This window comes from Symbiopectobacterium purcellii, from assembly GCF_019797845.1.
Classification (GTDB): domain Bacteria; phylum Pseudomonadota; class Gammaproteobacteria; order Enterobacterales; family Enterobacteriaceae; genus Symbiopectobacterium; species Symbiopectobacterium purcellii.
The window spans coordinates 2,645,192-2,702,862 of the sequence record NZ_CP081864.1 but is presented as its reverse complement, the minus strand read 5'-3'; the positions used below and the strand labels follow the sequence as shown (position 1 = coordinate 2,702,862).

Genomic DNA, 57,671 nt, shown 5'->3' with positions numbered 1-57,671 from the left:
TTCCTGGCGCGCCGCCGCCGTTCATCCCGCAGAGGCTTTACGCTATGAATGATTCCCTGTTGTTGCAATGTAATGACCTGTGCAAAACCTATCAGGAAGGGAAACTGTCCACCGACGTGCTGCGTCATGTGACATTCAGCATGCAAGCCGGCGAAATGATGGCGATTGTCGGCAGTTCCGGTTCGGGCAAAAGTACCCTGTTGCACCTGCTGGGCGGACTGGATGCTCCCACCGCGGGCGATGTTATCTTCAAAGGTCAGGCGCTCAGTGGGTTTTCTGCCGCCGCTAAATCGGCGTTGCGCAACCGTGAGCTGGGCTTTATCTACCAGTTTCACCATTTACTGCCGGATTTCACCGCGTTGGAAAACGTGGCGATGCCATTGTTGATTGGCAAAACGCCGCCCGTGCAGGCGCAGGATCAGGCGCGTGCCATGCTGGCCGCCGTGGGACTGGATGCACGACGCGAGCACCGCTCCAGCGAATTGTCCGGCGGGGAGCGTCAGCGCGTGGCCATCGCCCGCGCGCTGGTGAACAACCCGTCGCTGGTGCTGGCGGATGAGCCTACGGGTAACCTCGATCAGCGCACGGCGGATACCATTTTTGAACTGCTGGGCGAATTAAACGTGCGTCAGGGCACTGCGTTTCTGGTGGTGACTCACGATTTGTCACTGGCTGCGCGTTTGCGTCGTCAGTTGGAAATGCGTGACGGGCAACTTCAGCAAGAATTAACCCTGATGGGAGCCGCGCAATGAGTTTTCCCCCGCTCTCCCTGCTGATTGGGCTGCGTTTTAGCCGGGGTCGTCGGCGTGGTGGCATGGTTTCCCTGATCTCGGTGATCTCAACCATCGGTATTGCACTCGGGGTGGCGGTGCTGATCGTCGGCCTCAGCGCCATGAACGGCTTCGAACGTGAATTGAAAAATCGTATTCTGGCGGTGGTGCCCCATGGTGAAATTGAGCCGGTCAATCCGCCGTTCACCGGCTGGCAGAACATGTTGCCTAACATTGAGCAGGTGCCTGGCATTGTTGCCGCGGCGCCCTATGTGCATTTCACTGGGCTGCTGGAGAGCGGTGCCAGACTGCGCGCGATACAGATGAAAGGCGTGGATCCGCAACAGGAACAACGTCTCAGCACCTTGCCAACGTTCGTGGCGGGAAACGCGTGGGCCAATTTCAAAGCGGGTGAGCAACAGGTTATTCTCGGCAAAGGCGTCGCACAGGCGCTTGAAGTGAAAACCGGGGATTGGGTGACGGTGATGATCCCCAACAGCGATCCGCAAATGAAGCTGTTGCAGCCGAAACGCATTCGCCTGCACGTGAGTGGCATTCTGCAACTTAGCGGACAGCTCGATCATAGTTTGGCGTTTATCCCGCTGGCTGATGCGCAGCAGTATCTGGAAATGGGTGATGATGTCAGCGGCATTGCTATCAAAGTCGATGACGTATTTGCCGCCAGCAAACTGGTACGAGACGCAGGAAAAGTAACGGATACCTATATCTATATTCGTGACTGGATTGGCACCTACGGCTACATGTATCGCGACATCCAGATGATTCGGACTATCATGTATTTAGCAATGGTACTGGTGATTGGTGTTGCCTGTTTTAACATCGTTTCCACGTTAGTGATGGCGGTGAAAGACAAAAGCAGCGATATCGCCGTATTGCGCACGTTGGGGGCGAGCGATGGTCTTATCCGCGCCATTTTCATTTGGTACGGGCTGCTGGCCGGCCTGCTCGGTTGCGTGATTGGCGCCGTGATTGGCGTGGTGGCGACGCTGCAACTGAGTGCGATTATTCGTGGGCTCGAATCGCTGACCGGACACCATTTTCTGTCGGGCGATATCTATTTTATCGATTTCCTGCCGTCAGAATTGCACATGACGGATGTGGTTCTGGTGCTGCTCACCGCCGTGGCGCTGAGCTTGCTGGCCAGTTGGTATCCGGCGCGGCGCGCCAGTCGTATTGAGCCCGCTCGTGTGTTAAGCGGACAATAGCGCTACGGCCCTTGCAATCCATAACCTATTCAGCCACAGAGGAGTAAGCCATGTATTATGGTTTTGATCTGGGCGGCAGTAAGATTGAAGTCGGCGTCTTTGATGCGGATATGCGGTCCGTATGGCAAAAACGGGTGCCCACGCCGCGTAATGACTACGATGCGTTGCTTTCGGCCTTCGTTGCACTCACGCAGGAAGCCGATGCGTTGACGGGCAAACTGGGAACCGTCGGCGTCGGCATTCCCGGTATGCGCGGCGGGGATGATGGCGCGCTGTTTACCGCTAATTTGCCTGCAACCATGGGAAAACCTTTACAGGTGGATTTACAACGCCTGTTACAGCGCGATGTACGCATGACCAACGACGCCAACTGCTTTGCCCTTTCAGAAGCCTGGGAAGGCGAGTTCCGTCAGTACCCCGTGGTGTTGGGGCTGATCCTTGGCACCGGCGTCGGTGGCGGTCTGGTTATCAACGGCGAAGTGATTGATGGGCGCAACGGTATTACCGGAGAGTTCGGCCATTTCCGGTTACCGGTGGATGCGTTGGATATCATGGGTGAAGGTATCCCCCGGGTGAAATGCGGCTGTGGGCAGTCGGGTTGTATCGAAAACTATATTTCTGGCCGGGGTTTTGAGTGGCTGTATGCACATACCTATGGTGAAAATCTAAATGCTGTCACCATTATTCGCCACTATAGGGCGGGTGAGGCAAACGCGCTGGCGCACGTCGATCGCTATATGAGCGTACTCGCCGCTTGCGTGGGGAATCTGTTGACGATGTTTGATCCCCACTTGTTGGTGCTGGGCGGTGGTTTGTCTAATTTTGATGAGATCTACCAGTTTCTCCCGGCGCGGTTGCCTGAGTATTTGCTGCCGGTAGCGCGCTTACCGCGCATTGAGAAGGCGCGCTATGGCGATGCCGGTGGCGTTAGGGGCGCGGCTCTGCTGCACTTTTCTGCGCAGTAGCTTTTTAGCGACACACGTTTATTGCCAATCAAGCAGGCAGTGTTAGACACTTTCCACCCAGCGTTCACAGGAGCAGACATGCATACGCGTCAAAGGATGATACGGTTTCATCAAGGAAAGCGACTGCGTCAGCAGCGTCTGCGTTCACGTATTTTCCATAAGGATTATCTGGCCGTGAATGAATCAAAAAGTCCGCGTGTGGTGGTGCTGACTGGCGCCGGGATTTCAGCGGAATCTGGTATTCGCACCTTTCGTGCGGCGGATGGCCTGTGGGAAGATAACCGGGTGGACGATGTCGCCACGCCGGAAGGGTTTCAACGCGATCCACAACTGGTACAGGCATTTTACAACGCGCGGCGAAAGCAGTTGCAGCAGCCAGAGATAGTGCCCAATGCGGCACACCTGGCGTTAGCCAATCTTGAGGCGGCGCTCGGGGATAACTTCCTGCTGGTGACGCAAAATATCGATAATTTGCACGAGCGTGCGGGCAGCCAGCGGGTGGTTCATATGCACGGCGAATTGCTTAAGGTGCGCTGTTGCCAGAGCGGACAGGTTATCGAGTGGACCGGTGATATCGCAACCGATGAACGCTGCCACTGTTGCCAGTTCCCCGCACCGTTGCGCCCGCACGTGGTGTGGTTCGGGGAAATGCCCCTCGGTATGGAACGTATTTATCAGGCGCTGGCGCAAGCCGATTATTTCATCGCTATCGGTACTTCCGGCCATGTCTATCCGGCCGCAGGATTCGTTCATGAAGCGCACACCCATGGCGCTTACACCATAGAACTGAATCTCGAGCCGAGTCAGGTAGAAAGCCAGTTTGATGAAAAAATCTACGGTGCGGCGACGGCAGTGGTGCCGGAGTTCGTCGGGGCCTGGCTAACGGGGCGGCGTAAAGTGGCATTTTAATCGCCTGAATACCTTAGCGAGATAAACGGCGTGCAGTGACGCTACATGAAAGACGGTCGAGTTAAGCCGAGTTGGGTTTGCGGGGTGTGACCGCAGTGTACAGGATAGCGTTATGCAGCCATTGAACAAGGGATACTCGCTGTTGCGTTTGCGCCAGCGTTATCATGACCGTCAACGCATCGTGGTGTTGGCGCTACTGGCGGCGGTGACCGTGATCATCGGGTTATGCGCTGGCGATCGTTGGGTGATGCCCTGGGCATGGTGGGATGACGCCGAACGCGTTTTTATCTGGCAGTTGCGCATGCCGAGGACACTGGCGGTGATGCTGGTGGGCGCGAGCCTGGCGATGTCAGGGGCCGTAATGCAGGCCATTTTTGATAATCCGCTGGCAGAGCCGGGTTTGCTGGGCGTTGCTAATGGCGCAGGCGTGGCGTTGGTGCTTGGTGTGCTGCTGGGGCAGGGGTTGCAGCCCGTATGGGTGCTGAGCGTCGGTGCTATTGTGGGGGCGCTCGCCACCACATTCTTGCTCTTACACTTTGCCCGACGTCATATTTCCAATGCACGTTTGCTGCTGATTGGCGTAGCGCTGGGGATTGTATGCAGCGCGGTGATGACCTGGGCCGTCTATTTCAGCACCAGTTTGGATCTACGCCAATTGATGTATTGGATGTTGGGTGGGTTCAGCGGCGTGGACTGGCGCTACGGGTGGCTGATGATCGCCTTGCTGCCTTGTCTGGCATGGTTAAGTCGCCAGGGGCAGACGCTCAACCGTCTTTCGCTGGGTGAGATCCAGGCGCGGCAGTTGGGGATCTCCGTATACCGTTGGCGTAACCTTTTGGTATTGGTGGTGGGCATTCTGGTGGGGATCAGCGTTGCGCTGGCCGGTGTTATCGGGTTTGTCGGGCTGATTGTCCCCCACGCGCTGCGCCTGATGGGGTTGACCGATCAACGCTATTTATTGACGGGCTGTGGGCTGGCGGGAGCCATGACGCTCTCACTCTCTGACACAATGGCTCGCGTGATGATCCCCTCGGCCGAGTTGCCCATCGGTGTGATCACCGCGACGCTCGGTGCACCGCTGTTTATCTGGCTGCTGCTGCGCCAGCGTAATCCGGTTAATGTAACCTAATGATATACAACAGGAAGGTGATTATGAGTAACGACATCTATGCAATCCCGTTGACCACGATCAACGGTGAAGCAACCACCTTTGGCACTTATCAGGGACAGGTCGCACTGATTGTTAACGTGGCCTCGAAGTGCGGTTTAACCAAACAGTACGATGCGTTGGAAAAACTGTATGAAACCTATCGCGAACGTGGCCTGGTGGTACTCGGTTTTCCCTCTAATGAGTTCGCCGGACAAGAGCCGGGCAGCGACGCCGAGATCCAGGAATTTTGCCGTGCCACTTTTGGCGTGCAGTTCCCTATGTTCAGCAAGATTGAGGTGAACGGTGAGCAGCGCCATCCTCTGTACCGTCACCTGATTGCTGCGCAGCCTAAAGCCAAGGGAAATCTGCTTAGCGGCTTCTACGAACTTTTACTCAATAAAGGCCGTGCGCCCAAGCATCCTGAAGATATTCTGTGGAACTTCGAAAAATTCCTGATCGGGCGCAATGGTCAGGTGATCCAACGCTTCTCGCCCGATATCGCCCCGGATGACAAAATGATTGTTAACGCCATTGATGCTGCGGTGGCCGAGTAATTGTTGACGCAAGAGCTGAAGCATCACGTTCCCTGCGCGCTGCGTCTGACTCACGTTGCCTGCGGACGGCGATTACAACCTGTCAGCGTCAGCGCCTATGCCGGTCGGCTGATTCATGTGGTCGGGCCCAATGGTTCTGGCAAAAGCACGTTGCTGGCCCGGGTTTCCGGGCTGCTAGAGGGCGGAGGGCGCGTGGAACTGGACGGCATGCCGATTGTCGATTTGTCTGCGCGAGACTTGGCGTTGCGTCGCGCTTATCTGTCGCAACAGCAAAACCCCAGTGCACTGATGCCCGTGTTCCAGTATCTGGCACTGCACCAGCCGAAGCAGGTGAGTGTTATGGCGGTCGATGAAGTGGTCGCCCAATTGGCCACGCGCCTGATGTTAACGGATAAATTGACGCGTCCGTTGACGGAGCTCTCCGGCGGCGAGTGGCAGCGTGTACGCCTTGCCGCCGTGTTTTTGCAGGTGTGGCCTTCGTTGAATCCTTATGCTCGCCTGCTGGTACTGGATGAGCCCGCCACCGGTCTGGACGTAGCGCAACGCGTAGCGCTTGATGCCATGCTGAAAGTGCTGTGTCAGGCAGGGCTGATTGTGCTAGCCAGCGCCCACGACTTAAATCACAGCTTACAGCAGGCTGATGATATCTGGTTGATTTCGAAAGGTAAGCTGATTGATGCGGGCGATGCGGTAGACGTCATGCAGCCTGAACGACTGGCACCGGTTTTCGGCATCGATTTCCAACGCCATCGCGTTGGCGATAGCGATTGGTTGGTGCCGGTGTCCGAGTAACCGCTCATTTGCCGTGTCAGACTTGCCAAAACAGTGACATCAACGCTAAATTGGGCAGTAATATCATTCTGATAGCGTGACATTCACCGCAGGACGCGGTGAATAAGAAAACGAACCGATACTCGCAGGATACCGCAGATGCGCTTGATTCAGGGGTTGCTGATCGCAAGTTTATTTTTGGTTGGGTGCAGCAGCCACCGCGCTCCACCGCCTAATCCGCGTCTGGGCGACTCCATCATGGTAATAAGCCAACTTAACGAACAGCTCACGCAGTGGCGTGGCACGCCGTATCGCTATGGTGGGCTGGATCACCGCGGCATTGATTGTTCTGGCTTTGTCTATTTAACCTTTCGCGATCGTTTTGGTATGCAACTGCCGCGCACCACTGAAGCGCAAACGGAATTAGGTTCCCGTATTGATCGGGACGATCTGATGCCCGGCTATTTGGTGTTTTTCAAAACCGGCAGCGGCAGCAGCGGATTGCATGTGGGTATTTATGATAAAGACGATCAGTTTATTCACGCCTCCACCAGCCAGGGCGTAATGCGATCGTCATTGGATAACGTCTACTGGAAGCGGGCCTACTGGCAGGCGCGCCGAATCTGATTCCACTCTCAAGTAACGGCTGTCGAGGTCGACAGGCCGTTTGCGCATGGAGCCTCAATGTCTTCACTTCGTTTGTTGCTGTCTGACTCTTACGATCCCTGGTTTAATCTGGCCGTCGAAGAGTGCATCTTTCGCCAAATGTCGCCCACGCAGCATGTGCTGTTTCTCTGGCGCAATGCGGAAACCGTGGTGATTGGCCGGGCGCAAAACCCGTGGAAAGAGTGCAATACTCGCAAGATGGAGGAGGATGGCATCACACTGGCGCGTCGTAGCAGCGGTGGCGGCGCTGTTTTCCACGATTTGGGCAACACCTGCTTTACCTTTATGGCAGGAAAGCCGGGGTACGATAAAAGCGTTTCAACGGCCATCATTCTTAATGCACTGACTGCGCTGGGCGTTGCGGCTTCGGCTTCAGGGCGTAACGATCTGGTGGTGGCGACGCCTGATGGTGAACGTAAGGTTTCGGGGTCCGCTTACCGGGAAACCAAGGATCGCGGTTTTCACCACGGTACGCTGTTGCTCAATGCCGATCTCTCACGTCTGGCAAATTACCTTAACCCGGATGTGAAGAAATTACAGGCCAAAGGTATCACCTCAGTCCGCTCTCGCGTTGCCAATTTGGTGGAACTGTTGCCGACTGTCGATCACGCGCAAGTGTGTGAGGCGGTGCGTGACGCATTTTTTGCCTATTACGCGGACAGTTGCACGGCTGAGCACATTTCACCCGCGCAAATGCCCGATCTTCCCGGCTTTCGCGAACAGTTTGCCAAGCAAAGCAGTTGGGAATGGAATTTTGGTCAGGCGCCAGATTTTACCCATATGCTGGATACGCGTTTTCCGTGGGGCGGTATTGAGTTGCATATGGACGTCGATCGCGGTGTCATTACGCGCAGTCAGTTATTTACCGACAGCCTGAATCCCGCGCCGCTAGAAGCGTTGGCACAGGCCTTACAGGGCTGTGCGTATCGCGTGCCCGACATTATCGCGGCGGGCGAAGCGCTGTTTGAACGCTTTCCCGAACAGCAGCCTGAACTGCAACAGGTGAACGCCTGGCTGGCGGAGAATATCCGGTAAAGCAGGATAATCGTTAACAGCGTGACCTCACTGTAAGGGGAACATCAGGATAATGAAAAAGGGATTGTTGCGCGCTCATCGTTGGCGCTAGAGTGATAGTGAACGCTTATCTCCGCAGACATCGATCATGAAAATCACGTTAGACATTGACTACGAAAGTGAATACCTGTTCTGGCCTATCTATAGCCGGGATGAGCGGTTATTGGCGTTGGAAATGACCGGTTGTTTCAATAGTGCGGATGGTAAACTCACCGTGCCGGGCGATATCCTGATGAGTATGTTGACCACGGCGCAAAAACTGACGTTGCTCGATGAACAAATCGATATCATTCAACGTAAAGCGGAATGGCTCAAGCTGCACCGATTTTTGTTGGTGTGGCGCATTGAGAAGCATTGCGCCGAACTGCTGATGGCATCGATTCCACGCCGTAACGCCATTCGTGCGTTACCCTTTGTCCATCTGGAAATAAATGAAGCGTTTCCTCACCTCGAGGAAGGCAAGGGAAACCGTGGTATCACCGAACTTAGTAACATGTTCCCCCTGTGGCTGGATAACTTCGGCTCAGGCAAGGTAAACCTCAAGGCGTTCCATGATGGTTTGCTGAGCTATGTTAAAATCGATCCGAAACTGGTGTGGGATATTCTATCTCGCCCGGCCCCCGATATGATCATGGATCCACTGCTTAACGTGATGAAAAGCCACCAGCAGGGCCCCGGGGTGATCGCTAAAGGGATTGATACGCCCGAGCATTTGAAAAAAGTGCATCACCTCAAGGTGGATGCGATACAAGGCAAGCTGTGGCCTGCCATCCCGCTGCATGCGTTGGAGCAGGAACTGACGCCGGCGGCGTAAACCAGTATCCCTATATTTTCTCCGTGTTTATTTCCTTGTTGACGTTCTACACTCAAGTTTGACAGACGCAGTAGAGTGACAGAACGACGATGACACAGGGATTACGATTTACCCATCACTACCATGACGCTTTGCCTGGTTGTTACACGGCGCTTTTGCCCACCGCCTTACAGGGGGCGCGCTTGCTGTATCACAGCGCGAAACTGGCGGAACAGTTAGGGGTGCCTGCCAGTTGGTTTCAGCCTGAACACATTGATATCTGGCAGGGAAAGACGCTGTTGCCCGGTATGCTGCCGTTGGCGCAGGTTTACAGCGGCCATCAGTTTGGCGTATGGGCTGGGCAACTGGGGGATGGGCGGGGAATTTTGCTGGGTGAGCAGCGACTGGCGAACGGTTCCAGCATGGAATGGCACCTGAAAGGGGCTGGGTTGACCCCCTATTCGCGCATGGGAGACGGCCGTGCGGTGCTGCGTTCGGTGATTCGCGAATTTCTCGCGTCAGAGGCCTTGTATCATCTGGGCATTCCCACCACGCGTGCCTTGGCGATCGTGACCAGCGATGAACCCGTTCAACGCGAACAGCAAGAGCAGGGGGCGATGCTGATGCGCGTTGCCGAAAGTCATCTGCGTTTCGGGCATTTTGAGCACTTTTACTATGCGCGTCAGCCGGAGCAGGTGAAAAAACTGGCTGATTTTGCCATCACGCACCACTGGCCACAGTGGCAGCACGATGAGCGACGTTACTCGCTTTGGTTTACCGATATTGTCGAACGCACGGCGCGCATGGTTGCCCATTGGCAGGCGGTGGGGTTCGCCCACGGCGTGATGAACACGGACAATATGTCGATCCTTGGCCTGACGTTTGATTATGGCCCCTACGGTTTTATGGACGACTACCAACCTGATTTTGTCTGTAATCACTCCGATTACCAAGGTCGTTATGCCTTCGACAATCAGCCCGCCGTAGCGCTGTGGAATTTGCATCGCTTAGCGCAGGCACTCTCTGGATTGTTGCCGGTGGAATCACTTGAAACCGCGTTAGGTTGCTATGAACCGGCCTTGATGGCGCATTTTGGTCAATTGATGCGCGCCAAGTTGGGTTTTTTCGATGCGGGTGCCAAAGATAATGATCTGCTGGTCGGGTTGCTGAACTTGATGGCGCGTGAGCGCAGTGACTATACCCGCACTTTCCGCCTGCTGAGCGATACCCACGTACAGCAGGCCGAATCGCCGCTGCGTGACCTGTTTATCGACCGAGCCGCATTTGACGCCTAGTTTGGCGACTATCGCGCACGTCTGGCGCAGGAGACGCAGAGTGACGCCGAACGTCAGCGCAGCATGAAAGCGTCTAATCCAAAATATATCCTGCGTAACTACCTGGCGCAGCAGGCGATTGAAGCAGCAGAGCAGGATGATGTCGGCCCGTTAACGCAGCTGCATCAGGCGCTTTCTCGTCCTTATGATGAACAGCCTGAATTTGAATCGCTGGCGGCAGCACCGCCAGCGTGGGGTAAGGCGTTGGAAGTATCTTGTTCCAGCTAGGCTAACGGCGCAAAAAAACCTGCGGCGTTGCGTCGTCGGGGTGCGGGTGTACTAACACCTCAGCCTGATACCACTGCGTGAGCGTTTCGCTTTGCAATACCGCATGCGGCGTGCCTTGAGCCACCAGTTTACCCTGATGCAGCAGGGCAATGCGATCGGCATACAGTGCGGCCAGATTCAGATCGTGCAGGATGCAGCACACCGCAAGGGGCTGCTGTTGTGTGAGCTGTTTCAGTAAGCGCAGCAGGTGTTGCTGATGATAGAGATCGAGTGCCGATGTCGGTTCATCGAGAAACAGCCAGCAGGGCGTCGGTGTCGGGTGCCATAACTGCGCCAGCACGCGTGCCAACTGCACGCGCTGCTGCTCCCCGCCGGAAAGGTGGCGATAATCCTGCTGGGCCAACGCCGTGCATTCGGTTAACGCCATCACATGATCGACCACGCTGTCGCCTGCGCGATCGTGGCGATAGGGCGCACGTCCCATGGCAACCACGTCGCGCACGCTAAACGGAAAATTCAACGCAGCGTGCTGGCGCATCACCGCGCGGGTTTTGGCCAAGGCATCCGGTTGCCAATCGGCGAGCGCTTTCCCGGCCAACTGACATTCACCGCTGTCGGGGGCCAGATAGCCGGTGAGCAGCCGCAGCAACGTGGATTTTCCCGCCCCATTCGGGCCAATAATCGCGACGATCTCACCGCCGTTGATGTCCAACGAAACATCATCAATCAAGGTGCGTCCGTTAACCTGATAGTGCAGATGCTGGGCCGTCAGGCGATTAGTCATGGGTTCGTCCCTTGTGCGTGACAATGAGCCATAGGAAGTAGGGACCGCCTATCAGACTGGTGAGCAAACCGACGGGCATTTCCGCCGGGGCTAGCACCGTGCGAGCCAGCGTGTCGGCCGCAATAAGCAACCCCGCACCTGCCAGCGCTGAGCCGGGGAGTAACCAACGGTGATCGGCACTCAGGTTCATGCGAACCAGATGCGGGATAACCAGCCCGATAAACACAATCACGCCGCTGACCGCTAACGCGGTGCCAACCAACAGCGCGCTGAGCAGCAGTAATATCAGCTTGGTCTGTTTCACCTTGACGCCCAGGTAATGTGCGTCCTCATCACCCAGCTGAAGCAGATTAAGTTTGCGGGCATAACACTGAACACCCACAATGGCGGGTACGATAAGCGAAGCAGCAACCATCAGCACCGGCCACTGCGCTTGTCCCAGGCTGCCCATGCCCCACAGTGAAAACTGACGCAACTGCTGATCGTTACTGATGTAGGTCAGCACGCCAACGGCTGCTCCACACAACGCATTCAGGGCAATACCGGTTAACAGTAGACGCGTAACGCCGCTACGTTCATCGCGCCCCAGCATAAACAGGATGGTCGTCACCGCCAGACTGCCGGCGAAAGCAGCCAACATCGGGCTGTAGAGTGCTAATAGCGGAGGCAGGCCCAAAGGCACCAGCAGCGCAAACGCGACAAACAACGCCGCTCCGCTGCTGATACCCAGCAAGCCAGGGTCAGCCAGCGGGTTGCGGAACAGCCCCTGCATCACTGCGCCGGCCGCGGCGAGCGCGCTGCCCACCAGCAGTGCCAGCAGGACGCGCGGCAGGCGAATAGTGAGCCAGATATGCCACAACGGGTCGCTGAGCGGAGCATGCCACAATTGACGGAAGGAGAGGGTGAGTGCCCCCATATTGGCGGCACCCAGCATTAACAGCAGAGTGAAGTACATCAGCCCCGCTAAAACCAGGCGGGGACGTTGCCGTAGTCTCATTTTACCTGCTCGGCGGCGTGACGCAGCGTGGTTAACAGCGCAGGCGTTTCCAGCGTAAAGCCAAGCATTGCCATATCATCGACCACCACAACACGGCGGTGTTTGCCCGCAGGGGTCAGTGCAACACCGGGCAACTGCCAGATTTTCTCTTCGCCGCCTAAACTCTGCAACCCTTGTGCGGAGATCAACAACAGGTCGGGCGCACTGGCGATAACGCCTTCTTGCGATAGCGGCTGGTAGCGCACCACGTCAGGCATGGCATTTTGCAACCCGGCGGCGCGGATCACCGTATCGGCAGGGGTATTTTTTCCTGCTGCCATGGCGGTCATGCCACCGTGGCTGAGAACAAACAGTGCTTTGATGGGCAGCGGTTGCTGTGCTACGGCAGAGACCTGCTGCTGATAACGGTCTGTCAGCACTTTGCCTTCGATCTCTTTGTGCAGCGCCTGTGCAATCGTGTTGATTTTCTGCGGAATGCTGTCCAGCGTCGGTTGTGCCGGTACCATGATCACCTTAACGCCGCTGTCTGCCACCTGCTTGAGCACCAGAGAGGGTTGTGACAACTCACTGGCAATCACTAACGATGGTTTTAACGACAGAATGCCTTCCGCGTTCAATTGGCGCATATAGCCAACATCCGGCAGCGCTTGCGTTGCGGCCGGGTGCATGCTGGTGCTGTCGCGAGCGATAAGCTGCTGCTCAGCGCCAAGTGCATAGATAATCTCGGTAACATCACCGCCAATCGAGACGATGCGCTCATTGGCGCTGGCACCCAGTGGCAGCGTCAGGAGCAGTGCGTAAAGCCAGTTTTTCATGCGACCAGTTCCTTATTTACGGTGAGCGCTTCGATTTGTTTGCGCCATTGGGCCTGTTCTGGCGTGCCTTCGGTGCGCTGGCCAAACAGCTGTGCGATTTGCGTGCCGTCAGCCGCATAGAGTTCCAGGCTGGTGACGACACCGTCTGCGGTGGGTTTACGGGTGCTCCAGCTTTCGGCGATCGCATCTTCAATCAGGTGCAGGGTGAAATTCGGGTTGAAAATGTTGATCCATTCCGCGTGCTGCGCCATTTTCTCTACCCGCGCGATGGGGCCGGTGAAAATCTGTACGCAGCCACGGCTGCCAACGAACACCATGATGTCGTTTTGATCTTGCTGCGCTGCGGCCAGAACTTGCGACAGGGCGCGGTTATCGACCTGACAGGCCAGATCGTCTTTAACGGCGCGAAAAGCCTGCTGACGCGTAAGGTTATAGCGTTTGAGTAGAATGAAAAATTGGTGTACGTCCGTCATGGCGCGCCATTCGGCTTCAAATGCCGCTTGGTCGATGCGGGGAGCCTGAGTGGCCGCCGGAGTTTCCGCACGTAACTGCACCTCAGGGTTAACGTCCGTAACAAATTCGGCCAGATAGGCGTCCCATGCTGCCATATCGGTCTGTTCGGTGGCATACACTTTCAGGATGGCATCACCCTGATGGTCAAAAAATTGAATGCTCTGACGTTCGCCGCGCGCGGTCTCTTCCCGCAGACTGAACGCTACATTCCACTGCTGCAAAAACAGACGAAGATCCAACGCGTAAGGGTTAAGTATGAGCCCGGCATGGCCGTCTAAATGTTGATTTTGGTAAACGCCGACCTGTTCGTGCACCGCATAAGTATTGCGCGTGATGGATTTGGTCTGGCCGACCTTCTCCAGTGCCAGCAGCCAGCGTTTGGCATCCCCTTGTAAGCGTTGTGCATCATGACCGACGCGTGCGTGCGTCAACACGGCTTCACTGATGCCGAGCGCCGTGGCGATATCACGAGCGTATTGGCGGGGATTGTTGTTTTTGGCTTGCAGGTATTGAGCATAAATCGCGTTCGGCATTGTCTGTTCCTGTGGTCGTTCTGCGATGGATATTATCGTATTAGAAATAATTAACTTAATAAATGAGAATCATTTTCATGTTGCCAAAAGGTGACATCAAGTGAAGATTTCTTAATACGTCGGAAACAGGTGAGCCGGCGGGGGATGATGCAACGGTAGCGCACGGTCAGAAATGGCCGTGCGCGGTTGAAAGGCAGTAGGGCGTTAGAAGCGGCTGTCTACCGCATCGGCTAACTGTGCAAGTAGGGTTTCAGTGTCCTGCCAGCCCAGACAGCCATCGGTAATCGATTTGCCGTAAACCAGCGTTTGCGGCGCAGCCAACGGTTGCTGACCTTCAACCAGAAAGCTTTCCACCATAACACCTGCAATGGCGCGTGAACCCGAGCGTATCTGTTGACACACGTCGGTGCACACATCTATTTGTCGCTGGTACTGTTTGTAGCTGTTGCCGTGGCTAAAATCCACCACCAACTGTGGCGGTAAGGCGAATTCGCGCAGCAGTTCGCAGGCGGCTTGAATATCGGCGGCGTGATAATTGGGATTTTTCCCGCCGCGCAGAATGATGTGGCCATAGGGATTGCCGTGTGTCTGGTAGATGGTCATCTGCCCTTGTTTATCCGGCGACAGAAACAGATGCGATGCGCGCGCAGCACGGATGGCATCGATGGCAATACGCAGATTGCCGTCGGTGCCGTTTTTGAAACCCACTGGGCATGAGAGGGCAGAGGCCATTTCGCGGTGGATCTGGCTTTCTGTGGTTCGCGCGCCAATGGCTCCCCAACTGATGATATCGGCAATGTATTGACCGGTGACCATATCCAGAAATTCTGTTGCTGTTGGTAGGCCAAGCGCATTGATATCCAGCAACAGACGGCGTGCCAATGCCAGGCCATGATTGACCTGATAGCTGCCATCAAGGGCTGGATCGGAAATCAACCCTTTCCAACCGACAACGGTGCGCGGCTTTTCAAAATAGGTGCGCATCACGATTTCCAGACGATCCTGATAGCGAGTACGCAGGACAGAGAGCTGCCGTGCATAATCGAGCGCAGCATCAACATCGTGGACAGAACAGGGGCCAACGATCGCCAATAATCGGGGATCTTTTCCGGTGAGAATATTCTCTATTCTCTCCCGTGACGTTGTCACGTTTTCTGCAACCGCAGGTGACACCGGCAATTGCGCCAGCAACGCCTGAGGCGCGATCAGACGATCGAGCCGCAGGCTGCGTAACTCATAAGTTTTTAACATGCAATATCTCTGCTTACGGGTTGGTCAGGGGACCGTGTCGCATGGCGACTCGTCTCGCAAAGAAACGCCGCTGAACCAAGAGGTAACACGTATAGAAATAAGTCATCGCTCACACTGCGGTTATCTTCCTGAAGATAAGGCTCGGGTGAGTAAATGGCTCGCGCATCGTGTCAGACGGCGGCGGGGCTCTTGGGCGCTAAGCGAGTGTCAGTTTTTTCCCCGTCTCCTACCAAATGGGTTGCTTCGCTACGACGACATGTCGGGAAGTCATGACGTCCACGATAACTGAATCGGGGGGCAATTCAACCCGCTTTTGTTAAAAAATGATAATGTACTAGGGGCTGTTGACAATTAACACAGCCAGACGAATGCAGCAGCGAGCGCAACGAATGATGCGAAGCGTTTTGAGAGTTTGTCGAAGCGTGTAGCTACGCGTCGAAATTGCTTGATACGGCAAAAGAAACGTTCGATCAAATTGCGTGAAGCGTAAAGATGTTTGTCCAGTGGGCGTTGCTCACGGCGATTCTCTTTGCTGGGGATGACAGCCTGAATGCCTACCGACTCCAGATATTGTAGAATCACATTCGTATCGTAGGCTTTGTCTGCAGCCAAGCTTGAAGGTTTCAATTCACCAAGTAAAGGCAATGCTTCTCTGGTGTCGCTCTTTTGACCACCAGTCAAACTAAAACGGGCAAGCATGCCCAGCCCATCAACCAGAGCGTGAATCTTGGTTGTCAATCCCCCGCGAGAACGACCAATCGACTGGTCACCGTTTTTTTGGGAGCGCCCGCTGCATGCTGATGAACCCGTACGATAGTGCTGTCGATGAAGATTTCCTCGAAATCGGCATCGCCCGCAAGTTCAGCAAAAACGGAATGCCATATTTCTGCCCGTGACCATCTGGCAAAGCGTTTGTACACACAGTTCCAGAGTCCGAAATCGGGTGGTAAATCTCTCCATGGGCTTCCAGTTCGGGCGATCCATAAAACCGCTTCGACAAAAAGCCGATTATCTGCTGCTGTTCGTCCCGGATCCGAATCCTTTCCCGGCAAAAACGGGCTAATCCGTTCGTATTGGTCATCACTGAGCATCAATCTTGGCATTCTGCTTTTCCAAAAAAGACAGAATGTAAACAGATTCTTTTACAAAAAAACAGGTTCTTGGCGATGATTGTCAACAGGCCCTAGGGGCTGTTGACAATTAACACAGCCAGACGAATGCAGCAGCGAGCGCAACGAATGATGCGAAGCGTTTTGAGAGTTTGTCGAAGCGTGTAGCTACGCGTCGAAATTGCTTGATACGGCAAAAGAAACGTTCGATCAAATTGCGTGAAGCGTAAAGATGTTTGTCCAGTGGGCGTTGCTCACGGCGATTCTCTTTGCTGGGGATGACAGCCTGAATGCCTACCGACTCCAGATATTGTAGAATCACATTCGTATCGTAGGCTTTGTCTGCAGCCAAGCTTGAAGGTTTCAATTCACCAAGTAAAGGCAATGCTTCTCTGGTGTCGCTCTTTTGACCACCAGTCAAACTAAAACGGGCAAGCATGCCCAGCCCATCAACCAGAGCGTGAATCTTGGTTGTCAATCCCCCGCGAGAACGACCAATCGACTGGTCACCGTTTTTTTGGGAGCGCCCGCTGCATGCTGATGAACCCGTACGATAGTGCTGTCGATGAAGATTTCCTCGAAATCGGCATCGCCCGCAAGTTCAGCAAAAACGGAATGCCATATTTCTGCCCGTGACCATCTGGCAAAGCGTTTGTACACACAGTTCCAGAGTCCGAAATCGGGTGGTAAATCTCTCCATGGGCTTCCAGTTCGGGCGATCCATAAAACCGCTTCGACAAAAAGCCGATTATCTGCTGCTGTTCGTCCCGGATCCGAATCCTTTCCCGGCAAAAACGGGCTAATCCGTTCGTATTGGTCATCACTGAGCATCAATCTTGGCATTCTGCTTTTCCAAAAAAGACAGAATGTAAACAGATTCTTTTACAAAAAAACAGGTTCTTGGCGATGATTGTCAACAGGCCCTAGTACATGCGACGACTCATGCCTAATATATCGATGATCTTGGCGGAAATCTCCTCCACGGAGTAGTTTGTCGTGTTGAGATAAGGGATCTGGTGACGTCGAAATAGCGCTTCCACTTCACTCAGTTCCATTCGGCACTGGCGTAACGACGCATAGCGACTGTTGCCGCGCCGCTCTTCCCGGATCGCCGCCAAACGTTCGGCATTGATGGTCAGGCCGAACAGCTTATGTTGAAACGGTTTAAGCGCTTCAGGCAGGCGCAGATTGTCCATGTCATCGGCGATGAAAGGGTAGTTGGCTGCGCGAATGCCAAACTGCATGGCGAGATACAGGCTGGTGGGCGTTTTGCCGCAGCGGGACACACCGAGTAAAATGACCTGTGCCTGATCGAGATTACGCAATGAAATACCATCGTCGTGGGCGAGGGTATAGTCAATGGCGGCGATGCGCGCATCGTATTTGCCGAGGTTTTTAGCGGTCAGACCGTGGGTGCGGTTGGCCTCCGGCGCAGGAGGGATATTGAGTTCTCCCTGTAATGGCGCAACGAGCGCCTGCACGATATCCTGACAAAAACCGTCGCTGCTGTTAATAATATCCCGCACGGTCTGGCTGATGATGGAATAAAACACCAGAGGTCGCACGCCCGTTTGCTGGTAGAGCGTATTGATGCGTTCGCGTACCGCGTTGGCACGCTCTTCACTCTCCACAAACGGCAGCGTGTAGCTGACCGTGTTGACAGGAAACTGAGAAAGCACCGCATGACCTAATACTTCAGCGGTGATGGCGGTACCATCGGAGATATAAAAGACGCTTCTTTCCACATCAACCCCTGCTTTTTTTCTGCGAAAAAATGTAACTAAACTCGTTCAAAAATTGGCGTTGAACGATATTTTTAATGAAACGCAATTTCATTATCTTCGTGATAAACCAGTTAAACTTTTACAGTATTGTATTTTTACCCCGTTAAGCAAGATTCAGCAGTGAAATCGTTTTTATTTCATAGGTTGAACGATTCACCTTTCCCAGGTTTGTTAAACGCTATGCTACATTCATGGCGTTGAGGCAACTGCCCAACCAACATGTTACATATCCCCAATGGTCTCCATACCCTGTGGTATGCAGGCCGAAATCGTATGCAGAAAGGATTATTTTCGATGTCCAATAACGGCCCTGATTTGCGTAATGTCCTTTGGTATAACCAGCTCGGTATGCATGACGTTGAGCGGGTGGGCGGCAAGAATGCCTCTTTGGGTGAGATGATCACCCATTTGTCAGAACTTGGCGTATCGGTTCCCAATGGTTTTGCGACAACGGCGCAGGCGTTTAACGATTTCCTTACGCAAAGCGGTATCAACCAACGAATTTATGAACTGTTGGATCGTACCGATATCGATGATGTAAACCAACTCGCCAAAGCGGGCGCGCAAATCCGCCAGTGGATTATCGACACGCCGTTCCAGCCTGAACTGGAACAAGCGATCGCTGCGGCTTACGATCAACTGTCCGAAGGGGAAAAAGAGGCTTCTTTTGCGGTGCGCTCTTCCGCAACGGCAGAAGACATGCCGGATGCCTCCTTTGCCGGGCAGCAGGAAACCTTCCTCAATGTGCAGGGTATCGATGCGGTAATGGTGGCAGTGAAGCATGTATTCGCGTCGTTGTTTAACGATCGCGCCATCTCTTACCGTGTGCACCAGGGCTACGATCATCGCGGTGTGGCGCTCTCCGCTGGGGTGCAGCGCATGGTGCGTTCGGATCTGGCGGCATCGGGGGTGATGTTTACGCTGGATACGGAATCCGGTTTCGATCAGGTGGTGTTTATCACGTCCGCCTATGGCCTTGGGGAAATGGTGGTACAAGGGGCGGTAAACCCGGATGAGTTCTATGTGCACAAACCGACGTTGCTTAACCGCAAACCGGCCATTGTGCGTCGCACCATGGGGTCGAAAAAAATCCGCATGGTGTATGCCGACAGTCAGGCTCACGGCAAGCAGGTGCGTATTGAGGATGTGCCCGCAGAACTGAGCGTGCGCTTCAGCTTGACGGATACCGAAGTGGAGGCGTTATCGCATCAGGCGCTGCTGATTGAAAAACATTACGGTCGCCCAATGGATATCGAATGGGCGAAAGACGGACACACCGGCAAGCTCTACATTGTACAGGCGCGGCCGGAAACGGTTCGCTCCAACGGTCAGGTGATGGAGCGTTATCAACTGATCAAACGTGGCAAGGTGTTGGCCGAAGGCCGTGCCATCGGTCACCGTATCGGTGCCGGCCCGGTAAAAGTGATTCAGGATATCAGCGAGATGCACTTGGTGCAGGCGGGTGATGTGCTGGTGACCGACATGACCGACCCGGATTGGGAGCCGATCATGAAGAAAGCTGCCGCTATCGTGACCAATCGCGGTGGGCGTACCTGCCACGCTGCGATTATTGCGCGTGAGCTGGGTATTCCTGCGGTTGTGGGCTGTGGCGATGCGACCGAGCGTCTCCATGATGGCGAAAAAGCCACCGTATCCTGTGCGGAAGGGGACACCGGATACGTCTATGCCGATCTGCTGGAGTTTCAGGTCAAGAGTTCACAAGTCAACGAGATGCCTTCGGTGCCGTTGAAAATCATGATGAACGTGGGGAATCCCGATCGGGCATTTGATTTTGCCTGTCTGCCCAACGATGGCGTCGGTCTGGCGCGGTTGGAGTTTATCATTAACCGCATGATAGGCGTGCACCCGCGTGCGTTGCTGGAATTCGACAGTCAAACGCCAGAATTGCAAAAAGAGATCAAAGGGCTGATGCAGGGTTATGACGATCCGGTTGAGTTTTACATTGCGCGCCTGACGGAGGGGATTGCCACACTGGCAGCAGCGTTCTGGCCAAAACGCGTTATTGTGCGTCTGTCTGACTTTAAATCTAACGAATACGCCAACCTGGTGGGCGGCGAGCGCTATGAACCGCATGAGGAAAACCCGATGCTGGGCTTCCGCGGTGCCGGGCGTTATGTGTCACCGGATTTTAAAGCATGCTTTGCCTTGGAGTGTGCCGCAGTGAAACGGGTGCGTAATGACATGGGGCTGACCAACGTGGAAGTGATGATCCCGTTTGTGCGCACTGTGGCACAGGCGGAAGCCGTGGTTGCAGAGCTGGCGCAGCAAGGGCTTAAGCGTGGCGAGAACGGCCTTAAGGTGATCATGATGTGTGAGATCCCGTCGAACGCGCTGCTGGCGGATCAGTTCCTGGCACATTTCGATGGTTTCTCCATTGGTTCTAACGACATGACGCAGTTGGCGTTGGGGCTGGATCGCGATTCCGGCGTGGTGTCTGAACTGTTTGATGAGCGCAACGAAGCGGTGAAAGCACTGCTTTCGATGGCGATCAAGGCAGCCAAGGCACAGGGGAAATACGTGGGGATTTGCGGACAAGGCCCTTCCGATCACGAAGACTTTGCCATCTGGTTGATGGAGCAAGGCATCGACAGCCTGTCGCTCAATCCGGATACCGTGGTGCAGACCTGGTTAACGCTGGCAGAAAAGTAACCGTGCAGTAGCAACAAGCCCCGGCAATGCCGGGGCTTGTTGTTTGATAACCTCACCCAGTGTTACGGTTTGGCCTCTTGTTGCAAGAAGGCTTTAAACTGGGGAGTCATCACGGTTGCGAATCCGCTGTCGGTTTTGGTGATCAGATAAACGGCCAACCCGTGCTGTTCGGCCACTTTCAGCGCTTTTTCCGTTCCCAATACCATTAATCCCGTGTCCCAACCGTCCGCTTCAAGCGCCGTTTTGGCAATCACCGTGGCAGATACCAGCGTATGGTTGATGGGGTGGCCCGTGCTGGGGTCGATCACATGGGAATAGCGTTTGCCGTCCTGCTCGAAATAGTTGCGATAGCTGCCGGAGGTGCTGATGGAATACCCTTGCAGATCGACTGCCGCTTGCACCGTGTTTTCCTTATCGGTGGGTTTCTGAATTGCCACCCGCCACGGCATCCCTTGCCCATTGACTCCGCGGCTTGAAATAGCACCGCCGACTGAAACCAGATAATTGGTAATGCCCTTGCGCGTCATTAACTGCGCTAACTGATCGGCACCGTAACCCTCACCCAACGTCGAGAGATCCACATACAGCGACGGCAGATCTTTTTGCAGCCACTCTCCCTTGCTGTTGCTGGTAAGCGTAAGGTGCTGCAAGCCGACACGCTGACGGGCATCATCGATTTGTGCTTGAGTCGGAATGGTCACCGGCTGTTTTTGTGGCCCAAATCCCCACAGATTCACTAGCGGCCCCACGGTAATATCCATGGCATTGTCTGTCGCACGGCCAATGCGCTGGGCCACCAGAATAATGTCTGCCATACCGCCGGGAATAGGCTGCGGATCGTTGCCTTGATAGCGGTTAAAGCGCGACAGGATGGAGTCTTCGCGGTACGTGGAAATATCGTTGTTGGCCTGTTCAAGCAGGGCATCGATTTCCTGTTGCAAGTGCGCTTTATCTTCAGGCAGATCGCCGCTGATCTTTACGCTGTAAAACGTCCCCATGGTTTTGCCTTCCAGGCTGGTCAACGGCCGGCTATCGGCCATCGCGGTGTTGCAAACCGCCAGACTGATGAGAATCAGGCACACCCTGCGTGCCAGTGGGGAATGTGACATAGAAAATGACTCCTGATAAAAAGAGACGTTAGAAATAATCCATTAATGCGCGCTTGCAAAGCGGAGATTAATAAAAACAGGATGAGGCGCAATTTCTCAGTAAAAGCAGCGGGAAAGCACCGGATAAACGCCAAAAAAAATGCCCACCTTAGGGGATGGGCAAAGACTACACACAGCAATTCGTTACTAGCTCTGACGAGGAGGAAACTTCATTGGCAAACTCGCGTTGTCATGACAAAAAGCGTTTGTTCAGCAAGACAACGGTTGACAATCGTTTCGTAAATAATGCTAGAAGCTGTGGGGCATTAAGTCATTAAGAATCATCCTAATGGTTAACGTTTTTTTAATGGATTTGTCACGCAGAGATGCCGGCTATCAAAGTATTTGATGTAATGTCGCGGCGTATCGATAGAAAATCAGAATAATCCGTGGCTATTGCATGCTAATCATTAAAATTATTTATCTATTAATGAATTTGCCGCAGCGTTGAGGCTTTACGCTGCGGCAGCCATTTTTACTGCGAGCGTGTCGGACGATCGTTTGGCGACGGCGATGCGTCTGCAATGATTTCTGGCAACGGCGTTTCTTTCATCCAGGCAGAGAGCAAGCGGTATGACACGGCAAGCACCACTGGACCGATAAACAGGCCGATCATACCAAATGCCAACAGGCCGCCAATCACGCCACACAGAATCAGCAGCATGGGCAGATCGGCGCCCATGCGTATCAACATCGGGCGGATGACGTTATCCAGCGTGCCCACCACACAACTCCACACCAACAAAATAGTGGCCCAAGTCGTATCACCACTCCAGTAGAGCCAGATTATCGCGGGGATCAGTACCAGAAGCGGCCCCAACTGCGCCAGACAGAACAGGAACATCACGACGGTGAGCAAGGTCGGATAGGGAATGCCGGAGATAGCGAGACCAATACCGCCCAATACCGATTGCACGATGGCGGTCACTACCACACCGAGTGCGACGGCACGGATCGATTGTGCTGCCAGGATCACCGCGGCATCACCGCGCTCGCGCCCCAGACGAAGCGCGAAGTGGCGCACACCCTGGGCAACCGCTTCACCTTTATAGTAGAGCAGGGCGCTGAAAATCAGCATCAGGCCACAGTGCATCAGGAAACGTCCGATGTACGCTGCTTGCGATAGCAGCCAGGTGGCGGTTTGACCGATATAGGGCTGCACTTTGGCAAACACGCCGCTGCCGCCACTTTGCAACAAACTGTGCCAACTGGAAAACAGCCGGTCGCCGACAAAAGGCAAGGATGTCAGCCACTCCATGCGAGGGGGCGTCAGTTTCTCTTGCCCGGAGGCCCAACTGACGATGGCGGACGTGTTTTCCATCACCGTGCTGACCAGGATGGAAATCGGCATCACAAACAGCAGGCACAGCAACAGTGTCATGCCGGTTACTGCCAGCACGCGCTTGCCCCACAGTAACTTTTGCATTTTCAGCATCAATGGCCAAGTGGCAATCACCACCATGCTGGCCCAGGCAAAGCCCAGAATAAAGGGTTGCACCACCCAGAAGCAGGCGATGATCATGATAGTGATAAACATCAGACTAAAGAGGATTCGGGGCAAATCAAAACGCTGTTGGCGTGTGTTTTGCTGCATCGTTGCAGACAGTGGAGAGTGTGCGGCCAGCGGTTTCGGCGATGATGACTTCGTCAATGGACAATACCTCTGTATAGAGACCCAACGTTGAACAAGCTCCCTGCGATCGCTCGGGTCATCCGGCGGGGATAACTTATCATGGGGCATTTCTCGCGTTTTTGACAGCGTGTGAGCTATTTTGTTAACGCATTAACGGACAGGATTCCAAAAATGATGCGGGGTCGCTAGGCAAAAAGTTTTTCTTGGGATGGCGGCGCATAGCGCCGAAATGTGATAAAACGTAAAACCGCGAATTCGCACAATGATTTTTACAACAAACACACTCACAACACGCTAATTATTTTTAGTCGACAGACAGGGTCAACACATAATGATCCCACAGATCTCCCATGCACCAGGGCTGGCTCAGCCGGTGCTTAATTTTTTGGATGCTTTGAAGCAACGTGGTTTTACCGGCGATACCGCCACCAGCTATGCCGATCGTTTAACCATGGCGACTGACAACAGCATTTATCAGCTGTTGCCCGATGCGGTGGTGTTTCCCCGCTCGACGGCGGACGTGGCGCTACTGGCGCAGTTGTCAGCACAAGAGCCTTACCGTGAACTGACGTTTACCCCGCGCGGCGGCGGCACTGGCACCAATGGGCAAGCGCTGAACCAGGGCATTGTGGTGGATATGTCCCGCTACATGAACCGGATTTTGGAAATCAATCCTGAGGAAGGCTGGGTTCGCGTAGAAGCCGGGGTGATCAAAGATCAGCTCAATCAGTACCTCAAGCCTTACGGCTATTTCTTTGCACCGGAACTGTCTACCAGTAACCGCGCCACACTTGGCGGCATGATCAACACCGATGCATCAGGGCAGGGTTCTCTGGTGTATGGCAAAACCTCGGACCATGTCCTTGGCGTGCGAGCCGTGCTGTTGGGCGGTGACATGCTGGATACTCAGGCGATGCCTTTGGCGCTGGCGCAGCAGTTGGCGCAAGAATCTTCACCGACAGGACGCGTATACCGCACCGTTTTTGAACGTTGCCGCGACCAGCGTGCGTTGATCCTCGAGAAATTCCCCAAACTGAACCGATTCCTGACCGGATACGATCTGCGCCACGTGTTCAGCGATGATATGCAAACGTTTGACCTGACGCGTATCCTGACCGGTGCCGAGGGAACGCTGGCCTTTATCACTGAGGCCAAGCTGGATATTACGCGCTTGCCAAAGGTCAGGCGGCTGGTCAACGTTAAATTTGACTCCTTCGATTCAGCGCTGCGCAGCGCACCTTTTATGGTCGAAGCCAAGGCGCTTTCGGTGGAAACCGTCGATTCTCGCGTGTTGAATCTGGCGCGTGAAGATATCGTGTGGCACTCCGTCAGCGAACTGATTCAGGATGTGCCCGGCCAGGATATGCTGGGCCTGAACATCGTTGAATTCGCAGGGGACGATGAAGCGCTGATCGACGATCAAGTCAGCGCATTATGCGAGCGCATTGATGGTCTGCTTGCCGCTCATGAGGCAGGGGTGATCGGCTATCAGATTTGCCACGACCTTGCGGGGATTGAGCGTATTTACGCCATGCGTAAAAAAGCGGTGGGGCTGCTGGGTAACAGTAAAGGGCAGGCCAAGCCGATCCCCTTTGCGGAAGATACCTGTGTGCCGCCGCAGCATCTGGCGGATTACATCGTCGAGTTCCGTGCGCTGCTTGATAGCCACAACCTGACCTACGGCATGTTTGGCCACGTGGATGCGGGCGTGTTGCACGTACGCCCGGCGCTGGACATGTGCGATCCGCACCAGGAAGTGCTGATGAAACAACTTTCCGACCAGATTGTTGCGCTGACAGCCAAATATGGCGGCCTGTTGTGGGGGGAACACGGTAAAGGGTTCCGCGCCGAATACAGCCCCGCTTTTTTTGGCGAAGAACTGTATAACGAACTGCGGCGCATCAAAGCCGCCTTCGATCCGCATAACCGCCTTAACCCCGGTAAGATTTGTGCGCCGTTGGCCGTCGATGCGCCGATGATGCGTATTGATGCGGAGAAGCGTGGCACCTTCGATCGCCGCATTCCGCTGGCAGTGCGTACCTCGTTTCGGGGGGCGATGGAGTGTAACGGCAACGGGCTGTGCTTCAACTTTGACGTAAACAGCCCGATGTGTCCTTCCATGAAGATAACCGGCAACCGTATCCATTCGCCGAAAGGGCGAGCGACGCTGTTACGCGAATGGCTGCGCTTGCTTGCCGAACAGGGTGTCGATCCGGTGGCGCTGGAGCAGTCGTTGAGCGCACGGTCGCCCAGCCTGCGTGGCTTGATTGAAAAGACACGTAACAGCTGGCGCGCGCGCAAGGGCGAGTATGACTTCTCTCATGAAGTGAAAGTGTCCATGTCCGGGTGCCTGGCCTGTAAAGCCTGTTCAACCCAATGTCCGATCAAGATAGACGTTCCGGGGTTCCGTGCGCGTTTTCTTCAGCTTTATCACACGCGCTATTTACGCCCTGCGCGTGATTATCTGGTGGCCAGAGTTGAACGTTATGCGCCGTTGATGGCGCTGAGCCCTAAAACTTTCAACTTCTTCTTGAAAATGCCGTTGGTTGACGCGCTGAGTCGCCGGACGATCGGCATGACCGATCTGCCGTTACTCTCTTCACCTTCGCTACGTCAGCAATTTGCCGGGCACCCGGCAATGACGACTACGCTTGAGCAGTTGGAAAGCGTCGCCGCAGCGTCCCGCGATCGTTATGTGCTGATTGTGCAGGACCCGTTTACCAGCTATTACGATGCGCAAGTGGTGGCCGATTTGGTGCATCTGGTGGAAAAACTGGATCTCAAGCCGGTACTGCTGCCCTTCTCACCCAACGGTAAGCCGCAGCATATCAAAGGCTTCTTAACGCGTTTTGCTAAAACCGCGGCCAAAACCTCGGATTTCCTGAATCGGGTTGCCAAGTTGGGGATGCCGATGATTGGCGTCGATCCGGCACTGGTGCTCTGTTATCGCGATGAATACCGTGAAATTTTGGGTGATAAACGCGGCGATTTTCAGGTGCAGCTGGTGCATGAATGGCTGCTGCCGCTGCTGTCGACGAGAACGCCGACGGCCGCGCCGCGCGATGATGCCTGGTATCTGTTTGGTCACTGTACCGAATCGACCTCGTTGCCAACCAGCAGCAAACAGTGGGCCGATATCTTTGCCCGTTTCGGTGCCCGACTGGAAAACGTCAACGTCGGTTGCTGTGGTATGGCCGGCACCTATGGCCATGAAAGCAAGAACCTGGCTGATTCCAAGGGTATCTATGCCTTGTCCTGGCAGCAGGCGTTGCAAAAATTACCCTCCACGCGCTGTCTCACGACGGGTTACTCATGCCGCAGCCAGGTGAAGCGTATGGAAGGTCAGGGGCTGCGTCATCCGTTGCAGGCGCTACTAGACCTCGTCTGACAGGAGAGCGTTATGTTGTGGAGAAGAACGGTTACGTTGGCGCAACTGAACCAACAAAGTCAGGGCTGCATGGTGGAGCATGTCGGCATTCGCTATACCGCGATTAACGACGATTCGCTGGAAGGCACCCTACCGGTAGATGGCCGAACGCGTCAGCCATTCGGTCTGTTACACGGCGGTGCATCGGTGGCGCTGGCGGAGTCGCTGGGCTCGGTGGCGGGCTACCTGTGTACCGAAGGGGAACAGAGCGTGGTGGGGATGGAGATTAACGCCAACCATTTGCGCGCAGTGACGTCGGGTGAGGTGCGTGGCGTCTGCCGCGCATTGCACGTGGGACGCCGTAATCAGGTGTGGCAAATCGACATTTACGACGAAAACAACCGGCTGTGTTGCACTTCTCGGCTCACCACCGCAGTGGTGACACCGTAATCTCGCCGCCACTGTAAAATGCGCGCCAACCGGCGCGCATGTTCATTCTCGCGCGCCTCAAGGCAAAAAGGGGACGCGCCGTACAAAATCGGTCTGAAAAGCGGTGGCCTTGTCCCAACTGCCTTCAAGGCTGAGCTGATGGCAGATCAGCTTTAGCGTGTTGCGCGCGAAATAGTAGCTCTGCACGCGGAAAAGATGGCAACGCCTTTCATTATTAATCTCTTTTATCAATCGATTATGCAACTTGACCAGCGCATGCAGATAGCTCTCATCATCGCCGTTCTTACGGCACAGATCGATCATCTCCATGCAGGCATTATGGTAGCGGCGCAGGTGATCGATATGGCTTTCCTGCCGATTCAATCGCGCTTCGGCCATGTAGAAATCTACGGTGACATCCCGGATCAAGAATTTGTACTCATCAATCTGATGCTGTAGCCAGGCATTCACGGATTGCATAGGGATCACTATGGATATTAATGATAATCATTATCATATTTCTAATGTTCATTGGGATCAACCTATCGCTCCGCGCCAGTGAAAAAAAAGTATACGGCCTGATAGGACTTTTTTTGGTCAATAATTGCGCAATCAAACCATAAAATCGGTCACGATTTTTCCTGTTTTAAAAATAGGTATCGTCTATGAATGTTATAATTATGATAACAATATGTTTATACTAATTCACCCAGCTGTCACGTGATGGTAAATAAGTTATTTTATATCAACAGGTTATTTTTTTATTACTACGCTATGTGCGTGCAAGCAGGCAAAAAAAATCGGATTTTTTAAGGTTTCAGTGAAATGTTACAAATACCCCTGCGAAACAAGAGGTTGAAGCAATAATCATTATCACTAACATTAGGCTCAGACAGAGCTTTTCTGAAACGAGGTACGGCGGATGCAAACGGGAAACGTAGAAACATTTTCACTGGATGAAAACATCTGGAAAGGGCTGACGTTGACGGCCAGTGCCGCTCAACAAATCCTGAACCTTGTCCAGTCCGATGACACGGTGAAAGGGTTACGTTTGAGCGTCAAGCAATCAGGATGTGCGGGATTTGGTTATGTACTGGATCTGGTCAAAGCACCGGATGCGGGTGACCTGGTGTTCGAGCGCGAAGGCGCACACCTGTACGTCCCCCTAAAGGCGATGCCTTTTATCGATGGCACCGAGCTGGATTATGTGCGTGAAGGCTTGAACCAGATTTTCAAATTTAATAATCCCAAAGCGCAGCACGCCTGCGGGTGTGGCGAAAGCTTTGGCATTGAGTGATGACTGATATGGCGCGTAGCAATGTAGATGTACCTGATGATGTACAAATCTGGATGGGGGATGGCCGCTACAAAGAGGGCTTCTTCACCGAACTGCCTACTGATCAACTGGGCCGTGGCGTCAATGAAGAGGTGGTGCGAGCGATCTCCGCCAAACGCAACGAGCCCGAGTGGATGCTGGAGTTCCGTCTCAACGCCTACCGCGCCTGGCTGGAGATGGAGGAGCCGCACTGGCTAAAAGCGCACTACGACAAGCTGGACTATCAGGAATACAGCTATTACTCGGCGCCGTCTTGCGGTCACTGTGATGACACCTGCGGCTCTGAACCTGGCGCCAAGCAGCAGTCCAGCATTGCCGAGGTGAACAGCTACCTGACCGCTGAAGTCGAAAATGCCTTCAATCAGCTCGGCGTGCCGGTGCGCGAAGGGCAAGCCGTGGCGGTAGATGCGATTTTTGACTCGGTATCGGTGGCGACTACCTACCGTGAAGAGCTGGCGCAGCAGGGGATTATTTTCTGCTCATTCAGCGAGGCGATTCAGGAACACCCCGATCTGGTGCGCCAATACCTTGGCACGGTGGTGCCTGCCAACGATAACTTTTTTGCCGCGCTCAATGCCGCGGTGGCCTCTGACGGCACCTTTGTCTACATACCGAAAGGTGTGCGCTGCCCGATGGAGCTCTCCACCTATTTCCGTATCAATGCGGCCAAGACCGGACAGTTCGAGCGCACCATCCTGATCGCCGATGATGACAGCTATGTCAGCTATATCGAAGGGTGCTCAGCCCCCGTGCGCGACAGCTACCAGCTGCACGCCGCCGTGGTGGAAGTGATCGTCAACAAGAACGCCGAAGTCAAATACTCTACGGTTCAGAACTGGTTCTCCGGCCAGGATGCCAAAGGCGGTATCCTTAACTTTGTTACCAAGCGCGCACTCTGTGCCGGCGAGTATGCCAAGATGTCCTGGACCCAGTCTGAAACCGGCTCTGCCATCACCTGGAAATACCCGAGTGTGATTTTGCGCGGAGATAACTCGGTGGGAGAGTTCTTCTCTGTTGCGCTGACCAGCGGACATCAACAAGCGGATACCGGGACCAAGATGATCCACATCGGTAAAAACACCCGCTCCACGATTATCTCCAAAGGGATCTCGGCCGGGCACAGTGAGAACACCTACCGCGGTCTGGTAAAAATCATGCCGACTGCCACCAATGCGCGTAATTTCACCCAGTGCGACTCGATGCTGATTGGCAGCGACTGCGGCGCACATACTTTCCCGTATGTGGAAGTGCGCAACAACAGCGCGCAGTTGGAGCATGAGGCGACAACTTCACGCATCGGCGAAGACCAACTGTTCTATTGCCTGCAACGCGGTATCAGTGAAGACGACGCCATTTCGATGATCGTGAACGGATTCTGTAAGGACGTGTTCTCGGAACTGCCGCTGGAATTTGCCGTGGAAGCGCAGAAGCTCCTGGCAATCAGTCTGGAACACAGCGTCGGCTAAGGGCGTCGCAAAATAAAAATGCAGCGGGGTGCCGAATGTCAATCTGATAGCACCCTACGCGAATTGATGTTATCAGGCGTGCTCGGCATGACGCCGCAAGGATAAACTATGTTAAGCATTAAGAATTTACACGTTAGCGTTGAAGGTAAGGCCATCCTGAACGGACTTAACCTCGAGGTGAAACCCGGTGAAGTTCACGCCATTATGGGACCTAATGGTTCTGGTAAGAGTACGCTTTCCGCCACGCTCGCAGGCCGTGAAGATTATGAAGTGAACGACGGGACGGTAGCGTTCAAGGGCAAAGACTTGCTGGAGTTAGACCCGGAAGATCGCGCCGGAGAGGGCATCTTTATGGCCTTCCAGTACCCGGTTGAGATCCCCGGTGTCAGTAATCAGTTCTTTCTGCAAACCGCCGTCAATGCCGTGCGTAAATATCGCGAGCAGGAGCCGCTTGACCGGTTCGATTTCGCTGATTTTATTGAAGATAAAATCAAGCTGCTAAAGATGCCGGAAGATTTGTTGACCCGTTCGGTTAACGTGGGTTTTTCCGGCGGTGAGAAAAAACGTAATGACATTCTGCAAATGGCAGCGCTGGAGCCAGCGCTGTGTATTCTGGACGAGACGGACTCCGGGCTGGATATTGATGCGCTGAAAATTGTGGCCAACGGCGTTAACGCGCTGCGTAACCAAGAACGTGCATTTATTATCGTGACGCACTACCAGCGTATTTTGGACTATATCCAACCTGATTATGTGCATGTGCTCTATCAGGGGCGTATCGTCAAATCGGGCGATTTTTCGCTGGTGAAACAGTTGGAGGAGCAAGGCTATGGCTGGCTTACCGACCAACAGTAACACGCTGGCTGAAAAACAGGCCAAAACGCTCCAACAGTGGCAGGCGTTGTTTACTGTGTCACGCGCGGCCGATGCACCCAGTGCGCAACATCACTGGCAGGAAGTGATGCGACTCGGTTTGCCGGGGCGCAAACATGAGCATTGGAAATACACGCTGCTGGATGGGTTGCTGGCGCAGCAGTTCAGCGCGCCAGCAGCCGTGACCCTTAATGACGATACGTTGACGGCACACGCACTGGCGCTGGAAAGTTGGCGCCTGGTGTTTGTTGATGGCCTCTTCAACGCGGCGTTGAGTGATGCGCAGTGGGGGCCTTACCAGATTGCGGTGAACGCGCCCCATGCGGCACCCACCGATCTGGCGGCGGTTCAACCCGAACTGTTTTTGCACCTGACGGAAAGTCTGGCGGAGCAGCACACGGCCATCCGTTTACCGGCCGGATGTCAGGCGGAGAAACCGCTGTATATTCTGCATATCAGCAGTGGACAGTCTGCCAGCCTGAACATGGCACACCAGCGCCACCATCTGTATGTCGGGGCGGGAGCCAGCGCAGAGATTATCGAGCACTACGTCAGTGTGGATGACAAGGCGCATTTCACCGGTACGCGCCTGACGGTGCATGCCGCGGCTAATAGCCAGGTAGAACACCTCAAGCTGGCGTTTGAGGCTGCCGCCAGTTACCACTTCGCCCACAACGATCTGGTATTGGAGCGGGATGCGCGCGTGCGCAGCCACAGCTTCTTGTTGGGTGCCGGATTAACCCGACACCACACCAGCGCACAGATTAACGGTGAAGGCGTCAATCTTTCTATCAATAGCCTGATTTTGCCGATTGGCAATGAAGTGTGCGACACCCGCACCTACCTTGAACATAATCAGGGCCATGGTGAAAGCCGCCAACTGCACAAGGCGATTGTCAGTGACAAAGCCCGGGCGGTGTTTAACGGTATGATCAAGGTCGCGCCGGGGGCATTGAAGACTGACGGACAGATGACCAACAACAACCTGCTGCTGGGGCGTCTGGCAGAAGTGGATACCAAGCCACAGCTTGAGATCTACGCCGATGATGTGAAATGCAGCCACGGTGCTACGGTTGGACGTATTGATGACGAGCAGATGTTCTACCTGCGTTCGCGCGGTATTTCACAGCAGGATGCACAGCAGATGATCATCTATGCGTTTGCCGCGGAATTGACGGAAGCGCTTAACGACAAGCTGCAAGAAGCGGTGTTGCAGCGTATTGCGTTGCGCCTGCCGAACGCGGCAGGAGTGGCCTGATGAATTATCCGATTGAACGTATTCGCCGCGATTTCCCGGTGCTGGCGCAGCAGGTCAACGGGCAGCCACTGGCCTATCTTGACAGTGCCGCCAGCGCACAGAAACCGCAGGCGGTGATTGACCGGGAAGTGGCGTTTTACAGTAATGAATATGCCGCGGTACACCGTGGCATTCATACGCTAAGCGCACAGGCGACCAGCGCGATGGAAGCCGTGCGTGAACAGGTTGCTCACTATATCAATGCGGCCTCGGCGGAAGAGATCGTCTTCGTGCGTGGTACCACGGAAGCGATCAATCTGGTCGCCAACAGCTACGGCAGTGCTTTTATTCAAGCCGGTGACAATATTTTGATCACCGAAATGGAGCACCATGCCAATATCGTGCCCTGGCAAATGCTGGCGGAACGCCAAGGCGTTGAGCTGCGCGTGCTGCCACTCACGGCGCAAGGCACGCTGGATTTAAGCCAGTTGGATTCGCTGCTGGATACGCGTACCCGCTTGCTGGCCGTGGCTCAGGTCTCTAACGTACTGGGCACGGAAAACCCGCTGGAAACCTTGATTGCGCGGGCGCGGGCAGTTGGCAGCACGGTGCTGGTGGACGGTGCGCAGGCGGTGATGCATCAGCGTGTTGACGTGCAGGCGTTAGACTGTGATTTTTATGCATTTTCCGGCCACAAACTGTACGGCCCCTCCGGTATTGGCGTGCTGTATGCCAAGCATGCGCTGCTCAATGCCATGCCGCCGTGGGAAGGGGGCGGGGCGATGATTCGTGACGTCAGCCTGACGCAGGGCACTCGCTATGCCGATGAGCCGTGGCGTTTTGAAGCAGGATCGCCCAACACGGGCGGGATCATGGGGCTGGGCGCGGCGTTGGATTATGTCTCCACCATTGGGCTGGACGCTATTCACGATTACGAAACGGCGTTGATGCACTACGCGCTGGATGCGCTGAGTACGGTACCGGATATCACTCTCTACGGTCCGGCGGAGCGAAAAGGCGTGATTGCCTTTAACCTCGGCAAGCACCATGCCTATGATGTCGGCAGTTTCCTTGACCAGTACGGTATCGCCATTCGTACCGGCCATCACTGCGCGATGCCATTGATGGCTCATTATGGCGTGCCCAGTATGTGCCGTGCCTCATTAGCGGTTTATACTACCCGCGAAGAAATAGATCGGCTGGTTGCCGGACTTCAGCGTATTCATCGTTTGCTGGGAGGCTGATAAGCCTCCAAGCGCGCCCACGCATCCCCTTGTCTTTGTTTTCTGGTGTTTTCGCCAGGCGGCAATGGGATGGGCGTGCATACCAGCCTGTTGGGAGGAATTCATGGCAAGCTTGCCAGAGCCAGAAAAATTGTTGCGAAATTTTTCGCGTTGCAACAATTGGGAAGAAAAGTATCTGTATATCATTGAACTGGGGGGGCGTTTAGACCCGTTGCCAGAACAGTGGCGTCAACCCGAGAACCTGATTGCTGGATGTCAGAGTCAGGTATGGATAGTGATGACGCGTGATGAGCAGGGCCACCTGGTTTTTAGCGGTGACAGCGATGCGGCTATCGTCAAGGGACTGGTTGCCGTGGTTTTCAGCCTGTATCAAGCATTGACAGCACAGCAAGCACTGGCGCTTGATGTACGGCCTTTCTTTGCGGAACTGGCGCTGAGCCAGCATTTAACGCCCTCGCGCTCACAGGGACTGGAAGCGATGCTGCGCGCCATTCGCGCCAAAGCGTCTACTCTGGTCTGAACCTGCCAACCAGCCCGTTTACAGCGGGTTGGTTCACTCAAACATGGCGTTTGCGCGCCGACCGCCTGGCTTTTCAGATTACCCCACTGGTTATTACCAGAAACTCCTTTTATTCTGTCGTGGTGCTTTGTCAAGAACTGCATATTAACGCATTGATTAGCAAATAAAACCTGTGGATGTTTTTGGCATGCTACACTTGCAGAATCCGACGGAAGTGGCCGCATTCAGGCCCCGGCTGGTATCAATGGCAAACGAATAATAACGTCAACCTGTATAGATTTTCGTATGAAGCGTATGTTTACATTTTTGGGTATGGTACTGGCGACCTACCTGGTAGGAAGCTCGGCGGCGAGCGCCACCGAATACCCATTACCCCCGGCTGGTAGCCGACTGATCGGTGAGAACATTGCCTACCCGGTGCCGCATGATGGTCGGCCGCTGGAAGCTATTGCGTCCGATTTTAAAATCGGCTTGTTGAATATGCTGGAAGCCAATCCCGGCACCGATCCCTATTTGCCGACGCCGGGATCCACCTTGACCATCCCGACGCAGATGCTGCTGCCGGATACGCCGCGTGAGGGCATTGTGGTCAATCTGGCTGAACTGCGCCTTTACTATTATCCAAAAGGGAAGGGTACCGTTATCGTTTTCCCGATCGGTATCGGTCAGCAGGGGCGTAATACCCCGTTGATGGTGACGTCAGTCAGTGAAAAACGGGCTAATCCGACCTGGACGCCGACGGCCAACATCCGTAAGCGCTATCTGGAAGAAGAGGGCATCAAACTCCCGGCGGTGGTTCCTGCGGGGCCGGATAATCCGATGGGGCTGCATGCCCTGCGTCTGGCGGCCCATGGCGGTGTCTATTTGCTGCACGGCACTAACGCTAATTTTGGTATTGGCATGCGTGTCAGTTCCGGCTGTATTCGTCTGCGTGCCGATGACATTGAATGGTTATTTAATAATGTGCCGGTAGGCACTCGCGTGCAGATCATTAATGACGCGGTGAAAACCTCGGTTGAACCTGACGGCAAACGTTATATTGAAGTGCATCAGCCGCTGTCTAAATCCGCCAAGGACGATCCGCAAACCATGGCAATCCCGCTGAATAAACAGATTCAGAGCTTTATTCATGCGGTGGAAACGGATAGCCAAATGGTGGGTGATGCGATTGTGCGCCGTTCCGGGATGCCGATTCTGGTCAGCACCGGGCAAAGCGTCGAGCATTTTCAGGAACCTGCGTTAACGGCACCTGAAACGCATCAGGCTGCGCCAATCTCTTCAGCCAATGCATCGCAGTAATTAACAGATAAAACGCGCTCAGCGCTCGTTGAGCGCGTTTTAACGCCATTCCATGCTGCAAGTCGGAAATATCTTCTTCCAATGACAGATTGTCTGAATCGTGTGACGCGCGTCAGCGGGTTGCGGGGGCGGTAACGACGTGTGCTGAATAAGCAAAATGGCAGGCAAAAAAAATGGCGCACACTGTGCGCCATTTTCACTACTTAACCAATTCTTACTTTTTGTAAGTACGAACTTGGTTGTCCAGACGCTGGTTAGCACGAGCTGCGTCATCTTTAGCAGCCTGTACATCAGCGCGGATTGCGTTCACGTCGTTGCTCAGTTGATCAACTTTAGCGTTCAGAGTCTGAACGTCAGAAGACAGTTGGTCAATTTTAGCATTGCTGGAGCAGCCTGCCAGCAGAGTAGAACCCAAGATTACCGCGCCCAGTACCAGTTTAGTACGATTCATTCTTAATACCCTCTAGATTGAGTTAATCTCCATGTAGCGTTACAAGTATTACACAAAGCTTTTTCTAATGAGAATAAATTTTTGATGAGAACATGCTTAATTTTGATCGTTCGCTCAAAGAAGCAGCGAGTTTTACAGAGTAGTTAAAAAAGGAGTGAAAACAGCGGTATTTTATGATGCGAATTGGAGATATATTCTGCGGAAATAGGTGGGCGAAAATAGCACTTATTTTCTGAGTGTAGTCGATTGATAACATAAAAATATAAAAAAGCGCCAATTTCGGCGCTTTTTTACTATCGGTCATTCACTCACGATCGAAAGTTTACTGGCTGCCACGCCCTTAACGGCAACAGCCAGTGGAAACGATCAGAGACGGTGCACGGATGCCGTGTTGGTCGTGCCACTGGAAACCAGTGCACCAGAAACCATGACAACAACATCACCCGGCTGTGCGTAACCGCTTTTCAGCGCCGCTTCTTTACCAATGCGGTAGAAGTCGTCGGTAGAAGCGATTTCGCTCACCAGCAGCGTATCAACGCCTTTGCTCAGCAGCAATTGACGCGCCGTGATGGCATTGGTGGTCAGTGCCAGAATACGCGCGTGCGGGAAGTATTTGCGGATAGATTTCGCAGATTTACCGCCGCTGGTCGCTACCACGATTAGCGGCGCATCCAGCTTTTCTGCGGTTTCTACTGCGCCGCGGCATACCGCTTCGGTGATGCGCATTTTGGCAGAGTCTTGCTGTGCATCCAGACGTGCATTCATGACCACGTCAGTGCGCTGGCAGATGGTTGCCATGATGGTGACGGCTTCCAGCGGGTATTTCCCTTTGGCACTTTCGCCAGACAACATCACTGCATCAGTGCCATCGATAATGGCGTTGGCCACGTCGCCTGCTTCTGCGCGGGTTGGGCGCGGGTTCTTGATCATGGAATCCAGCATTTGGGTGGCAGTGATAACCACTTTACGTGCTTTGTTGCATTTCTCGATCATCATCTTCTGCGCGAAGATAACCTCTTCAACCGGAATTTCCACACCCAGGTCGCCACGGGCAACCATGATGCCGTCAGACGCTTCCAGAATGTCGTCAAAGTTGTTCAGACCTTCCTGGTTTTCGATTTTGGAGATGATCTGAATGTTTTCGCCACCGTGCGCTTTCAGGTGTGCGCGGATCTCTTCAACGTCTGAACGTTTACGAATGAAGGAGGCCGCCACGAAGTCAACGCCTTGTTCACAGCCGAAAACCAAATCGCTCTTATCTTTTTCAGCCAGTGCAGGCAACTGAATAGATACGCCCGGCAGGTTCACGCCTTTCTTCTCACCCAGGTCGCCGGTGTTCAGCACTTTACAAACCACTTCACCATTGTTAATGGCGGTGACTTCCATACCAATCAGGCCATCATCCACCAGAACGGTGTTGCCGACGGACAGGTCAGTGGCGAAACCTTCGTAGGTGACCGCAACGCGTTCTTTGTTACCGATAACCGTTTGGTCAGTGGTGAAGGTAAAGGTCTGTCCTGCGACCAGGCTAACGTCCGCACCGTTTTCCAGTTTCATGGTACGGATTTCTGGCCCTTTGGTATCCAGCAGAATGGCGGCTTGTTTACCCGTCTTCTCGATAACCGCGCGCATGTTTTTGATACGCTGCCCGTGCTCAGCATAATCCCCGTGTGAGAAGTTAAGACGCATCACATTCATGCCCGCATTCAGCATGTTGGTCAGCATTTCCTCTGATTCGGTTTTCGGACCGATAGTACAAACGATTTTAGTCTTTTTCATACGAGTGTTTTCTACAAGTTGTGATGGATAAAAAATCATAAGTTCGCAGGCACCGGGTACGGAGCCGACGACGGGAATGTGTTTGCGAGTCCAGAGTGAATAATAATTGTAGCGGGTAACAATGAATGAAAGATGATGGACGTGGCCTGTTACCACTGACGGTAAGCCGAGTGCGGGGATGTGCTGCAACCGTGTCGCTCGCCACCGGTAAAACGCATTTTTCAACCTTAAGCGCGTCTCGGGGAGTTATGTTTGCAGTAACAGTGTCTAATCGTAGTCTTTTCGGCACGTCGATTTGCTGAAACCATTCAATGAAACAACGTTTCGTATTATAGTTATAACGCATGGGGAAACAAGATAATTACGCTGCTAAGATAGCGCGTTTTCTTGTGTTTGCGCAAAAAAACTAACGATTTTGTCATTTTCCCTCATTTTCTTTCTTTTTATTGCGCAACTGCACAGTGGTGAGTTTGCGTTGCGCCCTGTCGCTGCGCTCACTGGGCGCACGGGGAGTCTGCGGTAAACGACTGGTGCGATGATGAGCGATATCTGGGTGTGCAAGTGAAAAAAGGCCGTGTTTCTGTCTAAAAAACGCGGCCTGAGTACGTTTCATGTGGTTTTCTGTTCGTTGAACCTGAAGCGCTTTGTTTACCGGTTTTCCAAACCGTGTGCCTGACGTTCCGTACGAATCTGGTTTTCATTATCACGTAGGTAACCATCAAGCTGCATCAGGCCGGCACGCACCTGCTGCCATTGGTCTGCATACTGTGCTTTAGGTGTGGTAGGGTTAGGGTGAGCGGCATCCCATGCCAGCGCTTTGCTAATCGCAGCACGCCAGTCCTTGGGTGAACCACCCGCCCATTCATTGATGGCTTGTCCAAGGGTAGCATTAAGGGCATCCATAGCCGCAGGTTCACCATCGGGCGGCAGTTCGGGGTGTGCCAGTAAATGGTAGCGCCAGCGCAATTGGCCGACATAAAACCAGGTCACGGCTTCATCCTTATGGCCGGTTTCAAACAGTTGCTTGGCGTGCAGATAGAGCTCGCTGGGATGTTTTTTGGCTAAACTGTCATCCGTATCTTGTTGCGATGCAGTTGTCATGGTGATATCCGTGGCAGCAGGCGCTGCATGTACGCATGCGGTGAGCGTTGCCAAAAGCAGGGTTGATAACAGGCGTTTCACGCTGACTCCAAAGAGATAGAAAAAACATGAGCTTATCGCTAATCTGGTTCGAGTGAAACCGTAAATATACACCTATTATGCGTGTTATTGGTCGGATAATGGACCAATACCGCGATCTTCCTGATGTAAAAATGTTGTATATACAATGGTTGCATATACAATTAACGACATGAAAAACACAGACACGTCTCAGGGCTGTACCAACCTCAAGCTGCGCCAGCTTACGCGGATGGTGACGCGACATTACGATCATTACGTTGCGACATGCGGGTTGAAAAATACCCAGTATGCGCTGTTGTCGTATGCAGTGAGCCTGGAGCCTGTCCGCCCCGTCGATCTGGCCCGACACATGCAAATGGATGCCTCTACGTTAACACGTAATATGCAGCCTTTGGTTGCGCAAGGATGGCTAACAATTTGTGCCGGGAATGACGCTCGCAGTCGTCGGATTGAAGTGACGACGGCAGGGCGTGAGAAACAGGCGCAAGCGCAACGGGTGTGGCAGGAGGCGCAGTTGACGATCGTGGCACAACTGGGGGCTGAACGGGTGGCTGCGCTGCATCAACTGCTTGAAGAGTGCATTGATTGCCTTGATAACGGCGGCGAAGATGCCTCCGAGCCACCTCACCAATGCCCTTGATGCTGCCTGTCTTGAGAACTGACGGTGTTTACCTCACTTCGTGAACGTTAATCGTTAAAAAGGAAAGGTCCATGTCAGACAATATCTTGTTCACTCCCTTTACGTTTAAAGGGTTGCAACTGCCTAACCGAATCGTGATGGCACCGATGACGCGGGGTATGGCGAAAGCGGGAGTTCCTGGCGCTGAAAATGCGGAATATTATCGTCGTCGCGCACAAGGCAACGTAGGGCTTATCCTGACGGAAGGCACGGTGGTGAACCGTCCTGCTTCGCGCAATATGGCGGGTATCCCTTTTTTCCATGGTGACGCTGCGCTGGCCGGGTGGCAGGGTGTTGCCGATGCCGTTCATGCGGCAGGCGGTAAAATTGGCCCTCAAATTTGGCACACGGGCTCGACACGCGCGGGAGAGTGGGAGCCGGAAGCGCCAGTGGAAAGCCCTTCAGGGCTGGTTGGACCGGATGCTCCGCGCGGCGTGGTGATGAGCGAGGAGGATATCGCTGACACCGTGTCCGCCTTTGCCCAAGCGGCAGCGGATGCCAAACGGTTAGGGTTTGATACGCTGGAACTGCACGGTGCACATGGTTATCTGATTGACCAGTTCTTCTGGCCGGGAACCAATAAACGTACCGATGCTTACGGCGGAGCAACCATCCGTGAGCGTTCTCGCTTTGCGGCGGACATCGTGCGTGCCGTTCGCGCGGCCGTTGGTCCTGATTTCCCGCTGATCCTGCGCGTCAGCCAGTGGAAACAGCAGGATTATAAAGCGCGTCTGGCAACCTCACCGCAAGAAATGACGGAGTGGTTGGCGCCGCTGGTTGAGGCGGGCGTTGATATTCTGCACTGCTCTCAACGTCGCTTCTGGGAGCCGGAGTTCCCGGAAATTGACGGCGAGCAGGGGTTGAATTTTGCCGGCTGGGCGAAGAAGTTAACCGGTGCTGCCACTATCAGCGTCGGGTCGGTGGGATTAAGCTCTGACTTTTTTGCTGCCTTTGGCGGTGAAGGATCGGGTGCGGCGGCTTTGGATAACCTGTATACGCGTATGGAGCGGGACGAATTTGATCTGATTGCCGTAGGGCGGGTTCTGCTTTCTGATGCGCACTGGGCAGAAAAAGTTGAGTCGGGCCAGACGGGTTCTCTACGCGGATTTAATGCGGCTGATTTGGCCGTACTTGCCTAAAATACCGCTATGACAAAGGGAGCCATTGGCTCCCTTCGCAGACACAGCAATGAGGGGCGGCGCTTAACGTGCCGCTTCGTAGATCTTCTGACTCACTTCCGGCGTAATATCCGCGTGTTCCCCGAGCGCCGTCATGCCGTGCTCTTTCAGTTTGGCAACCAGCGTCGGAATGGTGCTGCCATCCAATTGATAATCCGCCATGTGGGTTGGCACGCCCATTTTCTCGAAGAATGCACGCGTGGCCGCGATAGCACCATCAATGCGCTGCTCTTCGCTACCTTCACGCAAATCCCACACGTGCAGCAGTTTGGCACGCTTTTGCGCTTTTTTCGCTTGCAGCAGGCTAGGTAACACGATCGCCAGCGTTTGCGCATGGTCAAGCCCGTGCAATGCGGTCAATTCATGGCCCATCATATGGGTAGCCCAATCCTGCGGCACGCCAGCACCAATCAGCCCGTTTAGCGCCATGGTGGCACTCCACATCACGTTGGCCCGGACTTTGTAATTTTCCGGTTCGGTCAGCGCACGTGGGCCTTCTTCAATCAGCGTTAACAGCAAACCTTCAGAAAAACGATCCTGCACTTTGGCATCTACCGGATAGGTCAGGTACTGCTCAACGGTATGCACAAACGCATCGACAACGCCGTTGGCAACCTGGCGCGGCGGCAAACTGTAGGTAACGACCGGATCGAGCACGGCAAACAGGGGGAAGGTGTAGGGGGAGAAGAAGGGCAGCTTATCACCCGTGGTTTTACGACTGATAACAGCACCATTGTTAGATTCAGAACCGGTTGCTGGCAGAGTCAGCACGCAAGCCATTTTCACGGCATTGGTCACCTGTGCGCCGGTGGTTTCCAAAATATGCCAGGGATCTTGCGCGGCTTCATAGTGTGCAGCGGCAGCGATAAATTTGGTGCCATCGGCGACGGAGCCACCGCCCACTGCGAGCAGAAAGTCGATGTCTTCGGCACGTACCACCTCAACGGCTTTCATCAGCGTTTCATAAGACGGGTTCGGTTCGATACCGCCGAATTCACGCACATCACGGCCTTCCAGCGCCTGATAAACCTGATCCAGTACGCCGTTACGCTTGATGCTACCGCCACCGTAAGTGATTAGGATGCGCGCATCAGCAGGAATTTCTTTGCCTATTTCGGCAATTTTGCCTTCACCAAACAGAATTTTGGTCGGGGTATGAAGTGTGAAATTTTGCATAGGTAATTATCCAGTTCAACGCCTTGATAAGGAATCCCGGGTAACGCTTGTGGGAGATGGATACCGATCGTTCAGTATGAATGATGTGGGCTATTATCGGCACCTGGCCGTGGGCATTCAATGCACATTTCTGTTGGGTTATTGCCTATTTCTACAATCACTCGGAGAATTGGGTGATAAAATATGGCATTTTTGTCATGTTGTTTTCCTATTATAGAGACGGTGCCACCCCGTATGAGGCCTTACCGATGACGCGTGCCCAAAACAATCCGGTGTTTACCAAGATAATCACGCAGGCGCTTAGCTACACCACTCAGCACTGGGTTACACCTTCGCCGATAGCACAGGTAAAAATCCTTTATGCGGACCAGCCCCATCCACGTGTACCGGTGATGTATGATCCGACGATAGTTATCCTGTTTCAGGGCAAAAAGATTGGCTATGTGGGGGATACCGTTTTTCAGTATGACGCAGAAAACTATTTGTTGATGACAGTGCCGTTACCGTTTGAATGTGAGACGGTTGCCAGTGCTGAACACCCGTTGGTGGGCATCTCTATCCGGATCGATCCGCAGGTACTTCAGGCATTGCTGCTGGATATCGGCGATGATGATAGCGTTATTCGCCCGTGCTCAGGCTCTTGCGGTGTGAACAGTGTGCCGTTCACCGAAGAGATGCTGTGCGCCGTTGAACGCCTCTTCGATGCGATGAAAACCCCCCGTGATGCCCGAGTGCTGGGGCCGATGATCGTCAAAGAGATTACCTATCATATCCTGTGCGGGGAGGGGGGCGCGGCGTTGCAGGCGCTGGTTAACCGCCATACCCATTTCAGCCAGATCGCTAAGGCGCTGCGCCGTATTGAAAATCACTATGCGGATAGCCTTAATGTGGAGCAACTGGCGGCAGAAGTAAATATGAGCGTGTCCGCGTTTCATCATAATTTCAAGGCGGTAACCAATACCTCACCGCTGCAATACCTGAAGTCTTACCGGCTGCACAAAGCGCGCCTGATGATGCTCAATGACGGCGTGAGGGCAGGAGCGGCGGCGGTGCGCGTTGGGTATGAAAGCGTGTCGCAATTCAGTCGGGAATTTAAACGCTACTTTGGCGCAACGCCAGGTGATGAAGTGGCGCGACTGAAAGTCACCAATATGGCGGTTGAAGAGAGCTGAGATAGCCAGACCGCAGAATCGGCGGACTAACGAATAAGAGGAAGGGATAAAGGGCGTTAAGCGGTACATGGCATTTTTTTTGGCCTCTGTATCAGCATAACTGCACATTCTGCGCAACTTCTTGCTCACTTTCTGGTGTAAATCACTTTTTACGCAATGAATGCCGTTTTTTCGCGAGGTCTACGCAATTTCTTGCTCAGGTTTGGCGTACGGGAAAGGGGGTTCAGGTAATTATCATTTAAAAACAATAAGATAAAAACTGGCATGCGAGTTGCTATGCGAACGGTGCAATGACTAAACCCGTTCAATAACAAGGAGCAATACCATGCCAACTCCATGCTATATCAGCATCGAAGGAAAAACGCAGGGCAATATCACCGCAGGTGCCTTCACCTCTGATTCCGTCGGCAACATCTACGTGCAGGGCCACGAGGATGAAATGCTGGTTCAGGAATTCAAACACGTAGTCACCGTACCGACTGATCCGCAATCAGGCCAGCCTTCCGGCCAACGCGTCCACAAGCCGTTCAAATTTACCGTCGCGCTGAACAAAGCGGTCCCGTTGATGTACAACTCGCTGGCCTCCGGTGAAATGCTGCCGACCGTGACCCTGAAGTGGTACCTCACTTCCGTGGAAGGCAAGCAAGAGCACTTCTTCTCTACCGTGCTGACCGACGCCACCATCGTAGACATCAACTGCCAGATGCCGCATTGCCAGGACCCGGCAAAGCTGGACTACACCCAGCTTATCGAAGTGTCTCTGGCCTACCGCAAAATCGACTGGGAGCACACCGTTGCCGGAACTTCGGGTTCTGATGACTGGCGTGCGCCGGTCGAAGCCTAAGCGCAGAGGCATAACCCGGCCCTGTGCCGGGTTTTCTGCGTTTGTGACTGCAACCGTTTTGATTCATCAGCACCACCACAAGCACGGGCGCTGTGCACTGGGTTAACCCAACGCACAGCGTCATGACAGAAGCAACGACGAACCGGTCAGCCATCGGGGCGTGCGGTAGCCATGGCAGGGCGAAACAATAAGGAGATAACAGGTGGCAAATAGCACAGGATTACAGTTCACCGTGACACTCGGCACGCTGCCAGCAAGCACGTTTGCGGTGGTGGATTTCAGGCTTGATGAGGGATTGAATCGTCCCTTTAGCTTGTCACTGAGTCTGGCCAGCGCTCAGCCAGACATTGATTTCAGCGCCGTGTTGGACCAACCCTGCGAGCTGTTGGTATGGTTCGACGGTGAACTTCAGCGTCGCGTCAGCGGTATCGTCAGTGCCTTTACCCAAGGCGATACCGGTTTTCGTCGCACCCTCTATCAGGCAGAGGTGCGTCCGGCCTTGTGGCGCGCGGGCCTGCGCACCAATGCGCGCATTTTCCAATCGCAGAAGCCGGATGCCATTATCAGCACCTTGTTGCAGGAAACGGGTATTAGTGATTTCGCTTTTGCGCTGCGCCATGAACATGCTGAGCGCGAATATTGCGTACAGTATCGTGAAAGCGATCTGGCATTTATCAGCCGTCTGGCAGCGGAAGAGGGAATGTATTTCTTCCATGAGTATGAAGCAGGCAAACATCGGGTGGTGTTCGCCGATGATGCAGGGGCGTTGGCGAAAGGCCCTGGGCTGTTTTTCAATCTGGCGGCACAGGGATTGTCAGAAGGCGCTTACGTCAGGCGTTTTCACTATGCGGAACGCGTCAGTACGGCGGAAGTTGCGCTGAAAGACTACAGCTTTAAAACCCCTGCCTATGGATTGATGCACAACAATCTGAGCCGGGATTTGGCGCATCAGCGCGAAACCTATCAGCACTATGATTATCCTGGCCGTTTTAAACAAGACCCGAGCGGAAAGGCATTTAGCGCTTTCCGGCTGGATGCGCTGCGTGCCGACGCCGTTACTGCCACCGGAGAATCCAACTGTGCGGCATTGATGCCCGGCAACACGTTTACGCTGACGGAGCATCCACAACAGGCGCTCAACATTGTGTGGCAAACGGTGTCAGTGACGCATGTTGGTCAGCAGCCTCAGGCTTTGGAAGAGGAGGGCGGGGGCGAGCCCACGACGCTAAACAACGTATTCTCTGTGGCGAAAGCCAGTACGACCTGGCGTTCAAACCTGCCGTTTAAGCCGATGGTGGACGGCCCACAGATTGCGACAGTAGTCGGTCCGGCTGGCGAGGAGATCTACTGCGATAATTTTGGCCGCGTCAAACTGCAATTCCCCTGGGATCGTTACGGCGCCAGTGATGATCAAAGCTCCTGCTGGGTGCGTGTCAGTCAGGGCTGGGCGGGCGGTCAGTATGGTTTGATTGCTATTCCGCGCATTGGGCATGAAGTGATCGTCAGTTTCCTCGAGGGCGACCCGGATCAGCCGATTGTGACGGGCAGAACCTATCATGCCACCAACCCGACGCCGTATTTGTTACCGGAACACAAGACGCGTACCACGTTGCGCACCGACACGCACAAGGGCAGCGGTTTTAACGAATTGCGTTTTGAAGATGAAGCCACGCGTGAGCAGATCTATCTGCATGCGCAGAAGGATCGCGACACGGTGGTGAACAATATTCACCGGCAAAGCATTGGACGGGATCAACACCTGAATGTGGCGCAGGACCAGTTTCAGCGCGTTGACCGCCATCGTCACCGTACTGTTGGTCAGGATGATTTCGAGCAAATCGGTCAGGACCATCACCAAACCATTGGTCGCAATGTTATCCAGCGCATCGGCCAGTCCCTGAAACGCTTTATCGGCGCGGGTTGGTGACGCTATCGGCTGCGGTGGCGCCGTTGCCGCAGGCAGTGGCGATGTGATTATTGGTAGTACGCCTTATCAGTCTCCGGTCAAGGCGTGCGCGGAACAGTCCGCAAAAAATTGTGCCCCACTGCTGGCTTTGACGCCGATGCTATTGCCTACGTTGATGGAGTGGGCACCATCGGCGGAGTTGCCGATGATGGATGAGCTGTTGACGTTGGCGCAACGCAAAGATCGCTATCTGGCGCGCGCCAAACTGGCAACCGAGGCGACATCCTTGCCGGGACTGGTGGATGCCGCGAAACGTCTGGCGTTCAACAACGACAATATTCTGCGAGCGGAAGCTGCACAGTATGTTTACTCGGTGGATGAATTTCGGCGCGGTGTAATGGATCAACTACCGAAAGCACCCGTCGGGCTGGAACTGTTGGATACCAGCAAGCTGCCCGGCTTGGCGGCGAGCGACTTTACCGATAGCAAAACCGGCTTTGGTGCGGCACTGCTTAAATCAGCGGTGAATGGAGAAACCATGCTGACTTACCGGGGCACCAACAATGCGGTGACTGGTGTGCAAGATTGGGTGACGAATGCCAGCCAGGGGATGGGGATGAAATCCGACCAATACAACCAGGCGATGTACCTGGCAACCAAGGTAAAGGATGTTCTCTCTCCAGCACCGGTCATTGTTGGTCATTCGCTCGGCGGCGGACTGGCTTCCGCTGCCGTCAGCGTCACCAAACTGCCGGGATTTACCTTCAATGCAGCGGGATTGCATGAAAACACGGTGGCGCGTGCTGGAGGATCATCGCTGGTCGATACCGCTACGCTGATTAAAACGCAGGCGGTGGATGGTGAGATCCTCACCCTGGTGCAAAACTACGCTACCCCATTGTTGCCGGGCTTGCTTTCCGGAGCGGGAGCATTAGTTGGCGGCAATGCCGGCGCTGCAATCGGCGCTGTGATGGGGGTAGCCAAGTTACTGGACGGCGCGTTGCCGAAAGCGAGCGGAGAGATGTTATCTCTACCAGACTCCGGCGGGTCGCCATTGGCCCGTCACGGTATGGATCAGGTGATTGCCGGTATTGAAAATCAGAAAAAAGAAGACATCGGACAAATCACCAGCACCTTCGGGGGGATGTAATGCAATGGTTAGTCAGATACAAAGCGCTAGTGCGCCGTGGGTTATGGCCTGCTGTTGGGCTAACCCGCCGCACGCGGGTAGCATGGTTGGGAGCAATACTGATCGGCCTGCTTACGGCTTGTCAGGCAGGAGGGCACAGTATGGATGCCAGTGAACTGTTTTCCCCCACAGTAGTGGCGGTGTTGCACAGCGTTCAAAAAGGTGACGCGGCAGGCGCTCGTTATTCACTGAGTCAGGGCACCGATCTCAATGTTCAGGGCAAAGAGGGGGTGACGCCGCTGCAATGGCTCATCTACCAAACCCAGGATAAACGTGCAGTGCAACAGGCACTGACGCTGGGGGCCGATCCCAATTTCAAAGATGGCGCCGGTGATAGCGCGGTCAATACTCTTGCGGGCGCGAAAGATCCCGAATGGCTGCGCCTCATGCTGGATGCAGGTGGTAACCCGAATGCCATCGGCCGGCGTGGACAACCCGCGCTGTTTGCAGCTATCGGCGAAGATCGCTGGGACAATGTGCGACTGCTGATAGCGCGCGGTGCTGATATCGAGCTGGCTGATGAGGCGAAAACCACCAGTGTGCATTACGCCGCGTATTTGAACAAATATCAGATGGTGCACTGGCTGATTGAGCAGGGCGCGCAGGTCGAAACCTATTCCGCGACGGGAAGCAGTCTGGCATGGCGCGTGTACGAAAGTGTATCCATTATGGCGCAGCAATCACCAGAATATCCCTGGCTGCTTAAGGTGCAGCAGCAATTGCGGGATAAAGGTGTGTCCTTCCCGCCGCGCTCTCCGGCGCAGATGCGCGCACAGTGGGAAAAAGGCCGCACGCCGTAACCTCACAACCCATTTAAACCTTTTTGTCACCTTGTTATCAGGTTTTGTCCTGCGTTTTTTCGGCGCAGGACACTTCCCGGCACCTCACATTCATGCGTTAGCGACGAATGTATTCCACAGAACATGACGAATTCAGAAAACATAATAACGATGACAAACGGCTTTACCCTGTTTGACATCAGCCAGCGTGCAGCACCCTTGTACGCCGTGATATCCCTGCTGGATTATCCGGAACTGCCCGAATATTGGCAGGCATTTCAGCTCGCTGCGGCGGGAGTTTGGCGGCAGTTGCAGTTTACGCCGCGAGCCGAAGCTTGGCAGCGCTGGGCGCCTCTGGTGGTTCAGATAGAGGAGGGCAAAGCGGGAGAGACGCTGGTGCACTGGCTGGAGGAAACCGCTGCGGCGGGGCACGGCGGGGTGACGCTGTTCAGTGGCCCATTGACGCTGCAACAGGCCGCAGAACTTTGGCAGCAGCGTATTTCCTGCCTGTGGCCGGAGGGAACAGTAGCGATTTTTCGCAGCGATGCACCCGCGGTGCTCTTCGGTTGGTGGCACACGCTGGATGCGCTGGCACAGCGGGCGTTTCTTGGCCCGATGACACAACTCTATCTCCCCGTGATTGATGATAAGCGGTGCTATCGCCTGCTGGCGCAGCAAGATACACCGGCAACCGTACACGCCGATACGTTCTACCAGATTCAACTGACGCCAGAGCAGTATGCGCTGCTCGCGCATGACAACCGCCTGCACCGTTTGGCCAATGAACTCTTCCTTTATGCGAGCACACTCACGGCGTTTCCGCTTGATATCGAGGTGGTCAAACAGCGCTTTCTCAGTGGCATTGTGCTGGCAAAACAGGTTTACCCCTTAGCGGGTGAAGCGGAGTGTGAGGCCTGGTCCGTACACCGTTGGGTATTGGGCAGCGAATTTTACCACCATCCGGCTTTTATCTCTCTCACCGAACACCACACGCTGGCAGACAGCTTGCGGATTTTTAAGTCCGCGCCTGAACACCTTCACTGTGTGCGTCTTCATTATCATCGCCCCGGTTGGATGCGGGGCGACTTACCCGACATTTCGGAGGTTGCGCTGTGAGTGTTTCCCCCCCGTTTTTAGCCTTAGTTGAGGAAGATGACGCCGCCTGGCAAGCACGTCTGGCTCAGGGTGGCTGCTTTGTGATTGCGGAGGCCGCACTCAACGATGCCGTGCCCTGGCTGTCTGAACGCTGGGGAGGCAACCTGGATCAAACACGGGTGTATTGGGGCGCGGCCAGTCGTGAGCACGCGAGCATTTCGCCTTACTGCATTCCGGTGCACAGCGCCAACTGGACACAAGTGCGAGAGCATCTGTTGGTACAGGACGGCTGGGGCATGGGAATGCAACTGGCGTGGTTTATGCGGACCTATGCGCCGCGTGATCAACTGATGGCGCTGGTGAAGCACTTTCGTCAGTGGAGCCTGATTTCGCCGCCTTCTGGCGAGAGTGCCATTCTGCGTATCGGTGACTGGCAGGTGGTGAAGGCATTGCTCGCTGTCAGCACGGCACAAGAGGCCAATGCCCTCTATGGCCCGGTCGCCAGCTACTGCGATATTGCGCCATCAGGCCGCGTTCAAATTCTGACGCTGACGGCGCGCGCACCGCATTCTGTGCCGAATAGCCTGCCGCGCCAACTGAGCACAGCGCAATGGCACGCGTTGCTGGAACCCGCACAGCGGCAGGAACTGGCGCGCTATACGGCGCATTTGCGCACGTATCACACGCGTTGGAAGGATGCGCCGGAGGACGCGTTGCTGGACTTTACCCGCCGGCATATGGCGCAGGCGCAGCAAAACGGGTTCAACAACGATCGCGACATTGTGCGTTGGCTGGCACTGGCCACCGAACTGGCGCCAGATTTTCCCCAACAGCCTTGGGCGCAACCTCTCCTGTCGCAGCCGGAAAACATTGGCATTAAAAGTCGTATGGATCGCCTGTATCAAGTCGCGATTGATCAACTGGACGACGCGTAATAAGGACGTCATGTTATGACTCAGGAAAAACAGAATGCCTTGGCGCAAAGTGGTGAAGCTGCGGTCGAAAACTTTGGCACCAATAACCGAATATCAGGGGGATGCGCGACGTGCGCCTGCGAAATCCTCATTAATTACGAATACGACTCGGGCGATCCGGTACCGGATGCGCAATTCGTTTTGACCGACAGCAAAAATACTAAAATCGAAGGCAAAACGGATGAGAACGGAAAAGTATTTATCTATAACATGGGGTGCGGAGCATTTGAGATATTATTGGGTGAGGGCTCTGATAAATTTGTTCCCACGGAAAAAATAAAAAATAACCCGGTGATACAATCCTCACCAGAAAATGCAGCATTGGCCGGGGAATATTTTGCGCTTTATGTAGAAATGCGAAAGCTGAATCTGGTGGTTTATGACCAACATTCCCAGCTTGCGGCGGGGCTGGGTATCATGCACAGCATTCCTCCCCAATATAAACCTGCTTATGAGCGTTTTTGTGTTCTGGTCCGGAAAATACGTCGTGGAGATCCTGCGTTCCGCAAAGAGATTGGTCGCATCCATAACAGTATCTCCGCAGAGGTTGCAACCTTAGCACAGCAGATTGACTCTGCTGTATTGCTAATGGGAGAAATCATTCTGGGGTGTATCCCGGTTGTCGGGTCGGCGATTGATGCGATCTGTATTGCTGAATGGTGTTACAGCACCTATCAAAAACCCGCATTGCTTGATGATCCAATGCATCAAATGGACGGTGTTTTTTGCGCTATCGGCGTTATTCCAGGGCTTGGCGATGCCATGAAAATCAGCGGGCGCGCCATTACCGATGCGATGCGAAAAGTAAAAACCGGATCGCCTGAAAAAATTCAGGAAGCCATAAAACTGATTCGTGGATTAAGTAACGGAAATATTGTCAAGTGGATCGCAAAAATGCGATCAGAAATGAGAACTTATGCGGATGAAGCCAAGGTCATCTTGACGAAGATGAAAGTGGCGTTGCAAAAAGTGATTAATGAATCATCACTGGGTAATAATTGGATTATCACGTTGATGAAAGATACTTTCCATAAAATGGTGGAGTATCTGGGTAAGCTATTTGATTTAGTCGACGCTACCGTCACGTTAATTGATAGCGAACTGGTTGCCTTTATTCCCAATATCATGACGCAGGCGGTGGGGAGTGCGCGCGCCAAAGGAACGTGCAGCGCTTCAGGGCTGGAAATAGAAAAAGGCGCTTCGGGTGATTACCTTACCGAGGAAGAGAGCAATGAAGATGTTAAGAGAACAAAAGACACCGGGTTAACCAATAGCGCGGTGGGGATTGCGGCAGCCATGGCGGCGGTAGGGTTTGGCCGGGTCCGGGGGGGGCGTCACGCGACTGCCGCGAGCGGCACGCACAAGGCATCGCCGAAAACCACTCACGCGCAGACCTCCTCACAGCACGGTAAACCTGACACGGCAAAAACGGATACTCCCTCGACGCGCACGGAAACGGCACCTGCGCACAACAAAGCCAGTGAACCCGCCACTCAGCACAGCCCAGAGTCTCCGGGTGATAAAGCGCAGACAACCGAAACGCCGCAAACCTCAAAAGGGAAGAAGAAGCGACAGAAAAAACGCCAAGACAGCGGCGCTCAGGATATTAAGGCAAGAAGTAAAAAAGAGACGCGCAGCACCGATCCTAAAGACAAGGACAAAGCCAACCAGCAAGACAAGGAAACCGACGGTAACAGCAAAACCGCAGAAGAGAATGGTGACCCAGTGAATATGGCGACGGGGGCCGTGGTGGAACGACGCACTGACCTCCAACTCGCGGGGCTATTGCCTATCTCACTGGCGCGTTTCTACCGCTCAACTGGTGAACGTCACCCTGGTTTGCTAGGTAACCTGTGGCGCAGTAATTGGGATATCAGCCTGGCGACGCTTACCGACGGTGAATTTAACCGCGCGGTGTTTGTCCTGCCGGGTGAAGGCGAGGTGAATCGCGCGCCATCAAACCCGGAATGGCGGCTCACGCGTGAACAAAACCAACTGATCGTCAGGCACGTAGGCGGATTGCGCTACCGGTTTGAGCATGCGCTCGGTACGCAACTTTGCCTGACGGCGATTGAAGACCCTGCGGGCAACCGCGTGAACTTCGAGTGGGAATTCACGGAGCTTCGCTGGACCTCACTGCCTGACGGGCGATTCATTCATGTGCTCACCGAGCAGCAGCGCATCATCAAGCTGACGCTCTGCTCGGCGCAGCGCCAGCCGATAAAAACGTTAGCACGCTATACCTATGACGAACAGGGGCACTTGCTCAGTGTGCGGGCCAGCGAGGGCCGCAACTTTGACTACCAATACAGCCCGCAAGGCTGGCTGTTGCGCTGGTCTGATTTAGGGACCACCTGGGTAGAACATGACTATGACGACCGCGGACGCGCGATACGCGATCGCACTTCCGACGGCTACTGGGCCGGTCACTTTGAGTACGATGACGCCAATCTCACCAGCTATTACCACAGCGGCTTTGGCGGCGTAACGCGCTATGTGCGCGATGCCCGCAACAATATCCTGATCAAATGCATGCCCGATGGTGGCGAAATCCATTTTGAATGGGTCGATAATCAACTGATAGCGGAAACCGATCCGTTGGGCCAGCGTACGGTTTATGAGCGTAACGCATGGGGGCAACCTACCACGGTGACACTGCCGGATGGCGCGATTCACCGTTACGAATATGACGATGCAGGGCAACTGCTGGCTTATTTCGATCCGCTGGGTAACACATGGCGTTATCAACGTAATGCGCTGGGGCAGATCGTTGAAGTCAACGATCCGGAACAGCGGGAGTGGTTCTACCGCTACAACGCCACCGGGCAACTGGATGCATTGATCGGCCCGGATGGCGTACTCCAGCACTACCGCTACAACCGCCGTGGGTTGCTCAGCGGCATTGAGCGTGATAACACGCCCACCGCGACTTTTCTTTATGATGACGTTGATCGCCTGACCGAGCGCCACATTGCTCATGAAACCGGCGTACAAATCCGGCGCTGGGAATATGAAGGCACGCGCGATACGCCCGCCAAAGTAGTGTACGAAGACGGCAGTGAAACACGCTTTGGTTATGATGTTGAAGGTTACCTGACGGCGGTGACCGACGCGCTGGGGCAACGCTATCAATTCCGTTATGGTGCGTTCGATAACCTGCTGGAAGCGACTGACCCGCTGGGTGCCACGGTGCGCTATCACTACAATGCGCAGGCGGAGTTTGCCGGTGTCACCAACAGTTTGGGCCGGGAGTGGACTTACGGTTTTGACCACTGTGGCCGCCTGAATGAAGAGCGTCATTATGATGGGCGGGTCTATCGCTATCACTATGATGTGGCAGGCCGGTTAGCGCAGCGTCTGGCCCCGGATGGCAGCCACATGTTGTACGCCTATGATGCCGCAGGGCGCATCACCGAGATTGTGACGCGGCGCGCGTCGGGTGACACCGAAGCGGTGACCGAACTGCACTACGATCTGGCGGGACGCCTGATAAAAGCGGCCAACCCGGACGCGGTAGTGGAGTACGCCTATAACCGGGCAGGGCAGGTGATTGCCGAAACGGTTAACGGCGAAGTGCTCACCAGTGACTATGATGCCAGCGGACAGCGGGCACGGGTTGAAGGGATTCTGGCTCCATTACAACTGGCGTGGGCATCAGGCCGCGTGACGGCGCTGGGCATTGGCACACACCAGCCGTTGCAGTTCAGTCATACCGCATCCGGTGAAGAGCAGCGGCGCAGCAACGGCAGCGGCTTTGCACTGCGCCAAGAGTGGAGCCCGACCGGGCTGTTGCAACGCCAGGCGTTGGAAGGGGCGGATGGTCGGGTCAACGACGTGCTGGAGCGGCACTACCAGTATGATGTGCTCGACAGGCTGACAGGCATCAGTGACAGTCACTGGGGGGAACAGGCCTTCCGGTTAAACGGCACCGGGCAGGTGACGGCCGAGCGGCGGGAGGAAGGGCGCCGTCGTCAGGCCCGGCTGTTCGGTTACGACAGCGAACAGAACCTGTGCGAAATTGCTCAGATAGCGCCCGGTATGGGCGAAGCGCTGACGCAGAAAGATGCGGTGGTGCAGTCACTGGCGCGTTATGATGCAGCCGGTCGCGTTATTGAGCGCGGTTATACGCACTATCGCTATGACGACTGTGGCCGGCTGGTGCTAAAACGCGAAACGCGCCCCGGTTTTCGGCCAAAGGAAACGCACTACGAATGGGATGTGCAGGACCGTTTGGTGCGAGTCAGTTTGCCGGAGGGGGCGCGTTGGCGTTATCGTTATGATGCGTTTGGCCGCCGGGTCAGCAAGGTGCGCGAGGGACAAACCTCCTCAGCGCAGGCGGTAGCGCGGGTAGCCTACCGCTGGGACGGCGACCAGCTGGTAGGGCAGCAGCAGTATCTGGCGGATGGCACAGCGGCGCGAGCAGTGCAGTGGGTGTATGAACCGGGGAGTTTCCGGCCACTGGCACAGGTGGAAGAAAAAGGCGATGTTACCCGGCTGCACTATATCGTCACGGATTTGACGGGTACGGCGCGCGAGCTGTGCAGCGAGGAGGGAGAGGTTCACTGGCGGGGTGAACAGGCGCTGTGGGGCAATCATCGTGAGGAGCGCCGGCCCATCGTGTTGCGGCGTTATCTGGGTGATGCGTCGAACGAAGAGGTATACTGCGAACTGCGCTATCAGGGGCAGTTGTACGACGCGGAGACAGGGCTTTACTACAACCGGCATCGTTACTATGATGCGGATAGTGGGCAGTATCTCTCGCCGGACCCGATAGGGCTGTTGGGAGGGTTGAGGCCGCAGGGATATGTAACCAATCCATTCATGTGGTGTGACCCCTTTGGGTTGGAGAAAAAAGGCCCAGCGATGGGGCCTCATGGGCAGCTGAAAAATGATCCAAGCCCCGGACAGTCTCACCACTTAAATCAGGATGCCGCGTTTAGGGATGTTATTCCGCGAGATCAAGGCGCGGCAATAAAATTAGAAGGGAATGCGTTTACCGAACCGGGTTCACAGCATTACGAAGCTCACCGGTCGATGGAGAAGTTTTGGGATCAATATAGGAAAGGTGGAGAATTCTATAGAGAAGCACCAACCAATACTCAGTATACTCAAGCCCTGAAACGATCTTTGGAATCCGCAGGTTTGCAGCCTAATCAGGTGAATCAGGCGGTAAGATATAGTATTCAGAATTGAGTGGAACACGGTGCGTTAGGTGGTATGGAAGTGCCGAGAATCCCAGGAAGAATAAATCAGGTGAAGCCATGAATATATCGCGATTAGCAGTCGATAGGTTGATGAATATCCAATGGTTTTCTCATGTAGGGAAACCAATATTGTTATCTTCTGTCAGGCAAGTTAAAAATGATAATGATTTTCTTGAACATATTGATAGCGTCAAATGGGAAAATTCCACATTAGAAGCTGGTAATGAAATTACAGGCTTATTGGCTAGAAATTATTCGGATTTATATCACAATTGGAATCCTTTGGTAAAAGAAGCAAAAAAAATATTAGATGGGGAGGTTATTCCATCTATTTCATCGGATTTAATATCGAGTGGTGTTATACTAAATAACGTCAAGTGGGATCTGGTGAACTATTTAATGGAAGATGTATATAAAGATAAACTCAAAAAGCCATTTTTTTTGATTCATTGATAATTGTTTATGAATCAGGGCATATACCCTGCGGCTGGGATGGTGAATGGCCTAAAGGAAATTTATTTATTTATTGATTGTCCTGATAGAAAAAGCCAGAAGCGATCTAATGATCCTTCCGGCCTCTTCATCCCTCAAGCCTTAACCTCAGTCTCAATCACCAGTCTTCCCTGTTCCCTGTTCCCTGTTCCCTGTTCCATGGTCACAGTCACCGCCTTGCCGGTTAAAAATCCCAGTTCAGCCAGCCAGTGACCTTTAAGGTTGATGGCGGGCGGCGGGTTGGCTCGCCGTTCTGAGGGGCGTATTCCATGGTGTAACGACGTTTGGTTCGGGTTGCAGTGCTCATAGCGGTTTCGGGTAGGTAGTTAGGGCCTGTTGACAATCATCGCCAAGAACCTGTTTTTTTGTAAAAGAATCTGTTTACATTCTGTCTTTTTTGGAAAAGCAGAATGCCAAGATTGATGCTCAGTGATGACCAATACGAACGGATTAGCCCGTTTTTGCCGGGAAAGGATTCGGATCCGGGACGAACAGCAGCAGATAATCGGCTTTTTGTCGAAGCGGTTTTATGGATCGCCCGAACTGGAAGCCCATGGAGAGATTTACCACCCGATTTCGGACTCTGGAACTGTGTGTACAAACGCTTTGCCAGATGGTCACGGGCAGAAATATGGCATTCCGTTTTTGCTGAACTTGCGGGCGATGCCGATTTCGAGGAAATCTTCATCGACAGCACTATCGTACGGGTTCATCAGCATGCAGCGGGCGCTCCCAAAAAAACGGTGACCAGTCGATTGGTCGTTCTCGCGGGGGATTGACAACCAAGATTCACGCTCTGGTTGATGGGCTGGGCATGCTTGCCCGTTTTAGTTTGACTGGTGGTCAAAAGAGCGACACCAGAGAAGCATTGCCTTTACTTGGTGAATTGAAACCTTCAAGCTTGGCTGCAGACAAAGCCTACGATACGAATGTGATTCTACAATATCTGGAGTCGGTAGGCATTCAGGCTGTCATCCCCAGCAAAGAGAATCGCCGTGAGCAACGCCCACTGGACAAACATCTTTACGCTTCACGCAATTTGATCGAACGTTTCTTTTGCCGTATCAAGCAATTTCGACGCGTAGCTACACGCTTCGACAAACTCTCAAAACGCTTCGCATCATTCGTTGCGCTCGCTGCTGCATTCGTCTGGCTGTGTTAATTGTCAACAGCCCCTAAAACCAGCATTTTCTTTTGTGGATAATGAGGAATGTTTTTCAGGCCACCGCTAGGCGACAGCCTCGACGACCAGCGGAACGATCAAACTGGCATGATTTCCTTTAGGCCCTTTATGAACATCAAATCTGACCGACTGGCCTGCCTTCAGCGTGCGATAACCGTCCATTTGAATCGTCGAGTAGTGGGCAAAGATATCCTCGCCTCCACCTTCGGGACAGATAAATCCAAAGCCTTTGGCATTATTGAACCATTTAACAGTACCTGTCTCCATGCATTTACGTCCTTCGCAAGAGTATTATCGAAACGAGAGGTTAGGTTATTTGGTCGATATGAATGCGAATTGATTAGAACCCGGTCAATTCACCTGTACACTCTAGTGAAATCGAAAAGAGCGTCAAGCCATCCCACAGGGGCAGCGCAGAGCAGTTTGTCAAAGTTTGATGCAGGTAACGCAATTGATGATTTTCATGCAGGGTTGTTGCTTCAATACGTGTGCTGTTACCGATGATATCCGCGGACGATTTCTTGCTTCTTGGCAACACAGCGCGCGTGCAGGTGATAAAATAGAGTAAATGACTGATGTGGGACTCTCAGTCTGGTATCGCATTAATGAAGATGGATGAATAATGAGTAACCGCAGTGTGGGGATTGAAAATATGTGGGGGCAGGCTACTCACGTTGATGCAACGTCGGAGATACGTATGGAGAGTCGTCCCTGGACGCATTCTGACAGCGTTCTGCTGGAAAAACAGCAGCAAAAACTGCAACCGCCATCGATGTATAACGTGATTTTAAACAATGATGATTACACCCCGATGGAATTTGTTATTGACGTTCTGCAAAAGTTCTTTTCTTATGATATTGAACGCGCAACGCAACTTATGCTGACGGTTCACTATGAAGGGAAGGCTGTCTGTGGTGTTTTCAGTGCCGATGTGGCTGAA

Annotated in this window: 49 protein-coding genes, 1 other RNA gene and 4 pseudogenes (2 of these 54 running past the window's edge); 35 read left to right on the top strand and 19 right to left on the bottom strand. The window is 54.0% G+C overall.

Translation table 11 applies throughout. The features are described 5' to 3' along the window. The 12 genes and pseudogenes from lolC to K6K13_RS12620 all read left to right on the top strand — a co-directional run. Window positions 1-52, top strand: the 3' portion of a protein-coding gene (gene lolC, locus K6K13_RS12675) for a lipoprotein-releasing ABC transporter permease subunit LolC (RefSeq protein ID WP_222157354.1). It extends 1,151 nt beyond the left edge of the window; only the last 52 of its 1,203 coding nucleotides appear in the window; its start codon lies off the left edge, out of view; the stop codon is at window positions 50-52. After that, entirely contained in the window at window positions 45-752 is a 708-nt protein-coding gene (lolD, locus tag K6K13_RS12670) for a lipoprotein-releasing ABC transporter ATP-binding protein LolD (protein WP_222157353.1), read from the top strand. Before lolC ends, lolD begins: the two co-directional genes overlap by 8 nt. Then, window positions 749-1,996, top strand: coding sequence for a lipoprotein-releasing ABC transporter permease subunit LolE (gene lolE, locus K6K13_RS12665; protein WP_222157352.1), 1,248 nt, complete (start codon window positions 749-751; stop codon window positions 1,994-1,996). Before lolD ends, lolE begins: the two co-directional genes overlap by 4 nt. A gap of 50 nt (window positions 1,997-2,046) precedes the next feature. After that, window positions 2,047-2,961: an N-acetylglucosamine kinase gene (gene nagK, locus K6K13_RS12660; protein ID WP_222157351.1), complete on the top strand. Its 915-nt coding sequence runs from the start codon at window positions 2,047-2,049 to the stop codon at window positions 2,959-2,961. Window positions 2,962-3,039: 78 nt separating this feature from the next. Then, window positions 3,040-3,870 carry a Sir2 family NAD+-dependent deacetylase gene (gene cobB, locus K6K13_RS12655; RefSeq protein ID WP_222157350.1) on the top strand — a complete coding sequence of 277 codons (831 nt, stop codon included), beginning with the start codon at window positions 3,040-3,042 and terminating at the stop codon, window positions 3,868-3,870. Between the two features lie 112 nt (window positions 3,871-3,982). Next, complete coding sequence (btuC, locus tag K6K13_RS12650; RefSeq protein ID WP_222157349.1) at window positions 3,983-4,999, top strand: vitamin B12 ABC transporter permease BtuC; 1,017 nt, start codon at window positions 3,983-3,985, stop codon at window positions 4,997-4,999. Window positions 5,000-5,022: 23 nt separating this feature from the next. Further along, entirely contained in the window at window positions 5,023-5,574 is a 552-nt protein-coding gene (locus K6K13_RS12645; protein WP_222157348.1) for a glutathione peroxidase, read from the top strand. A gap of 3 nt (window positions 5,575-5,577) precedes the next feature. Then, window positions 5,578-6,366, top strand: a complete 789-nt coding sequence (gene btuD, locus K6K13_RS12640; protein ID WP_434064575.1) for a vitamin B12 ABC transporter ATP-binding protein BtuD — start codon at window positions 5,578-5,580, stop codon at window positions 6,364-6,366. Between the two features lie 138 nt (window positions 6,367-6,504). Continuing rightward, a complete protein-coding gene (locus K6K13_RS12635) occupies window positions 6,505-6,972 on the top strand; it encodes an NlpC/P60 family protein (RefSeq protein WP_222157347.1) in 468 nt (155 codons plus the stop codon). A 57-nt stretch (window positions 6,973-7,029) separates the two neighbouring features. After that, the gene (gene lplA, locus K6K13_RS12630) at window positions 7,030-8,046 is read left to right on the top strand and encodes a lipoate--protein ligase (protein ID WP_222157346.1); all 1,017 of its coding nucleotides are present in this window, start codon (window positions 7,030-7,032) and stop codon (window positions 8,044-8,046) included. Between the two features lie 127 nt (window positions 8,047-8,173). Further along, complete coding sequence (locus K6K13_RS12625; protein WP_222157345.1) at window positions 8,174-8,899, top strand: EAL domain-containing protein; 726 nt, start codon at window positions 8,174-8,176, stop codon at window positions 8,897-8,899. 89 nt (window positions 8,900-8,988) lie between these two features. After that, window positions 8,989-10,440, top strand: a pseudogene (locus K6K13_RS12620) (protein adenylyltransferase SelO). 1 nt (window position 10,441) lies between these two features. On the opposite strand, the gene K6K13_RS12615 reads toward K6K13_RS12620, so the two are convergent. From K6K13_RS12615 to ppsR, 8 genes and pseudogenes are all read right to left on the bottom strand, one after another. Then, window positions 10,442-11,224: a heme ABC transporter ATP-binding protein gene (locus K6K13_RS12615; protein ID WP_222157344.1), complete on the bottom strand. Its 783-nt coding sequence runs from the start codon at window positions 11,222-11,224 to the stop codon at window positions 10,442-10,444. Then, window positions 11,217-12,221, bottom strand: coding sequence for a FecCD family ABC transporter permease (locus K6K13_RS12610; RefSeq protein WP_222157343.1), 1,005 nt, complete (start codon window positions 12,219-12,221; stop codon window positions 11,217-11,219). The genes K6K13_RS12615 and K6K13_RS12610 overlap by 8 nt, the downstream gene beginning before the upstream one ends. Then, window positions 12,218-13,036, bottom strand: coding sequence for a heme/hemin ABC transporter substrate-binding protein (locus K6K13_RS12605; protein WP_222157342.1), 819 nt, complete (start codon window positions 13,034-13,036; stop codon window positions 12,218-12,220). Before K6K13_RS12605 ends, K6K13_RS12610 begins: the two co-directional genes overlap by 4 nt. Next, window positions 13,033-14,082 carry a hemin-degrading factor gene (locus K6K13_RS12600; RefSeq protein ID WP_222157341.1) on the bottom strand — a complete coding sequence of 350 codons (1,050 nt, stop codon included), beginning with the start codon at window positions 14,080-14,082 and terminating at the stop codon, window positions 13,033-13,035. The genes K6K13_RS12605 and K6K13_RS12600 overlap by 4 nt, the downstream gene beginning before the upstream one ends. Before the next feature lie 204 nt (window positions 14,083-14,286). Next, window positions 14,287-15,333, bottom strand: coding sequence for a 3-deoxy-7-phosphoheptulonate synthase (locus tag K6K13_RS12595; protein ID WP_222157340.1), 1,047 nt, complete (start codon window positions 15,331-15,333; stop codon window positions 14,287-14,289). Window positions 15,334-15,684: 351 nt separating this feature from the next. Continuing rightward, window positions 15,685-16,424: pseudogene (locus K6K13_RS12590) on the bottom strand (IS5 family transposase). Between the two features lie 109 nt (window positions 16,425-16,533). Next, window positions 16,534-17,273: pseudogene (locus K6K13_RS12585) on the bottom strand (IS5 family transposase). A gap of 92 nt (window positions 17,274-17,365) precedes the next feature. Further along, a complete protein-coding gene (gene ppsR / locus K6K13_RS12580; protein ID WP_222157339.1) occupies window positions 17,366-18,187 on the bottom strand; it encodes a posphoenolpyruvate synthetase regulatory kinase/phosphorylase PpsR in 822 nt (273 codons plus the stop codon). Window positions 18,188-18,520: 333 nt separating this feature from the next. Between ppsR and ppsA the strand changes: the two genes are divergently transcribed. Continuing rightward, complete coding sequence (ppsA, locus tag K6K13_RS12575) at window positions 18,521-20,896, top strand: phosphoenolpyruvate synthase (protein WP_222157338.1); 2,376 nt, start codon at window positions 18,521-18,523, stop codon at window positions 20,894-20,896. Between the two features lie 62 nt (window positions 20,897-20,958). Here ppsA and apbE read toward each other — a convergent pair whose 3' ends face one another. From apbE to ydiK, 3 genes are all read right to left on the bottom strand, one after another. After that, window positions 20,959-22,005 carry an FAD:protein FMN transferase ApbE gene (gene apbE / locus K6K13_RS12570; protein WP_222157337.1) on the bottom strand — a complete coding sequence of 349 codons (1,047 nt, stop codon included), beginning with the start codon at window positions 22,003-22,005 and terminating at the stop codon, window positions 20,959-20,961. Between the two features lie 131 nt (window positions 22,006-22,136). Next, window positions 22,137-22,250: antisense sRNA RprA (gene rprA, locus K6K13_RS12565), an RNA gene on the bottom strand. Between the two features lie 269 nt (window positions 22,251-22,519). Next, entirely contained in the window at window positions 22,520-23,638 is a 1,119-nt protein-coding gene (gene ydiK, locus K6K13_RS12560; protein WP_222161074.1) for an AI-2E family transporter YdiK, read from the bottom strand. A gap of 370 nt (window positions 23,639-24,008) precedes the next feature. Between ydiK and ydiJ the strand changes: the two genes are divergently transcribed. After that, window positions 24,009-27,065: a D-2-hydroxyglutarate dehydrogenase YdiJ gene (ydiJ, locus tag K6K13_RS12555; protein ID WP_222157336.1), complete on the top strand. Its 3,057-nt coding sequence runs from the start codon at window positions 24,009-24,011 to the stop codon at window positions 27,063-27,065. 12 nt (window positions 27,066-27,077) lie between these two features. Next, a complete protein-coding gene (locus K6K13_RS12550) occupies window positions 27,078-27,494 on the top strand; it encodes a hotdog fold thioesterase (protein WP_222157335.1) in 417 nt (138 codons plus the stop codon). A gap of 57 nt (window positions 27,495-27,551) precedes the next feature. Here K6K13_RS12550 and K6K13_RS12545 read toward each other — a convergent pair whose 3' ends face one another. Then, window positions 27,552-27,953, bottom strand: coding sequence for a hypothetical protein (locus K6K13_RS12545; protein WP_222157334.1), 402 nt, complete (start codon window positions 27,951-27,953; stop codon window positions 27,552-27,554). Window positions 27,954-28,395: 442 nt separating this feature from the next. Here K6K13_RS12545 and sufA point away from each other — a divergent pair, with 442 nt between their 5' ends. From sufA to K6K13_RS12510, 7 genes are all read left to right on the top strand, one after another. Continuing rightward, window positions 28,396-28,770, top strand: a complete 375-nt coding sequence (gene sufA, locus K6K13_RS12540) for a Fe-S cluster assembly scaffold SufA (protein ID WP_222157333.1) — start codon at window positions 28,396-28,398, stop codon at window positions 28,768-28,770. A gap of 8 nt (window positions 28,771-28,778) precedes the next feature. Next, the gene (gene sufB / locus K6K13_RS12535; RefSeq protein WP_222157332.1) at window positions 28,779-30,275 is read left to right on the top strand and encodes a Fe-S cluster assembly protein SufB; all 1,497 of its coding nucleotides are present in this window, start codon (window positions 28,779-28,781) and stop codon (window positions 30,273-30,275) included. A 108-nt stretch (window positions 30,276-30,383) separates the two neighbouring features. Beyond that, window positions 30,384-31,130 (top strand): Fe-S cluster assembly ATPase SufC, encoded by a 747-nt coding sequence (gene sufC, locus K6K13_RS12530; protein ID WP_222157331.1) that lies wholly within the window; start codon window positions 30,384-30,386, stop codon window positions 31,128-31,130. After that, the gene (gene sufD, locus K6K13_RS12525; RefSeq protein ID WP_222157330.1) at window positions 31,105-32,406 is read left to right on the top strand and encodes a Fe-S cluster assembly protein SufD; all 1,302 of its coding nucleotides are present in this window, start codon (window positions 31,105-31,107) and stop codon (window positions 32,404-32,406) included. Before sufC ends, sufD begins: the two co-directional genes overlap by 26 nt. Further along, complete coding sequence (gene sufS / locus K6K13_RS12520) at window positions 32,406-33,629, top strand: cysteine desulfurase SufS (RefSeq protein WP_222157329.1); 1,224 nt, start codon at window positions 32,406-32,408, stop codon at window positions 33,627-33,629. The genes sufD and sufS overlap by 1 nt, the downstream gene beginning before the upstream one ends. Window positions 33,630-33,732: 103 nt before the next feature. Continuing rightward, window positions 33,733-34,149, top strand: coding sequence for a cysteine desulfuration protein SufE (gene sufE / locus K6K13_RS12515; RefSeq protein ID WP_222157328.1), 417 nt, complete (start codon window positions 33,733-33,735; stop codon window positions 34,147-34,149). Window positions 34,150-34,434: 285 nt separating this feature from the next. Continuing rightward, the gene (locus K6K13_RS12510) at window positions 34,435-35,448 is read left to right on the top strand and encodes a L,D-transpeptidase family protein (protein ID WP_222157327.1); all 1,014 of its coding nucleotides are present in this window, start codon (window positions 34,435-34,437) and stop codon (window positions 35,446-35,448) included. 214 nt (window positions 35,449-35,662) lie between these two features. Here the strand turns inward: K6K13_RS12510 and K6K13_RS12505 are convergent, their stop codons facing one another. The 3 genes from K6K13_RS12505 to K6K13_RS12495 form a co-directional block, all read right to left on the bottom strand. Continuing rightward, entirely contained in the window at window positions 35,663-35,899 is a 237-nt protein-coding gene (locus K6K13_RS12505; RefSeq protein WP_195312335.1) for a major outer membrane lipoprotein, read from the bottom strand. Between the two features lie 366 nt (window positions 35,900-36,265). Then, a complete protein-coding gene (pykF, locus tag K6K13_RS12500; protein WP_222157326.1) occupies window positions 36,266-37,678 on the bottom strand; it encodes a pyruvate kinase PykF in 1,413 nt (470 codons plus the stop codon). 648 nt (window positions 37,679-38,326) lie between these two features. Next, window positions 38,327-38,779, bottom strand: coding sequence for a hypothetical protein (locus K6K13_RS12495; protein ID WP_222157325.1), 453 nt, complete (start codon window positions 38,777-38,779; stop codon window positions 38,327-38,329). 250 nt (window positions 38,780-39,029) lie between these two features. On the opposite strand from K6K13_RS12495, the gene K6K13_RS12490 reads away from it, so the two are divergent. Together K6K13_RS12490 and K6K13_RS12485 are read left to right on the top strand one after the other, a co-directional pair. Next, the gene (locus tag K6K13_RS12490; RefSeq protein WP_222157324.1) at window positions 39,030-39,500 is read left to right on the top strand and encodes a MarR family winged helix-turn-helix transcriptional regulator; all 471 of its coding nucleotides are present in this window, start codon (window positions 39,030-39,032) and stop codon (window positions 39,498-39,500) included. A gap of 71 nt (window positions 39,501-39,571) precedes the next feature. Further along, window positions 39,572-40,678 (top strand): NADH:flavin oxidoreductase, encoded by a 1,107-nt coding sequence (locus K6K13_RS12485; RefSeq protein ID WP_222157323.1) that lies wholly within the window; start codon window positions 39,572-39,574, stop codon window positions 40,676-40,678. Between the two features lie 63 nt (window positions 40,679-40,741). Here K6K13_RS12485 and yqhD read toward each other — a convergent pair whose 3' ends face one another. Further along, the gene (gene yqhD / locus K6K13_RS12480; protein ID WP_222157322.1) at window positions 40,742-41,893 is read right to left on the bottom strand and encodes an alcohol dehydrogenase; all 1,152 of its coding nucleotides are present in this window, start codon (window positions 41,891-41,893) and stop codon (window positions 40,742-40,744) included. A gap of 80 nt (window positions 41,894-41,973) precedes the next feature. Here yqhD and K6K13_RS12475 point away from each other — a divergent pair, with 80 nt between their 5' ends. From K6K13_RS12475 to K6K13_RS12435, 9 genes and pseudogenes are all read left to right on the top strand, one after another. After that, the gene (locus K6K13_RS12475; RefSeq protein ID WP_434064574.1) at window positions 41,974-43,065 is read left to right on the top strand and encodes an AraC family transcriptional regulator; all 1,092 of its coding nucleotides are present in this window, start codon (window positions 41,974-41,976) and stop codon (window positions 43,063-43,065) included. Between the two features lie 325 nt (window positions 43,066-43,390). Next, entirely contained in the window at window positions 43,391-43,909 is a 519-nt protein-coding gene (locus K6K13_RS12470; RefSeq protein WP_222157321.1) for an Hcp family type VI secretion system effector, read from the top strand. A 202-nt stretch (window positions 43,910-44,111) separates the two neighbouring features. Then, window positions 44,112-45,836, top strand: coding sequence for a type VI secretion system Vgr family protein (locus K6K13_RS12465; protein ID WP_222157320.1), 1,725 nt, complete (start codon window positions 44,112-44,114; stop codon window positions 45,834-45,836). Continuing rightward, window positions 45,817-46,965: pseudogene (locus K6K13_RS12460) on the top strand (Tle-like phospholipase domain-containing protein); the annotation flags it as partial. The gene K6K13_RS12465 and the pseudogene K6K13_RS12460, both read left to right, overlap by 20 nt. Window positions 46,966-47,105: 140 nt before the next feature. Next, window positions 47,106-47,804, top strand: coding sequence for an ankyrin repeat domain-containing protein (locus tag K6K13_RS12455; RefSeq protein WP_222161072.1), 699 nt, complete (start codon window positions 47,106-47,108; stop codon window positions 47,802-47,804). 150 nt (window positions 47,805-47,954) lie between these two features. Further along, the gene (locus tag K6K13_RS12450) at window positions 47,955-48,899 is read left to right on the top strand and encodes a DUF4123 domain-containing protein (protein WP_222157319.1); all 945 of its coding nucleotides are present in this window, start codon (window positions 47,955-47,957) and stop codon (window positions 48,897-48,899) included. Then, a complete protein-coding gene (locus K6K13_RS12445) occupies window positions 48,896-49,813 on the top strand; it encodes a DUF4123 domain-containing protein (RefSeq protein WP_222157318.1) in 918 nt (305 codons plus the stop codon). The genes K6K13_RS12450 and K6K13_RS12445 overlap by 4 nt, the downstream gene beginning before the upstream one ends. Before the next feature lie 15 nt (window positions 49,814-49,828). Beyond that, window positions 49,829-55,045, top strand: coding sequence for an RHS repeat-associated core domain-containing protein (locus K6K13_RS23270; protein ID WP_252120273.1), 5,217 nt, complete (start codon window positions 49,829-49,831; stop codon window positions 55,043-55,045). Window positions 55,046-55,113: 68 nt separating this feature from the next. After that, window positions 55,114-55,509, top strand: a complete 396-nt coding sequence (locus K6K13_RS12435; RefSeq protein WP_252120272.1) for a hypothetical protein — start codon at window positions 55,114-55,116, stop codon at window positions 55,507-55,509. 134 nt (window positions 55,510-55,643) lie between these two features. Here the strand turns inward: K6K13_RS12435 and K6K13_RS23760 are convergent, their stop codons facing one another. Then, window positions 55,644-55,775, bottom strand: a complete 132-nt coding sequence (locus K6K13_RS23760; protein WP_252120517.1) for a SymE family type I addiction module toxin — start codon at window positions 55,773-55,775, stop codon at window positions 55,644-55,646. After that, a complete protein-coding gene (locus tag K6K13_RS23755) occupies window positions 55,733-55,855 on the bottom strand; it encodes a hypothetical protein (protein ID WP_286206767.1) in 123 nt (40 codons plus the stop codon). The genes K6K13_RS23760 and K6K13_RS23755 overlap by 43 nt, the downstream gene beginning before the upstream one ends. Before the next feature lie 103 nt (window positions 55,856-55,958). On the opposite strand from K6K13_RS23755, the gene K6K13_RS12425 reads away from it, so the two are divergent. Continuing rightward, a protein-coding gene (locus K6K13_RS12425; RefSeq protein WP_252120271.1) for an IS5 family transposase occupies window positions 55,959-56,710 on the top strand; the annotation gives its coding sequence in 2 pieces (ribosomal slippage) (window positions 55,959-56,292 and window positions 56,292-56,710; 753 coding nt in all). 66 nt (window positions 56,711-56,776) lie between these two features. Here the strand turns inward: K6K13_RS12425 and cspD are convergent. Further along, the gene (cspD, locus tag K6K13_RS12420) at window positions 56,777-56,998 is read right to left on the bottom strand and encodes a cold shock-like protein CspD (protein WP_222157317.1); all 222 of its coding nucleotides are present in this window, start codon (window positions 56,996-56,998) and stop codon (window positions 56,777-56,779) included. 430 nt (window positions 56,999-57,428) lie between these two features. Here cspD and clpS point away from each other — a divergent pair, with 430 nt between their 5' ends. Then, window positions 57,429-57,671 carry the 5' portion of an ATP-dependent Clp protease adapter ClpS gene (gene clpS, locus K6K13_RS12415; protein ID WP_196906873.1) on the top strand. The gene runs 75 nt beyond the window's last position, so the window shows 243 of its 318 coding nt (coding positions 1-243); it begins with the start codon at window positions 57,429-57,431; the stop codon falls past the right edge of the window.

Coding starts and splice junctions, on each gene's coding strand:
- K6K13_RS12475 (WP_434064574.1), top strand. CDS start 41,974: ATGATGTGGGCTATTATCGGCACCTGGCCGTGGGCATTCAATGCACAT.
- K6K13_RS12645 (WP_222157348.1), top strand. CDS start 5,023: ATGAGTAACGACATCTATGCAATCCCGTTGACCACGATCAACGGTGAA.
- lolE (WP_222157352.1), top strand. CDS start 749: ATGAGTTTTCCCCCGCTCTCCCTGCTGATTGGGCTGCGTTTTAGCCGG.
- ppsA (WP_222157338.1), top strand. CDS start 18,521: ATGTCCAATAACGGCCCTGATTTGCGTAATGTCCTTTGGTATAACCAG.
- ydiK (WP_222161074.1), bottom strand. CDS start 23,638: ATGCAGCAAAACACACGCCAACAGCGTTTTGATTTGCCCCGAATCCTC.
- btuC (WP_222157349.1), top strand. CDS start 3,983: ATGCAGCCATTGAACAAGGGATACTCGCTGTTGCGTTTGCGCCAGCGT.
- K6K13_RS12595 (WP_222157340.1), bottom strand. CDS start 15,333: ATGTTAAAAACTTATGAGTTACGCAGCCTGCGGCTCGATCGTCTGATC.
- K6K13_RS12470 (WP_222157321.1), top strand. CDS start 43,391: ATGCCAACTCCATGCTATATCAGCATCGAAGGAAAAACGCAGGGCAAT.
- sufC (WP_222157331.1), top strand. CDS start 30,384: ATGTTAAGCATTAAGAATTTACACGTTAGCGTTGAAGGTAAGGCCATC.
- cobB (WP_222157350.1), top strand. CDS start 3,040: ATGCATACGCGTCAAAGGATGATACGGTTTCATCAAGGAAAGCGACTG.
- K6K13_RS12455 (WP_222161072.1), top strand. CDS start 47,106: ATGGATGCCAGTGAACTGTTTTCCCCCACAGTAGTGGCGGTGTTGCAC.
- K6K13_RS12550 (WP_222157335.1), top strand. CDS start 27,078: ATGTTGTGGAGAAGAACGGTTACGTTGGCGCAACTGAACCAACAAAGT.
- ydiJ (WP_222157336.1), top strand. CDS start 24,009: ATGATCCCACAGATCTCCCATGCACCAGGGCTGGCTCAGCCGGTGCTT.
- K6K13_RS12485 (WP_222157323.1), top strand. CDS start 39,572: ATGTCAGACAATATCTTGTTCACTCCCTTTACGTTTAAAGGGTTGCAA.
- K6K13_RS12490 (WP_222157324.1), top strand. CDS start 39,030: ATGAAAAACACAGACACGTCTCAGGGCTGTACCAACCTCAAGCTGCGC.
- K6K13_RS12450 (WP_222157319.1), top strand. CDS start 47,955: ATGACAAACGGCTTTACCCTGTTTGACATCAGCCAGCGTGCAGCACCC.
- cspD (WP_222157317.1), bottom strand. CDS start 56,998: ATGGAGACAGGTACTGTTAAATGGTTCAATAATGCCAAAGGCTTTGGA.
- K6K13_RS12510 (WP_222157327.1), top strand. CDS start 34,435: ATGAAGCGTATGTTTACATTTTTGGGTATGGTACTGGCGACCTACCTG.
- pykF (WP_222157326.1), bottom strand. CDS start 37,678: ATGAAAAAGACTAAAATCGTTTGTACTATCGGTCCGAAAACCGAATCA.
- sufE (WP_222157328.1), top strand. CDS start 33,733: ATGGCAAGCTTGCCAGAGCCAGAAAAATTGTTGCGAAATTTTTCGCGT.
- lolD (WP_222157353.1), top strand. CDS start 45: ATGAATGATTCCCTGTTGTTGCAATGTAATGACCTGTGCAAAACCTAT.
- sufD (WP_222157330.1), top strand. CDS start 31,105: ATGGCTGGCTTACCGACCAACAGTAACACGCTGGCTGAAAAACAGGCC.
- K6K13_RS12505 (WP_195312335.1), bottom strand. CDS start 35,899: ATGAATCGTACTAAACTGGTACTGGGCGCGGTAATCTTGGGTTCTACT.
- apbE (WP_222157337.1), bottom strand. CDS start 22,005: ATGTCACATTCCCCACTGGCACGCAGGGTGTGCCTGATTCTCATCAGT.
- K6K13_RS23270 (WP_252120273.1), top strand. CDS start 49,829: ATGACTCAGGAAAAACAGAATGCCTTGGCGCAAAGTGGTGAAGCTGCG.
- K6K13_RS12625 (WP_222157345.1), top strand. CDS start 8,174: ATGAAAATCACGTTAGACATTGACTACGAAAGTGAATACCTGTTCTGG.
- K6K13_RS12600 (WP_222157341.1), bottom strand. CDS start 14,082: ATGCCGAACGCGATTTATGCTCAATACCTGCAAGCCAAAAACAACAAT.
- K6K13_RS12435 (WP_252120272.1), top strand. CDS start 55,114: ATGAATATATCGCGATTAGCAGTCGATAGGTTGATGAATATCCAATGG.
- K6K13_RS12605 (WP_222157342.1), bottom strand. CDS start 13,036: ATGAAAAACTGGCTTTACGCACTGCTCCTGACGCTGCCACTGGGTGCC.
- sufS (WP_222157329.1), top strand. CDS start 32,406: ATGAATTATCCGATTGAACGTATTCGCCGCGATTTCCCGGTGCTGGCG.
- sufB (WP_222157332.1), top strand. CDS start 28,779: ATGGCGCGTAGCAATGTAGATGTACCTGATGATGTACAAATCTGGATG.
- K6K13_RS12615 (WP_222157344.1), bottom strand. CDS start 11,224: ATGACTAATCGCCTGACGGCCCAGCATCTGCACTATCAGGTTAACGGA.
- K6K13_RS12545 (WP_222157334.1), bottom strand. CDS start 27,953: ATGCAATCCGTGAATGCCTGGCTACAGCATCAGATTGATGAGTACAAA.
- lplA (WP_222157346.1), top strand. CDS start 7,030: ATGTCTTCACTTCGTTTGTTGCTGTCTGACTCTTACGATCCCTGGTTT.
- K6K13_RS12495 (WP_222157325.1), bottom strand. CDS start 38,779: ATGACAACTGCATCGCAACAAGATACGGATGACAGTTTAGCCAAAAAA.
- K6K13_RS12610 (WP_222157343.1), bottom strand. CDS start 12,221: ATGAGACTACGGCAACGTCCCCGCCTGGTTTTAGCGGGGCTGATGTAC.
- sufA (WP_222157333.1), top strand. CDS start 28,396: ATGCAAACGGGAAACGTAGAAACATTTTCACTGGATGAAAACATCTGG.
- K6K13_RS23755 (WP_286206767.1), bottom strand. CDS start 55,855: ATGAGCACTGCAACCCGAACCAAACGTCGTTACACCATGGAATACGCC.
- yqhD (WP_222157322.1), bottom strand. CDS start 41,893: ATGCAAAATTTCACACTTCATACCCCGACCAAAATTCTGTTTGGTGAA.
- K6K13_RS12635 (WP_222157347.1), top strand. CDS start 6,505: ATGCGCTTGATTCAGGGGTTGCTGATCGCAAGTTTATTTTTGGTTGGG.
- nagK (WP_222157351.1), top strand. CDS start 2,047: ATGTATTATGGTTTTGATCTGGGCGGCAGTAAGATTGAAGTCGGCGTC.